The 54693-nt window shown below is 58.2% G+C and carries 55 protein-coding genes and 3 pseudogenes (1 of these 58 only partly in view); 28 read left to right on the top strand and 30 right to left on the bottom strand.

Annotation, left to right across the window (positions count from 1 at the left end):
* Positions 1-608: 608 nt before the first annotated feature.
* Both HU773_RS27875 and HU773_RS27870 read left to right on the top strand, forming a co-directional pair.
* Positions 609-1382, top strand: a pseudogene (locus HU773_RS27875) (PAS domain-containing protein); the annotation flags it as partial.
* Positions 1356-1928, top strand: a complete 573-nt coding sequence (locus tag HU773_RS27870) for a methyl-accepting chemotaxis protein (RefSeq protein ID WP_370693748.1) — start codon at positions 1356-1358, stop codon at positions 1926-1928. The pseudogene HU773_RS27875 and the gene HU773_RS27870, both read left to right, overlap by 27 nt.
* Positions 1929-2035: 107 nt before the next feature.
* On the opposite strand, the gene HU773_RS21125 is transcribed toward HU773_RS27870, so the two are convergent.
* The 5 genes from HU773_RS21125 to gntR form a co-directional block, all read right to left on the bottom strand.
* Complete coding sequence (locus tag HU773_RS21125; protein WP_057960479.1) at positions 2036-2536, bottom strand: hypothetical protein; 501 nt, start codon at positions 2534-2536, stop codon at positions 2036-2038.
* Between the two features lie 149 nt (positions 2537-2685).
* Complete coding sequence (locus tag HU773_RS21120) at positions 2686-3423, bottom strand: NAD-dependent epimerase/dehydratase family protein (protein WP_186626145.1); 738 nt, start codon at positions 3421-3423, stop codon at positions 2686-2688.
* 10 nt (positions 3424-3433) lie between these two features.
* Complete coding sequence (locus HU773_RS21115; protein ID WP_120733977.1) at positions 3434-4066, bottom strand: glutathione S-transferase family protein; 633 nt, start codon at positions 4064-4066, stop codon at positions 3434-3436.
* A 173-nt stretch (positions 4067-4239) separates the two neighbouring features.
* Positions 4240-4563, bottom strand: a complete 324-nt coding sequence (locus tag HU773_RS21110) for a DUF6124 family protein (RefSeq protein ID WP_057960477.1) — start codon at positions 4561-4563, stop codon at positions 4240-4242.
* Between the two features lie 337 nt (positions 4564-4900).
* Positions 4901-5932 carry an HTH-type transcriptional regulator GntR gene (gntR, locus tag HU773_RS21105; protein WP_162947806.1) on the bottom strand — a complete coding sequence of 344 codons (1032 nt, stop codon included), beginning with the start codon at positions 5930-5932 and terminating at the stop codon, positions 4901-4903.
* A 213-nt stretch (positions 5933-6145) separates the two neighbouring features.
* Here gntR and HU773_RS21100 point away from each other — a divergent pair, with 213 nt between their 5' ends.
* On the top strand, positions 6146-6679 hold the full coding sequence (locus HU773_RS21100; protein WP_057441958.1) for a gluconokinase: 534 nt from the start codon (positions 6146-6148) through the stop codon (positions 6677-6679).
* Between the two features lie 84 nt (positions 6680-6763).
* Entirely contained in the window at positions 6764-8116 is a 1353-nt protein-coding gene (locus tag HU773_RS21095; protein WP_057960476.1) for a GntP family permease, read from the top strand.
* 130 nt (positions 8117-8246) lie between these two features.
* On the opposite strand, the gene alaC is transcribed toward HU773_RS21095, so the two are convergent.
* Entirely contained in the window at positions 8247-9458 is a 1212-nt protein-coding gene (gene alaC, locus HU773_RS21090; RefSeq protein ID WP_029296464.1) for an alanine transaminase, read from the bottom strand.
* A gap of 195 nt (positions 9459-9653) precedes the next feature.
* On the opposite strand from alaC, the gene HU773_RS21085 reads away from it, so the two are divergent.
* A complete protein-coding gene (locus HU773_RS21085) occupies positions 9654-10136 on the top strand; it encodes a GyrI-like domain-containing protein (protein WP_120733974.1) in 483 nt (160 codons plus the stop codon).
* A gap of 151 nt (positions 10137-10287) precedes the next feature.
* On the opposite strand, the gene HU773_RS21080 is transcribed toward HU773_RS21085, so the two are convergent.
* The 4 genes from HU773_RS21080 to HU773_RS21065 all read right to left on the bottom strand — a co-directional run bounded on the left by HU773_RS21080 (position 10288) and on the right by HU773_RS21065 (position 12939).
* Positions 10288-10893: a pyridoxamine 5'-phosphate oxidase family protein gene (locus HU773_RS21080; protein WP_057960474.1), complete on the bottom strand. Its 606-nt coding sequence runs from the start codon at positions 10891-10893 to the stop codon at positions 10288-10290.
* Positions 10894-10924: 31 nt separating this feature from the next.
* Complete coding sequence (locus HU773_RS21075; RefSeq protein ID WP_057960473.1) at positions 10925-12133, bottom strand: type II toxin-antitoxin system HipA family toxin; 1209 nt, start codon at positions 12131-12133, stop codon at positions 10925-10927.
* Entirely contained in the window at positions 12126-12380 is a 255-nt protein-coding gene (locus HU773_RS21070) for a helix-turn-helix domain-containing protein (protein ID WP_057960472.1), read from the bottom strand. Before HU773_RS21070 ends, HU773_RS21075 begins: the two co-directional genes overlap by 8 nt.
* Before the next feature lie 70 nt (positions 12381-12450).
* Positions 12451-12939, bottom strand: coding sequence for a GNAT family N-acetyltransferase (locus HU773_RS21065; protein WP_057960471.1), 489 nt, complete (start codon positions 12937-12939; stop codon positions 12451-12453).
* 148 nt (positions 12940-13087) lie between these two features.
* Between HU773_RS21065 and HU773_RS21060 the strand changes: the two genes are divergently transcribed.
* From HU773_RS21060 to HU773_RS21045, 4 genes are read left to right on the top strand one after another with little or no spacing between them, the layout of a single operon-like run.
* Positions 13088-13507 (top strand): YybH family protein, encoded by a 420-nt coding sequence (locus tag HU773_RS21060; RefSeq protein WP_186626144.1) that lies wholly within the window; start codon positions 13088-13090, stop codon positions 13505-13507.
* Positions 13508-13550: 43 nt separating this feature from the next.
* Positions 13551-13895, top strand: a complete 345-nt coding sequence (locus HU773_RS21055) for a YciI family protein (RefSeq protein WP_057441944.1) — start codon at positions 13551-13553, stop codon at positions 13893-13895.
* Between the two features lie 32 nt (positions 13896-13927).
* Positions 13928-14404, top strand: coding sequence for an SRPBCC family protein (locus HU773_RS21050; RefSeq protein ID WP_186626143.1), 477 nt, complete (start codon positions 13928-13930; stop codon positions 14402-14404).
* Positions 14401-15630, top strand: a complete 1230-nt coding sequence (locus HU773_RS21045; RefSeq protein WP_057960469.1) for an RNA polymerase sigma factor — start codon at positions 14401-14403, stop codon at positions 15628-15630. Before HU773_RS21050 ends, HU773_RS21045 begins: the two co-directional genes overlap by 4 nt.
* A 13-nt stretch (positions 15631-15643) precedes the next feature.
* Here HU773_RS21045 and HU773_RS21040 read toward each other — a convergent pair whose 3' ends face one another.
* Positions 15644-16498, bottom strand: a complete 855-nt coding sequence (locus tag HU773_RS21040) for a LysR family transcriptional regulator (RefSeq protein WP_057960468.1) — start codon at positions 16496-16498, stop codon at positions 15644-15646.
* 90 nt (positions 16499-16588) lie between these two features.
* Between HU773_RS21040 and HU773_RS21035 the strand changes: the two genes are divergently transcribed.
* The gene (locus HU773_RS21035; RefSeq protein WP_057960467.1) at positions 16589-17032 is read left to right on the top strand and encodes a multidrug/biocide efflux PACE transporter; all 444 of its coding nucleotides are present in this window, start codon (positions 16589-16591) and stop codon (positions 17030-17032) included.
* A 93-nt stretch (positions 17033-17125) separates the two neighbouring features.
* On the opposite strand, the gene HU773_RS21030 is transcribed toward HU773_RS21035, so the two are convergent.
* Complete coding sequence (locus HU773_RS21030) at positions 17126-18742, bottom strand: inorganic phosphate transporter (protein WP_120733965.1); 1617 nt, start codon at positions 18740-18742, stop codon at positions 17126-17128.
* Positions 18743-18888: 146 nt separating this feature from the next.
* Positions 18889-19102: pseudogene (locus HU773_RS21025) on the bottom strand (CorA family divalent cation transporter); the annotation flags it as partial.
* A 75-nt stretch (positions 19103-19177) separates the two neighbouring features.
* On the opposite strand from HU773_RS21025, the pseudogene HU773_RS27865 reads away from it, so the two are divergent.
* Both HU773_RS27865 and HU773_RS27860 read left to right on the top strand, forming a co-directional pair.
* A pseudogene (locus HU773_RS27865) lies at positions 19178-20014 on the top strand (methyl-accepting chemotaxis protein); the annotation flags it as partial.
* A 117-nt stretch (positions 20015-20131) separates the two neighbouring features.
* The gene (locus HU773_RS27860) at positions 20132-20899 is read left to right on the top strand and encodes a methyl-accepting chemotaxis protein (protein ID WP_437181149.1); all 768 of its coding nucleotides are present in this window, start codon (positions 20132-20134) and stop codon (positions 20897-20899) included.
* 51 nt (positions 20900-20950) lie between these two features.
* Here the strand turns inward: HU773_RS27860 and HU773_RS21015 are convergent, their stop codons facing one another.
* Positions 20951-21256 carry a PepSY domain-containing protein gene (locus HU773_RS21015; protein ID WP_038442689.1) on the bottom strand — a complete coding sequence of 102 codons (306 nt, stop codon included), beginning with the start codon at positions 21254-21256 and terminating at the stop codon, positions 20951-20953.
* 151 nt (positions 21257-21407) lie between these two features.
* Here HU773_RS21015 and HU773_RS21010 point away from each other — a divergent pair, with 151 nt between their 5' ends.
* Positions 21408-22286 carry a sterol desaturase family protein gene (locus HU773_RS21010; RefSeq protein ID WP_057960464.1) on the top strand — a complete coding sequence of 293 codons (879 nt, stop codon included), beginning with the start codon at positions 21408-21410 and terminating at the stop codon, positions 22284-22286.
* Here the strand turns inward: HU773_RS21010 and HU773_RS21005 are convergent.
* Positions 22278-22952 (bottom strand): helix-turn-helix domain-containing protein, encoded by a 675-nt coding sequence (locus HU773_RS21005; RefSeq protein ID WP_120733963.1) that lies wholly within the window; start codon positions 22950-22952, stop codon positions 22278-22280. The two genes, HU773_RS21010 and HU773_RS21005, sit on opposite strands and share 9 nt — an antisense overlap.
* Positions 22953-24080, bottom strand: a complete 1128-nt coding sequence (locus HU773_RS21000; RefSeq protein ID WP_057960462.1) for a glycerophosphodiester phosphodiesterase — start codon at positions 24078-24080, stop codon at positions 22953-22955.
* Positions 24081-24326: 246 nt separating this feature from the next.
* Between HU773_RS21000 and HU773_RS20995 the strand changes: the two genes are divergently transcribed.
* Positions 24327-24650 carry a DUF2025 family protein gene (locus tag HU773_RS20995; protein WP_057960461.1) on the top strand — a complete coding sequence of 108 codons (324 nt, stop codon included), beginning with the start codon at positions 24327-24329 and terminating at the stop codon, positions 24648-24650.
* Positions 24651-24656: 6 nt separating this feature from the next.
* Here the strand turns inward: HU773_RS20995 and HU773_RS20990 are convergent, their stop codons facing one another.
* Both HU773_RS20990 and HU773_RS20985 read right to left on the bottom strand, forming a co-directional pair.
* The gene (locus HU773_RS20990; protein ID WP_186626141.1) at positions 24657-25013 is read right to left on the bottom strand and encodes an antibiotic biosynthesis monooxygenase family protein; all 357 of its coding nucleotides are present in this window, start codon (positions 25011-25013) and stop codon (positions 24657-24659) included.
* Complete coding sequence (locus HU773_RS20985; RefSeq protein WP_057441921.1) at positions 25010-25717, bottom strand: CTP synthase C-terminal region-related (seleno)protein; 708 nt, start codon at positions 25715-25717, stop codon at positions 25010-25012. Before HU773_RS20985 ends, HU773_RS20990 begins: the two co-directional genes overlap by 4 nt.
* 80 nt (positions 25718-25797) lie before the next feature.
* Between HU773_RS20985 and HU773_RS20980 the strand changes: the two genes are divergently transcribed.
* Positions 25798-26685 carry a LysR family transcriptional regulator gene (locus HU773_RS20980; protein WP_120733961.1) on the top strand — a complete coding sequence of 296 codons (888 nt, stop codon included), beginning with the start codon at positions 25798-25800 and terminating at the stop codon, positions 26683-26685.
* Positions 26686-26803: 118 nt separating this feature from the next.
* On the opposite strand, the gene HU773_RS20975 is transcribed toward HU773_RS20980, so the two are convergent.
* Positions 26804-27862 (bottom strand): diguanylate cyclase, encoded by a 1059-nt coding sequence (locus HU773_RS20975; protein WP_057441917.1) that lies wholly within the window; start codon positions 27860-27862, stop codon positions 26804-26806.
* Between the two features lie 196 nt (positions 27863-28058).
* The gene (locus HU773_RS20970; protein ID WP_057441915.1) at positions 28059-28682 is read right to left on the bottom strand and encodes a TetR/AcrR family transcriptional regulator; all 624 of its coding nucleotides are present in this window, start codon (positions 28680-28682) and stop codon (positions 28059-28061) included.
* Between the two features lie 132 nt (positions 28683-28814).
* On the opposite strand from HU773_RS20970, the gene HU773_RS20965 reads away from it, so the two are divergent.
* Together HU773_RS20965 and HU773_RS20960 are read left to right on the top strand one after the other, a co-directional pair.
* On the top strand, positions 28815-29870 hold the full coding sequence (locus tag HU773_RS20965; RefSeq protein WP_186626140.1) for an MBL fold metallo-hydrolase: 1056 nt from the start codon (positions 28815-28817) through the stop codon (positions 29868-29870).
* Between the two features lie 326 nt (positions 29871-30196).
* A complete protein-coding gene (locus HU773_RS20960) occupies positions 30197-30745 on the top strand; it encodes a hypothetical protein (RefSeq protein WP_169990009.1) in 549 nt (182 codons plus the stop codon).
* Positions 30746-30766: 21 nt separating this feature from the next.
* On the opposite strand, the gene HU773_RS20955 is transcribed toward HU773_RS20960, so the two are convergent.
* The 6 genes from HU773_RS20955 to HU773_RS20930 all read right to left on the bottom strand — a co-directional run bounded on the left by HU773_RS20955 (position 30767) and on the right by HU773_RS20930 (position 35766).
* The gene (locus HU773_RS20955; RefSeq protein WP_186626139.1) at positions 30767-31141 is read right to left on the bottom strand and encodes a helix-turn-helix domain-containing protein; all 375 of its coding nucleotides are present in this window, start codon (positions 31139-31141) and stop codon (positions 30767-30769) included.
* 123 nt (positions 31142-31264) lie between these two features.
* Complete coding sequence (locus HU773_RS20950; RefSeq protein WP_186626138.1) at positions 31265-32215, bottom strand: hypothetical protein; 951 nt, start codon at positions 32213-32215, stop codon at positions 31265-31267.
* A gap of 116 nt (positions 32216-32331) precedes the next feature.
* On the bottom strand, positions 32332-32988 hold the full coding sequence (locus tag HU773_RS20945; RefSeq protein ID WP_081044298.1) for an HAD family hydrolase: 657 nt from the start codon (positions 32986-32988) through the stop codon (positions 32332-32334).
* Positions 32989-33249: 261 nt separating this feature from the next.
* The gene (locus HU773_RS20940; RefSeq protein ID WP_186626137.1) at positions 33250-33774 is read right to left on the bottom strand and encodes a BRO-N domain-containing protein; all 525 of its coding nucleotides are present in this window, start codon (positions 33772-33774) and stop codon (positions 33250-33252) included.
* Positions 33775-34416: 642 nt separating this feature from the next.
* On the bottom strand, positions 34417-34536 hold the full coding sequence (locus HU773_RS27500; protein ID WP_264083136.1) for a PDDEXK family nuclease: 120 nt from the start codon (positions 34534-34536) through the stop codon (positions 34417-34419).
* 42 nt (positions 34537-34578) lie between these two features.
* Positions 34579-35766, bottom strand: coding sequence for a restriction endonuclease (locus tag HU773_RS20930; RefSeq protein ID WP_186626136.1), 1188 nt, complete (start codon positions 35764-35766; stop codon positions 34579-34581).
* 21 nt (positions 35767-35787) lie between these two features.
* Between HU773_RS20930 and HU773_RS20925 the strand changes: the two genes are divergently transcribed.
* Positions 35788-36831 carry a DNA cytosine methyltransferase gene (locus HU773_RS20925; RefSeq protein WP_225923890.1) on the top strand — a complete coding sequence of 348 codons (1044 nt, stop codon included), beginning with the start codon at positions 35788-35790 and terminating at the stop codon, positions 36829-36831.
* Between the two features lie 52 nt (positions 36832-36883).
* Here the strand turns inward: HU773_RS20925 and HU773_RS20920 are convergent, their stop codons facing one another.
* The 4 genes from HU773_RS20920 to HU773_RS20905 form a co-directional block, all read right to left on the bottom strand.
* The gene (locus HU773_RS20920) at positions 36884-38248 is read right to left on the bottom strand and encodes a hypothetical protein (RefSeq protein WP_186626135.1); all 1365 of its coding nucleotides are present in this window, start codon (positions 38246-38248) and stop codon (positions 36884-36886) included.
* A 3-nt stretch (positions 38249-38251) separates the two neighbouring features.
* Positions 38252-40384: an ATP-binding protein gene (locus tag HU773_RS20915; RefSeq protein WP_186626134.1), complete on the bottom strand. Its 2133-nt coding sequence runs from the start codon at positions 40382-40384 to the stop codon at positions 38252-38254.
* Between the two features lie 371 nt (positions 40385-40755).
* On the bottom strand, positions 40756-42006 hold the full coding sequence (locus HU773_RS20910) for a ribonucleotide-diphosphate reductase subunit beta (protein WP_090291778.1): 1251 nt from the start codon (positions 42004-42006) through the stop codon (positions 40756-40758).
* Between the two features lie 496 nt (positions 42007-42502).
* On the bottom strand, positions 42503-42772 hold the full coding sequence (locus HU773_RS20905; protein ID WP_057444078.1) for a DUF2790 domain-containing protein: 270 nt from the start codon (positions 42770-42772) through the stop codon (positions 42503-42505).
* Between the two features lie 393 nt (positions 42773-43165).
* Here HU773_RS20905 and acs point away from each other — a divergent pair, with 393 nt between their 5' ends.
* The 10 genes from acs to astA form a co-directional block, all read left to right on the top strand.
* Entirely contained in the window at positions 43166-45121 is a 1956-nt protein-coding gene (gene acs / locus HU773_RS20900; RefSeq protein WP_029294430.1) for an acetate--CoA ligase, read from the top strand.
* Positions 45122-45704: 583 nt separating this feature from the next.
* Positions 45705-46490 carry an ABC transporter substrate-binding protein gene (locus HU773_RS20895; RefSeq protein WP_057439716.1) on the top strand — a complete coding sequence of 262 codons (786 nt, stop codon included), beginning with the start codon at positions 45705-45707 and terminating at the stop codon, positions 46488-46490.
* Positions 46491-46581: 91 nt separating this feature from the next.
* Positions 46582-47271: an ABC transporter permease gene (locus HU773_RS20890; RefSeq protein WP_029294434.1), complete on the top strand. Its 690-nt coding sequence runs from the start codon at positions 46582-46584 to the stop codon at positions 47269-47271.
* Complete coding sequence (locus HU773_RS20885) at positions 47268-47966, top strand: ABC transporter permease (protein ID WP_057960451.1); 699 nt, start codon at positions 47268-47270, stop codon at positions 47964-47966. The genes HU773_RS20890 and HU773_RS20885 overlap by 4 nt, the downstream gene beginning before the upstream one ends.
* Before the next feature lies 1 nt (position 47967).
* The gene (locus HU773_RS20880; protein ID WP_057960450.1) at positions 47968-49080 is read left to right on the top strand and encodes a succinylglutamate desuccinylase/aspartoacylase family protein; all 1113 of its coding nucleotides are present in this window, start codon (positions 47968-47970) and stop codon (positions 49078-49080) included.
* Positions 49081-49107: 27 nt separating this feature from the next.
* On the top strand, positions 49108-49872 hold the full coding sequence (locus HU773_RS20875) for an ABC transporter ATP-binding protein (RefSeq protein ID WP_029294441.1): 765 nt from the start codon (positions 49108-49110) through the stop codon (positions 49870-49872).
* Positions 49873-50100: 228 nt separating this feature from the next.
* Positions 50101-51081: a GlxA family transcriptional regulator gene (locus HU773_RS20870; protein ID WP_057439714.1), complete on the top strand. Its 981-nt coding sequence runs from the start codon at positions 50101-50103 to the stop codon at positions 51079-51081.
* A gap of 241 nt (positions 51082-51322) precedes the next feature.
* Positions 51323-52543, top strand: a complete 1221-nt coding sequence (locus HU773_RS20865) for an aspartate aminotransferase family protein (RefSeq protein ID WP_057439713.1) — start codon at positions 51323-51325, stop codon at positions 52541-52543.
* A 194-nt stretch (positions 52544-52737) separates the two neighbouring features.
* A complete protein-coding gene (gene aruF / locus HU773_RS20860; RefSeq protein ID WP_032861580.1) occupies positions 52738-53757 on the top strand; it encodes an arginine/ornithine succinyltransferase subunit alpha in 1020 nt (339 codons plus the stop codon).
* A 51-nt stretch (positions 53758-53808) separates the two neighbouring features.
* Positions 53809-54693: the 5' portion of an arginine N-succinyltransferase gene (gene astA / locus HU773_RS20855; RefSeq protein WP_057960449.1), read on the top strand. Its footprint extends 141 nt past the window's final position; only the first 885 of its 1026 coding nucleotides appear in the window; the start codon lies at positions 53809-53811; the stop codon falls past the right edge of the window.

Genomic DNA, 54693 nt, shown 5'->3' with positions numbered 1-54693 from the left:
TGTTAGTGGAGCATGCATCATGGCCAAAGGTATGGATTCAAAGAAAGCCGCGAAGAAAAAACCGGCAAAGACCGCCGATGAAAAACGCGCGGACAAAAAAGCCAAGAAAACTGAGACAGGCCTGTTCGGTCACTAAGCCCTTCACTGTGGGAGCGAGCAAGCTCGCTTCTACACGGCAAGATACATCCTGATATCCCCCTCGCACGCCCCTCCAACATCTTTTTATCAATGATGGCTGATTAATGGCCTTGCAGAGTGCCAAGCCCTGTCTATGCTCATCCAGAACCACTTATGTCGCTTGCCATATGAAGCGTCTTGGGTGGTTTTTGGCATAGCGAGCGCGTACCTCAAAGCGCCGGGAAAAAGGAGCCTCAAGTTAAATGGATTTGCGTGTGTCGGTTGAAGCAGGCCCCAGAGAGGGTCATCAAGAAAAGGATGCCTTGAAGCGAGTGTTGCCCCATGGACTCTCCGATTAGCCATCATTTATCTATCGCCTGACACTTGTCCTGTCTCTGGACGATTGCGTTTGCCTGTTTTGTGGAAAGTTGTGCTGGGTCAAATCCAAGAACTAACCGTCATTCAAAGACAGCGCTGAAGGTGATCCGACCATGTTTAACCTGCACCACAAATCCGACCTGTTGCAAATCGAACGTTTTTCCTGCGCGTTGACCCAGGCCCAGGCCAAGCTGGCGGCGATCAGCCGCTCCATGGCGATGATCGAGTTTGATCGCGACGGCATAGTCCTGGATGCCAACGAAAACTTCTGTAAGACATTGGGTTACAGCGCCGAGGAAGTACGTGGCAAACACCACCGAATTTTCTGTGAAGAGTCCTACTACCGCAGCGACGTCTACGCCAAGCTATGGCGCGACCTGGCCCAGGGCGAGCCCCTCAGCGGCACGTTCATGCGCTTGACCAAGAGCGGCGAGGAAGTGTGGCTGGAGGCCAGCTACATGCCGGTGTTCGGCCCGGATGAACAGGTGCAGAGCGTGATCAAGGTGGCGTCGGACATTTCCGAACGGATCCACCGCGAACATGAAAACCAGAGCCTGATTGATGCCATCGGCCGCTCCATGGCGGTCATCGAGTTCACGCCCCAGGGGCAGATCCTCAATGCCAACCAGAACTTCCTGAAGACGGTGCAGTATTCCCTCGGTGAAATCGTTGGCCAGCACCACAGCATGTTCTGTGACCGCGCTGAGGTGGACTCACCGAGTTACAAGGCGTTCTGGGCGTCGCTCAACCGGGGTGAGTTTCACTCCCATCGTTTCGAACGGCGCAACAAGCATGGCCAGACGCTGTTTCTGGAAGCCTCCTACAACCCGATCTTCGATGCCAATGGTCGCCTGTACAAGGTGGTGAAGTTCGCCAGTGATATCACCCACCAGGTCACCACGTTGCGGACCGCTGCCGATTCGGCCCACGCCACCTCGGTGCAGAACGACGCCTGCGCCCGTAAGGGGTCGGAAGTGGTGCAGCAGACGGTGCAGATCATCGAAGAAATTTCCCGCGACCTGAATCAGGCGGCGCTGAGTATCGACGCGGTAAGCAAGCAGTCGGACATTATCGGCACCATCGTGCAGACCATTCGCGGTATTGCCGATCAAACCAACCTGTTGGCGCTTAACGCGGCCATTGAAGCTGCACGCGCGGGTGAGCACGGGCGTGGGTTTGCGGTGGTGGCGGACGAGGTGCGCAGCCTGGCGGCGCGTACCAGCCAGGCGACGATCGAGATTGTCGACGTGGTGCGCAAAAACCACGACTTGTCCCTGAGCGCGGTATCGAGCATGCAGTCGAGCCTGAGCCGTACCGGCGTGGGGGTGGAGTTGGCCAATGAAGCGGGGCAGGTGATCCTGGAGATCCAGGAGGGCTCACGGCATGTGGTGGATGCTATCGGCCAGTTCAACTCCACCCTGCAATTGCAGTAGCGGGACCGTGCCCACCCTGTGGTGAGGGAGCAAGCTCCCTCGCCACAGGTCAACGGGAGAGTGGGTTGCCAGGCTCAACCCGCGCAGAGCGGCAGTGGCGGGCCATATCAGATGGCAGCCAGGGCATCTTTCACGGCCTTGATCTGCGGGTCAGCGGTCTTCTCGGCGAACTGCTGCGCCGCCTGCATCTTCAGGCGCTCAGTCACTTCCAGGGCAATGGCATTCTGCTGTTCGATAGGCATCGCTTTCACATCTTCTTCGGTCAGGCCCTTTTCCTTGAGGATCTGATCGCGAATGCGCTCGGCCGGCGTCTTGGCCATGTAGTCGGTGAACTCTGTCCGGGCCTGGGTGCTGGTCGCGGTGGTTGGCGTGGCGCTGGTCGGCGGTGTTGCCTGCAACTGCAGGCGGGTCTTGGCAAACGCCGCATCCACGTTGCTGGCCGTGGTGTCGGTGGCCTTTTGCGTGGCCTGCACCTGGGTCGCGGCGGCAGCGTTCTGCACGTTTTGCATCACGCCGCTGTACAGCGCGCTGGCGGCGGCGTTGGCCGGGTCCAGGTCGGGGCGTTTGGACTGTTGGATCACGGACGAGACTTGGGTATTGACCAACATGATCGGGCACCTGTGGTTTTGAACGGTCCATAGGGTTTAGCAATTAGCGTGCCGGGAACTAAAACCCCGTATTCATTGGCTGTGAGGGCAATACCGAGGCAAGAGGCGGGTTGCCGACGGCCAATGTTTGCCGTCGGCGGCCATTGCCTTCAGTAGGTAATGGGAATCTCGAAGACCTGGAAAGCATCGTCCTGCGGCTGATACCCCAGAACCCGTGTGGTCTCGCTCAAGTCCAGGCGCTTGAAGCGGTTATTGGAAATGCCATGGGCGATCAGGTGCTTGACCCCCTCGGCCTCCACCGAGCGCTGCAACAACTGCACGGCATCCCGAGGGCTGAGCCAGGCGCTGAGGTCGCGGGCGTTGTTCAGGTCGTGGGTTTCGGTAAATTCAAACGCGCCAATGCGTAATGCGATGGTGGAGAGTGGGGTTTTGGCTGCGTAATACCCGCACAGCGCTTCGCCGTAGCATTTGCTCACGCCATACAGGTTGGCCGGCAGCACCGGCATGCCCGGGGTGATTTGCCGATCCACCGGGTAGCCTTCGATGGTCTGGGCGCTGCTGGCGAAGACCAGGCGCTTGACGTTGGCGGCCACGGCGGCCTCGAACAGATAGGTGGTGGCGAGGATATTGTTGGGGAGCAGTTCGTCGAAGGTGGCGCTGGCGTGGGGAATGCCCGACAGGTGCACAACCACGTCGATGCCGTCGAGCAGTGCGGTGAGGGCCGTTCTGTCACTCAAGTCGGCCTGCACGAAGCGATGGCCGTCGAGGGCGAAGCCCGGTGCGACGCGGTCGGTGAGGGTAAAGCGGTAGCGATCTTTCGACGCTTCGAAAAATGTCTTGCCGATCCTGCCGCAGGCGCCGGTGAGCAGTACGTTGAGTCCTTTCATCGTGTAATCCTTAGTTGTGACCGTCGAGGGCAAAGGCCTGGAAACCTGGGCGCTGGCTGAGCAGGGCGTAGTACGCATCGACAGCCGGGTAGCGAGGGCGCTCCATGGGCGTCATCCGCCAGCGGTGCACCGACAGGCCGACCAGGATATCGGCGAGGCTGAAGCTGTCACCGGCCACATAGGCGCCGGTCTTGATCAACTGCTGCTCCAGCAATCCCATCTTGTCGTTCCAACCGCGCACGCCGGCTGCAATGCGCTGCGGGTCCTGGAAGTCCGGGTTCTGGCGCACCAGGGCGTGGAAGGCATAGCCCCAGGAGGGATTGAGTTCGGTGGCTTGCCAGTCCATCCATTGCTCGACCCTGGCGCGAGGCGCGGGGGCGGCGGGCAGCAAGTCATGGCGCTGGTGCAGGCCCACCAGGTAGCGGCAGATGGTGTTGGATTCCCAGAGCACGCCGTTGTCGTCAATGATCACCGGCACCTGGGCATTGGGGTTCAGGGCGAGGAAGGCGGGTGATTGGGTGGGGGTGAAGCCGATGCCCAAGTCTTCGCGCTCGTAGGGGATGTTCAGTTCCTGGCAGGTCCACAGGACTTTTCGTACGTTGATGGACGAAGTGCGACCCAAGATTTTCAGCGCGTGTCCCATGGTGCTTCCCTGGCAGGTGTGAGTTGGGCAATTTAGCAGGGGCCAAGTGGGCACGGTAAAAAATGTGGGAGCTGGCTTGCCTGCGATGGCGGTGTGCCAGTCATTATCTTGGGTGGCTGACACACCGCCATCGCAGGCAAGCCAGCTCCCACCTTTCTGATCGCGTCTGGGCTTTAGTTGTGCAGTGTTTGCTGGTCCATCAACGTGCCCATCAGCAACACGCCCAACTCGCTCAACTGGTGAATCGCCAATGCCCTGTCGCGGTCTTTGCCGGTCAGGTCTTCGGACAGGTCCAGCAGTAATGTGGTGACGGAGGATAGGGTTTCATAGCTGTTGGCTATCAGGCTTTCGCTGCTGGCGCCGGAAGTGACGGTGAACAGAGTGGAAGGTTCGGGCGCGGGGGCGGTTGGGGGGTTGAGGTAGTGATCAATGGCGCGGTGGGCGGCCAGGTTGAGTTTTGCGTCGTGAAGCGGGGGGTTGGGCGTTATTTTGAACATAGGGGTGTTCCTGATTCGGGCCGCCACCTCATCGCTACTAAACGAATTAGGGTGGCGGCTGCACGCAGGTTAGTAGACCGGTGAACACCCAAAGCCGGCGCGCCCGAAGGCGCCCTGCGCACAGCCACCATCAAGCACAGACGAGAACGTCTGACAGGGGAGGCTCATGCACTTAGGTTGTTCAAGCTCAGGCTACTAAACCCGATCACCGAGACATTCAGCGACCGAGCCACCTTAGAGAGCCCCACCCAGGCGCACAAGCCGGCGGATTCTGACGCAACCGTAGGTAACGGAGCAAGGCGCGGCCGCACAGTCAGCTCATTCCTACAGCCAATGCTTAACTGCTCTCGCGTACCTTCAACTCAAACCCCATATCCACCACCGGCCGGGCGATTTTGTTGCCGGCCATCACCGTCAGCAAATGCTCTGCCGCGCGTCGGCCAATGGCTTCGCGTGGGGTGCTGATGCTGCTCAGGCGCGGCACCATGAAGCTGGAGGCGGGCAGGTCGTTGAAGCCCAGTACCGCCACTTGCTGCGGCACCTTGATCCCGTGGCGCAGGGCTTCGAGCAGCGCACCCTGGGCCAGGTCGTCGTTGCCGAAGAAGATCGCGTCCACATCCGGATGGCTGGCCAGCAGTTGCAGGAACAACTCGCCACCCAGGCCCACCGACGAGGGGCGCGGGGTCAGCAGTTCGAGGGTCGGGTCATACAAACCGGCCTGTTGCAGGCCACGGCGGAAGCCTTCACCGCGCAGCAGCGTGCGCTGGTCCAGTTGTGCGCCGACGTAGGCCAGGCGTTTGCGGCCCCGGGAGATCAGGTGCGCTGCTGCGGTTTCGCCGGCACTGATCTGCGAGAAGCCGACGCAGTTGACCCCGGCCGTCGGGTCCAGGTCCATCATGTACACGCAGGGCACATTGCTCGACTCCACCATGCGCCGGGCGCTTTCGGTGCGGTCAAAGCCGGTCAGCAGCAAGCCGCGTGGCTGATAGGCCATGTAGTTGCGCAACAGGTTTTCTTCTTCGTCCCGGGAATAGTGGGTGTTGCCGATCAGCACTTCGAAGCCCTTGGGCCGTAGCACCTGATGAATGGCTTCGAGGGTTTCGATAAACAGCAGGTTGGACAGCGAGGGCACCAGCACCACCACCGACTGGCTGCGGGCGGAGGCCAGGGCGCGGGCGGCCGGGTTGACCACGTAGTTCAGCTCGGCAGCGGCCTTCTGCACTTTTTCCACCAGTTCGGTGGCCACGGTGCTGATCCCGCGCAGGGCCCGGGAGGCGGTAATCGGGCTGACGCCGGCCAGGCGCGCGACTTCGTTAAGAGTAGGGCGACCCGTGGTGCGGGTATTTTTATCGTTCTTGGAGGTCATCAGGCGGCTTGCCAAACAAAAATCGAGGCACTAAGGTAGCGCTGTCTCCAAAAGCCTGCAAATACTTGCGCAAAGGGTTGCCTGATCCTGGTGCAAGCGGTGGCAGAGGATGCACGCGTCACTCCATAAAAATGACAATTAGGCGCGGGAAAAGCCTGTTTTTGCACTAGCCTTAGGGCGTGCAAAGGTAGCGCTATCTGCGTCCTGAGGTGTTTCATGAGTCAACCTGTTACTGCCCTGGTCATCATGGGTGTTTCCGGATGTGGCAAGTCCAGTGTCAGCGAGGCCCTGTGCCTGTTGAACGGCGCCACCGCCATTGAAGGCGACAGCTTTCACCCGGCTGCCAATATCGAAAAGATGAGCGCAGGCCATCCCCTGAACGACGACGACCGCGCCGGCTGGCTCGACATCCTCTGCGATGAGTTGCGTCGTGCGCTCAAGGCCGGCGAGCATCCGGTGCTCACCTGTTCGGCCTTGAAGAAAAAATACCGCGATCACTTGCGCGAAGCCGCGCCGGGCCTGGGGTTTGTCTTCCTCGAACTGACCCGCGAAGTGGCCGCCGACCGCGTGTCCCATCGCCCCGGCCATTTCATGCCGGCCAGCCTGATCGACAGCCAGTTCGCCACCCTCGAATCGCCCATTGGCGAGCCGCTGACCCTGGCCCTCAACGCCAGTAAAGACAGCATCGAGGCGTTGGCCGCGCAGACCCACGCGTGGTGGCTGACCCACGGTTTTGAACCTTCCCGATGATTTTTTGCCCGAAAGACAGCGCTATCCGACGGCACGAAATTCAACACCCGCTTTAATAACAACAACAAACAGGAGACGACCCCCATGTTTGGCATGTCCCACGAGTCTTACCTGCTGCTTGATGCAGTGGTCACTATCATCGGGCTGATCGTGTTGATCACCCGGTTCAAGGTCCACCCCTTTATTGCGCTGATCATCGCCGCAGGCTTTCTCGGCCTGACCTCGGGCATGCCCGTGGACAAGATCATCAAGGCCTTCCAGGACGGTTTTGGCGGGGTGCTCGGGTTTGTCGGGATTATCCTGGCGCTGGGTACGATGCTCGGCAAGATGATGGCCGAATCCGGCGGTGCCGATCAGATCGCCCAGACCCTGATCCGCGCCTTCGGCAAGGAAAAGGTGCAGTGGGCGATGATGTTCGCGGCCTTCCTGGTGGGCATCCCACTGTTCTTCGAGATCGGTTTTGTATTGCTGATCCCGCTGGTGTTTATCGTTGCGCGGCGCACCGGTGTGTCGCTGATCAAGATCGGCATCCCGTTGCTCGCCGGCCTGTCGGCGGTGCACGGCCTGGTGCCGCCGCATCCGGGGCCGTTGCTGGCCATCGGCGTGTTTGGCGCGGATATCGGCAAGACCATTCTTTACGGCCTGATCGTCGCCTTGCCGACCGCCATCATTGCCGGGCCGATCTTCGGGACGTTCATTGCCAAGTACATCCCCGGCAACCCGTCCCAGGAACTGGTGGACCAACTGGCCCGCGAGTCCGACGCAAAAAACCTGCCGAGCTTCAGCATCACCCTGATCACCGTGCTGCTGCCGGTGTTCCTGATGCTGCTGAAAACCTTCGCTGACATCGCCCTGCCAGACGGGCACATCGTGCGTAACTGGATGGACATGATCGGCCACCCGATCAGTGCCTTGCTCCTGGCGTTGCTGCTGTCGCTGTACACCTTTGGTCATCGCCAGGGCATCCATTCCAAGCAAATCCTCAAGCTGCTGGATGCGAGCCTTGCGCCGACCGCCGCGATCATCCTGATCATCGGTGCCGGTGGTGGCTTCAAGCAGATGCTGGTGACCAGCGGTGTGGGTGACGTGATCGGCCATATGGCGGTGACGGCGCAGATCAACCCGATCCTGCTGGCCTGGCTGGTAGCCGCAGTGATTCGGATTGCCACGGGTTCGGCGACCGTGGCCACCATTACGGGCGCAGGCATTGTGGTGCCGGTGGTGGGCATGGTGCCGGGGGTCAACCTGGAATTGCTGGTGCTGGCGACGGGGGCGGGGTCGTTGATTCTGTCGCACGTCAACGATGCAGGGTTCTGGCTGGTCAAGCAGTACTTCAACATGACCGTGGCCGAGACGTTCAAGACGTGGACGGCGATGGAGACCATCCTGTCCATCGTGGCGCTGGGCTTTATCATGTTGCTGTCGTTGGTGGTGTAACCCAACCTGGGGTGACTGATCGTTCCCACGCTCCGCGTGGGAATGCCCCTTGTGACGCTCTGCGTCACGCTTTGGGACGCAAAGCGTCCCGGACTACGTTCCCACGCAGAGCGTGGGAACGATCACTCGGTCAGGCTTTGGTGACCAGGCCATCGGCCCGGAACATTGCCCGTATCCCGCGTACCGCCTGGCGAATGCGGTCCTGGTTCTCGATCAGCGCAAAGCGCACATGGTCATCGCCATACTCGCCAAAGCCGATCCCCGGCGAGACACACACCTTGGCTTCGAGCAGCAGCTTCTTGGCAAATTCCAGCGAGCCCATGGCGGCATACGCCTCGGGAATTTTTGCCCAGACATACATCGACGCCTTCGGATTCTCTACCATCCAGCCCAGTTCATGCAGGCCCTTGACCAGCACATTGCGGCGCTGGCGGTACTGCTCGGCAATGTCTTTCACACATTGCTGGTCGCCTTCCAGCGCGGCAATCGCCGCCACTTGCAGCGGGGTGAAGGTGCCGTAGTCGTGGTAGCTCTTGATGCGCGCCAGGGCGTTGACCAGTTCCGCGTTACCCACCATAAAACCGATGCGCCAGCCGGCCATGTTGTAGCTCTTGGACAGGGTGAAAAACTCCACCGCAATGTCCTTGGCTCCCGGTACCTGCATGATCGACGGGGCTTTCCAGCCGTCGTAGACGATATCGGCGTAGGCCAGGTCGTGGATCACCAGCACGTCGTACTGCTTGGCCAGGGCGATCACCCGTTCGAAGAAGTCCAGCTCCACGCACTGCGCGGTCGGGTTGGACGGGAAGCCGAGGATCATCATCTTCGGCTTGGGGATCGAACCGCGGATCGCCCGCTCCAGCTCGGCAAAGAAGTCCACGCCGGGAATCAGCGGCACCGAGCGCACCTGGGCGCCGGCAATCACCGCACCGTAGATGTGAATCGGGTAGCTGGGGTTGGGTACCAGAACGGTATCGCCCTGGTCCAGGGTGGCCAGCATCAGGTGCGCCAGGCCTTCCTTGGAGCCGATGGTCACGATGGCCTCGGTTTCCGGGTCGATATCCACCTCATAGCGGTCCTTGTACCAGCGCGAAATGGCGCGGCGCAGGCGCGGGATGCCTTTGGAGGTGGAGTAGCCGTGGGTGTCTTCGCGCTGGGCGACGGTCACCAGTTTCTCCACGATATGCGGTGGAGTCGGGCCGTCGGGGTTACCCATGCTCAAGTCGATGATGTCTTCGCCGCGCCGACGCGCAGCCATCTTCAGCTCGGCAGTGATATTGAAAACATAAGGGGGGAGTCGATCTATGCGCGCAAAGCGGCGCGGCGAACCTTGGTCTGCCATTGTTGCCTCGGAATACGTAAGCGCCCGGAACCGTCCGAGCGACGTCGGCCACTGCGGTGGCCTGCGGGGCAGACAATACGGGCGATGAGGGTAGGTTGTCCAGATGGCGCCGGAAAATTTTCGGCCTGGAGTGTTGGATGACTATGCCCCTATACTCAGTATGGTTTTGGTCATTTATCAATGGAGATTGTGCAGATGAACCAACAGGTAACGTTACCCCTGGAACCCCGCATGGAAGAGGGCAGGGCGATGGTCATTGCCGGGGTCGGCGGTCATTACGGCAAGGCCACGCTGGGGGACATTCCGAAGCTATGGGAGTTGTTCGACAGCTGCATCAAGGACATCACAAAGCGCATGGGCGGCGTGACCTACGGCGTTTGCTACAACGCCACCCAGGAAGAGTTTGATTACATCGCCGGGGTCGAAGTGCCAGCCAAAAGTGATGTGCCGGGCAACTTTCAATCCATTGAAGTGCCGGCCAATCATTATGCGGTCTTCGCGCACTACGGGCCGGTGTATGCGCTGTCGCAGACCTATGAACGGATTATGTACGAGTGGTTGCCGACCTCGGGGTACAAGGTCGCCGGGCCGGATTTCGAGCGCTACAGCGCCGACTTCGACGTGGATAAGGGCACCGGTACCGTGGAAATCTGGCTGCCTGTCGAAAAGTCCGCATAACCTGTACATCGCCTGATCCACCGCCATCGCAGGCAAGCCAGCTCCCACATTTGTATCGGGGGTTTACTCAAAGCCAGGTACGGCGCAATTACCTGTGGGAGCGGGCTTGCCCGCGATGGCGATCTCAAGGGCGCCCGAGCCGCCCAGGGCCTCAATACAACGTGGCCTTGACCCGCTCCGGCATTTCCCGGTCGTAGGCCTCGGCATCAAACTGCCCATCATTCAAACGCTTGTGAAAAGCCCCTGCTGACGGCAGCGTCGAACGCTCCACATGCTTGTCCGGGTTCCAGCAATCGGAGCGCACAAAAGCTTTCGAACAGTGGAAATACGCCGCCTCTACCTGCACCACAATCACCGACCGCGCCGGCTTGCCGTTGACCGCAAAGCTCTGCAGCAACTCAGGTTCGATGGAAATCTGCGCCCGCCCGTTGACCCGCAACGTTTCCCCGATCCCCGGAATAATGAACAGCAAGGCAATCCGTGGATCCACCAACAGGTTACGCAAGGTATCGAGGCGGTTATTGCCCGGCCGATCGGGGATCGCCAGCGTGCGCTCATCAATGATCCGCACAAACCCCGGCACATCGCCCCGAGGCGAGCCGTCGAGGCCATCGGCGCCTGAAGAACTGACAATCACCAGCGGCGAGGCTTTGACCATCGCCTGGTAATCCTCATTGAGAAACGCGATTTCCTTGCGTAGGGCACGCTCCTGGGGCAGGCCGTAGAGGGTTTCGAGTTGGTCCAGGGTGGTTAGCATGGGGGTCTCCTTGCCCAGGGAGCGCTGGCGATTATCCGCCAAAGCTGCGTTGGTAGCCCTGCGCTGATTGCCGGATGGCCTGAGCAACGTGGGGTGCTTGCCGACAATAATCGTCTTCACGTGCGAGTACCACTTCAAGGGTCTGCAGCAGAGCCCGGATGCGCTCCTCGGCGTTTTCTATGCTGCAGGTCTTGGCAAACTCAAGGATTCCCAAGCGTGACGCAAAGAATGAGCGGTTGCCGTCCAGGTCCAGAGCCAGGGCGTCTTCGGGAATATAGGCGGTGGTATTGGCGATGTCATAAGCGGGTGCAAGACGGGCGTCACGTTTGAGTGGATCGCTGTAGAGCAAGCCAAAATTTTTCAGATGGGCATCACCATTGCCGACGATACAGCTCAGCGCAACGCTATCGAACAACTGCTCCAGGGAGCTGCGTTCATGTTCGATTGCACAAAAGAGGCGAACAGCCTTGGCAATCATGTTGTAGCTCTTGCTGTATTTCTGCTCGGCGGAAAGGCCCATCAATGTGGTCATGTCTTCAAAGCCCAGGGGGTTGAGTTTTTCGTCCCGATCAAAGCGGCGCATGATGAAAAGCTTGTGGTTCTGTGACAAGTAGAAGGGTGGCACGGGGATACCTGCCTCCCTTGCAATCGACATACACAGGTATTCGTTGATCGCCAGGCCTGGAAACTCGTCACGCCCGCTCTTGATGATCAGATCGTTGGTTTTCGATGTGAATTTCTGTTCCGGTACCAGCGGGATTTCGGGTACCAATACCTTAGGCTGTACCCCGGAAATGCCGGCGCGAAGGATGTAGCGATCGACCAGATGGGTAAACAAATCCTCGGCACCATCCCAGGCGAGGATTTCATCCAGACGCTCACCGTACGACACGGGGCTGTTGCGCTCAATCAGTTGGTTGACTTGCGCGGACGAGGTGAAGACGCGGCCGATAGGTGCGCTGCTGCCTGACAGGGCCAACAACAGCATTGGATCTACCTTGACGGTCTTCGCCAGACGGTTTTTCAGTTGCTCCAGTACATAACCTTCGGGCAGGTTCATTTGAAAGATCGGGTGCAGTTCATGCCGTCGATACTCCTCGGCCCGCACTGGCATCAGCAGGCTGATTGCACTCTGCTCCAGGGCATCATCAGCGTAGCGAAAGTGGTAGTGCTCAGTGCCGACGAACACGCTGCCACTTGCGCCTTCGGGCGTACGGACCTGCAGTTTGTAGCTACTCATTGAACAAATCCTCCACTTCCTCCAGCGTTGGCATGGAAACGGGGACCAGTTTGACCTCACTGCCCAAGGCTGCAAAAACCCGTGCGTAGGCATTCATCGCCACCGACAAGCTGCCGTGCTCAATCTCGATCAGTTTTTGCCGCGTCGTACCGGCCAGCTGTGCCAGCTGTGCTTGTGTATGGCCACGGCTGAGGCGCATCGAGCGAACCTGGTTGCCGATTCTCTGGCTCAGAAGTGCAGGATCCATGTCGCGTTACCGTTACTTTGGTATTTTAAAGTTATATATACGTTACATTTTGGGGTTGTCAACGCTGATATCAACCGAGTGTCAGTGCCAACCGCCGTTCATAACCCACCCGCCCCTTATACGCCTCGCCCCGGTCTACCCAGCCCTGCTGCAAATACAAGCCCATTGCCGCCACATTGTCGCTGTCCACCGACAACTCCAACGCCGTGATCTGTGGCCAGGCCAGGCGGGCGGCAGCGGGCAGGGCTTGCAGGCAGGCTTTGCCCAAGCCGCGGCCCTGTTGGTGGCGATCGACTTGCAGGGCATGCAGTGTGGCGCTGTGTTCGTCGGCCCAATGGGGTAGGCAGGGCGGGCGCTTGAGCAGCAGGAAGGCCACGGGGATTTCGTCGGCCAGCAAGGCAAAGCCCTTGATGCCGGGGTTGGGGTTGACCAGCAGGCTGTTCAGCGCGCAGTCGATATCGCCGCTATAGGCCAGTTGCTCGGGGTGGACTTCGAGGCTGGCGAGTTGCTGTTGCTGTGCAGCGGTCAGCGTCTCATAGGGCGCGAGGCGGGTTTCCATCGAGCAGATATCCGAAGTCCTACAGGGAAGTCGCAAATTCTAGCGGCTTTGCCCTTGGCGAAATTATTTTTTGTAGGCTTGTCGATTGGCAGGCGGCCCATTCGACCAAGGGTGTCTTCTGTGATTTTCCACCCCGAGGAGTATCGCCATGAGCAACGCAATCAACACCCTGATCGAGCAATGGAAGCAAGCGGTGGTCGCCAAGGATGTCGAGCAGATTGTCAGCTTTTACGCCGAAGATATCGTCGCGTTCGACGCCGTCAATGCCCTGCAGTTCAAAGGCAAGGCGGCCTACCGTGCCCATTGGCAGGCCTGCATGGAGTTTTGCCCGGGCCCCGGTGTTTTCGACTTTCATGAACTGCATATCGTCGCCGCCGATGACAGCGCCTTTGCCCACTGGCTCGCCCACTGCGGCGGCACCGGGCCCGATGGCGTGCTGAAAACCTGCTGGATGCGGGTCAGCGCCGGCTACCAGCGGATTAACGGCCAGTGGAAGGTGGTGCACGAGCATTGGTCCGCACCGTTCGATATGGAAACCGGCGTCGGTCTGTTCGACCTGGAACCGTGAGTGCCGCGAACTATAGTCATTAGTCCGAAAAACGGAGAACACCATGAAATACCTGTGCCTGGTCTACAGCGCCGAAGCTTTGCTGCACAGCCTGCCCGACAGCCCCAAGGACCCGGAATGCCACGCCTACGCCGAGGCGGTCCACGGCAGTGGCCGCATGCTTGCGGCCGAGGCCCTGCAGCCGGTGAGCACGGCCACCACCGTGCGTATGCGTAACGGCAAGTTGTCGATCACCGATGGACCGTTTGCCGAAACCAAGGAGCAGCTTGCCGGCTTCTACCTGATCGAAGCCAAGGACTTGAATGAGGCGCTGCAGGTGGCCGGCGGCATTCCGGCGGCGCGGGTCGGCAGCGTGGAAGTGCGCCCCGTGCGTGATTTGAATCTCTGACTCAACACTTATAAAACTCAGGAGGTTTAACCATGAACACTCAACCTGCTGCATTTGAACTGTCCATCAGCCGGGTGATCGACGCCCCGCCCAGCCGGGTGTTCCGTGCCTGGACCGAGCCTGCGCTTTTGCAACAATGGTGGGGCCCACACGGCATGACCACGCCCGAGTGCGACATGAACCTGTGGGTCGGTGGCCTGTTTCGCACCCTGATGCGCGCGCCGGACGGCAGTGAATATCCGACCCAGGGCGTGTTCCTGGAGATCGACGCGCCACGCCGCCTGGTGTTTACCGATGCGTTCCTGCCGGGTTGGATCCCCTCGGGCAAGCCGTTTATGAGCGCCGAAGTGACCTTCGAGGAGGTGGCTGGCAAGACCCGCTACACCGCCCGCGCCATGCATTGGAGCGAAGCCGACAAACAAGCCCACGAAGCCATGGGTTTTCATCAGGGCTGGGGCGAGAGCCTGGACCGGCTGGTGACCCTGGTGACCACGGGCATGCCCGATTGACCGTCAAGGCCCAAGTCGAGGCGGTCTACCGCAGTGAGTCGCGGCGCATCCTGGCGACGTTGATTCGCCTGCTGGGGGATTTCGACCTCGCCGAAGAAGCCCTGCACGAGGCGTTCTTCGTCGCGGTCGAACGCTGGCAGCAGGACGGTGTGCCCGACAATCCCCGAGCGTGGCTGGTGTCTGCCGGGCGCTTCAAGGCCATCGACCGCTTGCGTCGCCAGGCCCGTTTCACCCCGTTGTTGCAGGAGCAGGCCGATGCGCTGGAAGCGGCTGACTGGAGTGCCGAAGACGTGGAAGACGACCGCCTGCGCCTGATCTTTACCTGCTGCCATCCGGCGCTGGCGGCGGATGCGCAAGTGCCGCTTACCCTGCGTGAGATTTGTGACCTCACCACCGAGGAAATTGCCCGGGCCTTCCTGGTCACGCCGGCCACCATCGCCCAGCGCATCGTGCGGGCCAAGGGCAAGATCCGCGAGGCCAGGATTCCCTACCAGGTGCCGTCCCTGGCGGAGTTGCCCGAGCGCCTGGACAGCGTATTGCGGGTGATTTACCTGGTGTTCAACGAGGGCTACTCGGCGTCCATGGGCGCTGACCTGACCCGTGACGACTTGACCCGCGAGGCCATCCGCCTGGGCCGCCTGCTCCTGGAGTTGCTGCCGGAGCCGGAAGTCATGGGCCTGCTGGCGTTGATGCTGCTCCATGAATCCCGGCGCCCGGCCCGGCTTTCTGCCGCCGCTGAGCTGGTGCTGCTGGATGAGCAGGACCGCACGCTGTGGGATGCAGCGCTGATTGCCCAGGGCTGTGGGTTGGTAGAACAGGCCCTGGCCACCCGGCGTTTCGGGCCTTACTGCCTGCAAGCGGCGATTGCCGCGGTACACGCCGAGGCCCCGAGTGCGGCGCAGACCGACTGGCCACAGATTGTCGGCCTGTATGACGTGCTGCTGCGGATGCTGCCGTCGCCCGTGATCGAGCTCAACCGCGCCGTTGCCCTGGCCATGCGCGATGGGCCGTTGGCGGGGTTGCAGCAAGTCGAGGGGATCCTGGTGCGTGGCGAGTTACGGGATTACCACCTGGCGCATTCGGCACGGGGGGAGTTCTGTCGGCAACTGGGGCGGATGAAAGAGGCGCGCCAGGCGTATGAAACAGCCCTGGGCCTGACCCAGCAGGCCCCGGAAAAACGCTTTATCGAACGACGCCTGGCAACCTGCACCGATAGCCCTTTGTAGGCGCCGGCTGAGGTTACTCAAGCATCTTTTGCAGCAACCAACTGCCGGCCGGGCCCGGCGGCTGTTGTCGTGACCACAAGGCATCCACCGCCACCGAACGTGGCCAGCCGCGCGCCTTGAGCTCCACCAGCTGGCCATTGGCAAAACGCTCCACCAGCCAGCGCGGCAAGGGGGCCCAGCCAAAACCGAGGATGGCCATTTCCATCAGCATCAAAAAGCTGGGGGCGGACCATACACGGCCGCTCGGCCGGTTTTCATTGGGGTTGATGATGCTTGCCAGGCGCAGCTCCCGGTGTTGTTCCAGGGTTTGCTGGTTGATGCCCTCAAGGCCGGCCAGTGCATGCAGCGGTGATACAAACAGCGCAAGTTGCGCGCGCTCTTCGACGGTGGCATGGGTCAGGTCTGGCGGGTAGACCTCCTGCGCCTCGATAAACGCGAGCTGCGCCCGCCCGCTTTGGACCAGGGCGATAAGGTCTTCACATTCGGCAATCAGCCACTCCAGCTCCAGGTCCGGATAACGCTGCTCAAGGGCGCTGAGCAGCGTTTCAAAACGTCCCGACTGATAGGTGTCGGACATGGCAATACTGAGCTTGGGTTCCAGCCCCTGGGACAACTGGCTGGCGGCAAGCTCCAGGCGGCTGCTGGCTTCCAGCACCTGCTCGGCGCGCTGCAACAGGACATGCCCGGCCGGGGTCAGGGTGGGTTTGCGGCTGCTGCGGTCGAACAGCACCACGTCCAGATCAATCTCCAGGCTGGCCACTGCGGCGCTGACGGTCGATTGGCTCTTGCCCAGCTTGCGTGCCGCTGCCGAAAACGAGCCTTGGGTCGCCGCCTGCACAAACGCTTGCAACACTTCATGAGAGGCCATCATCTATCGCCTTGGTCGATGGTTATTGATTATGAAGTATCGAGTGAGGGAGTGATGATGGCAACCCTCGACATTCACAGAGCAAGGCTTATGAACACCACCAAGTCCATCACTGAACGCGCTTTGCAGGCCCTGGGTTTCGAAGGCCTGGCCTTGTTGATCTGTACGCCGCTGCTGGTGTGGATCACTGGCCGGCCGGCCCTGGAAATGGGTGCTGTGACCCTGGCTATCAGCTTGTTGGCGCTGACCTGGAACATGATTTTCAACAGCCTTTTCGACCGCCTCAAAGTGCGCCTGCAGTTGGCCAATAGCGTCAAGACCCGGATCATGCACGCGCTGCTGTTCGAGGGCGGGCTGATTCTGTTCGCCGTGCCGCTGATTGCCGCGTGGCTGAACATCAGCCTGATGCAGGCGTTTATTCTGGATATCGGCGTGCTGCTGTTCTTCCTGCCGTACACCTATGTGTACCACTGGGGCTATGACGTGCTGCGGGGAAAATTCTTCAACAGCGAGCTTGCTCGCGAAGGACGTTAACGATGACGCGGGCATCCTGAATGTACGCGGCACTCTCGGGTTATTCACGAGCTACCGGCGTGACCTTGTCGGTCACGCCCGGGTGCCGGTGTTTCAGAAGATTTGAGTAAACAACCAGTACAAACTGCCCGACAGTACAATCGCCGCCGGCAACGTCAGCACCCAGGCCAACAGCAGATTGCGGATGGTCTTCATCTGCAAGCCGCCACCATTGGCCACCATGGTCCCGGCCACGCCCGACGACAGCACGTGGGTGGTCGATACCGGCAACCCGAACATGTCGGCGGCGCCAATGGTCAGCATGGCCACGGTTTCCGCCGAGGCGCCCTGGGCGTAGGTCAGGTGGGTCTTGCCGATTTTCTCGCCGACGGTCACCACAATGCGCTTCCAGCCGACCATGGTGCCCAGGCCCAGGGCGATGGCCACGGCGATCTTCACCCATAGCGGGATAAAGCGCGTGGCATTGTCGATCTGTTGCTTGAACAGTTGCAGCTTGCCCTCGGTGTCGGCGTCGAAATTTCCGACTTTGCCCTTGTCCATCAGGCGAATGGTTTCGCTGGTCAGGTACATGTCGTTACGCACGTTGCCCATGGCCTCGGCGGGCACCTTGGCCAGGGAGCCGTAGCCTTTGACTTGCTCGCCGATATGCCCGGTCAGGGCGGCGAGGGCGGGGATCAGCTCGGGCGTGATGTCCTTGGTGCGCACATAGGTCGACAGCGTCGGTCGTGGGTCCACCGGCGCCGGTTGCGGGGCGATTTTGACCAGGGCTTGCTGGGTGACTTCAGCCACGGCGGAAAATTGCAGGGATTGATCGGCCGGCATGGTGCGGTTCAACGCGTAGGCCATGGGCAAAGTGCCCACCAGGATCAACATGATCAGGCCCATGCCTTTCTGGCCATCGTTGGAGCCGTGGGCAAAAGATACGCCGGTGCAGGTCACGATCAGCAGGCTGCGAATCCACCACGGCGGCGGGGTGTTGCCCTTGGGCGCCTTGTACAGCGCGCGGTTTTTCACAAAGGCCCGCAGCGCCAGCAACAGCAGGGCGGCAAAGCCGAAACCGATCAGTGGTGACAGCAGCAGCGCATAGCCGATCTTGATCGCCTGTGCCCAGTCCACGCCACTGGTGCCATCCCGGCCATGCATCAGGGCATTGGCCACGCCCACCCCGATGATCGACCCGATCAGCGTATGGGAGGACGACGCTGGCAAACCCAGCCACCAGGTGCCCAGGTTCCACAGGATCGCCGCGATCAGCAGGGCGAAGATCATCGCAAAACCGGCGGAAGAGCCAACCTGCAAAATCAACTCCACCGGCAGCAAGGCAATGATGGCAAAGGCCACCGCGCCACTGGACAGCAGCACGCCGAGGAAATTGAAGAACCCCGACCAGACCACCGCGAATTGCGGCGGCAGCGAGTTGGTGTAGATCACTGTCGCCACGGCGTTGGCGGTGTCATGGAAACCGTTGACGAACTCGAACCCCAGGGCAATCAGCAGCGCCACGCCCAGCAGCAGGAATGGGGTCCAGGTGGTGACCACCGTGCCCAGTTCGTGCATGTCGCGCATCAGGCTGTAGGCGGTGAACAACAGGCCCATGGCGAGCACGGAAAAGAACACGATCACCGTGAGCAGGCTGGGTTTGGTGTCCAGTTGCGGTTTTGCGTCAGGGGCGGCTGCCTGGTGGGAGGCGGTCAGGGAAGGGGTGGCCATGCCGGAGCATCCAGAGTGGGGAGGATGTTTCCCATGGTCATTGCAGAATGTTACAGAGGTGCTGCCTCAAGTCAGTGTTTGGTGTCGTCAGCCGGCCGCTGGTCTAAAAATCACCGCCGCTCCCATAGGTTGTTTGCATTTGAGCCTTAGTCATCCTGGCGCTTGCGAAACGCCCATCTGCCGGCAATCAAGGTGAACGTCGCCACCAATGCCACCCACGTTCATGCCAAAGAAGCCCGCGATGATATTGATCGGCAGCGCCAGTACCGCGACCACCGTCAGGGTAAACAGCGTGCGGTTGCTTTGTTCGTTGAGGTTGGCGGCGATTTCTTCCTGCAACAACTCGATCCGTTCGCCTATTTTTTGTCAGTCACAGGCCGCCGCTGCCCGGCCACTCATCCACTGGGCTCAAGAAGTGTCTAGTCCGGCCGATTCATGGTGCAAGCATGCCATTGGATTGGCCATGTGTTGGCTGACAGGGATGTTGCGGTGCAGGTCCCCATTTCCCTGTTTCGAGGCTTTTCCCCGATGAGTTTTTTGCGAAAGTCCTTGAGAGCACAGATCCTGTCGTTGCTCGGTGGCAGCCTGTTGGCAATGCTGTTGATTGCCCTGGCGTGTTTTCATTTTCTCTCCAACGGTGTGCAGAGTTACCGCAGTTTGCTGGAGGGGCCGTTGCAAACCTCACAGCTGATTGATGAAGCCAACCTGCAATTCAAGGTCCAGGTCCAGGAATGGAAAAACGTCCTGCTGCGTGGCAAGCAGCCCCAGGACATGAACAAGTACTGGGGGCAGTTCCAGGATCGGCAGCAAGACGTGCAGGGCATCCTGGCGCGCCTGGTGAGCAACACCCAGGGCGACCCAGCCTTGAGCCGTCGCCTGGAAACCTTGCGTCAAGAGCACCAGATGCTGGGTGTCGCCTACCAGAAGGGGCGAGATGCTTACTTGGCCGCCGGGGCTGATGCAGCGGCTGGGGATAACGCAGTCAAGGGCGTGGACCGCACGGTGAGCGAGCAGATGAGCGCGCTGGTCACCCTGCTGCGTGAGCAGGGCAAGCAGCAATCCCTGGCAATCAGCGCCTATGCCGAACGTACCGTGATGCTGGGTCTGGCGGTGATGGTGCTGTCTGGAGGGCTGATCGGTCTGTTCAGCCTGTGGTTGATCAACCGCAACCTGATTTTGCCGATCCGTGGCCTGATCGACTATGTGGCCCAATTGAGCCATGGCCGGTTTGCCGAGCGCGTTGCCAGCCAGCGCCAGGATGAACTGGGGCACTTGGCCCAAGCCGCCAATACGTTGCGCGACTTCCTCGCTGAAACCTTTGGCCGCCTACAGCGCAGTGCCAAGGACCTGGTGAGCGCCAGTGGCGAGTTGAACTCGATTGCCGGGCAGATGGCGACGGGCACCCAGGATCAGTTCAGCCGTACCGATCAAGTGGCGACCGCGATGACCGAAATGTCCGCCACCGCCCAGGAAATCGCGCGCCACGCCGCCAGCGCTTCGCGGGCAGCAGACGAGGCCGATCATTCGGCCCGTGAGGGCGGCGAGGTGATGCAAGTGACCATTGCCACCATCGGCCAGATGCGCAACGAGATCCTCAACACCGGTGGCATCATCCGCCGCCTGGAAGCAGACAGCGTGCGCATCGGCACGGTGCTGGAAGTAATTCGCGGCATCGCCGAACAGACCAACCTGCTGGCCCTCAATGCGGCGATCGAGGCCGCGCGAGCAGGCGAAGCCGGACGTGGGTTTGCGGTGGTGGCCGATGAGGTGCGCAGCCTGGCGCAACGCACAGCGGCGTCGATCATCGAGATCAACCAGATTATCCAGGCAGTGCAGACCGGCGCCGTGGATGCCGCCGAGGCGATTGTCAGCGGCCAGTCATGCAGTGATGAGAGCGTCGAAAAGGTCACCCAGGCCGGGGCGATGCTCAGTCATATCACCCAGGCTGTAGAGGCGATCCGCGATATGAACCGGCAGATTGCCACAGCGGCCGAAGAGCAAACCTCGGTGGCCGAGGATATCTCGCGCAACATCACGCAAATCACCACGGTGGCCACTGCCAACCTGGACAACGTGCAGCGCACCGAAGCGGCCAGTCATAACCTGCGTGGGCTGTCTGCTGAGCTGAATGAGGTGACGGCGCGCCTTAGCGCCTGACCAGACACAACTGCGCCGCCCGAAGGCGGCGCGTTGTGTTGCCGGGGCAACTTAAGTGTCTTGCTTGTTTTCCAGCACTTCGCCGGTCTTGGCGTCGAGCTTCACATCCCACTTCTTGCCAGTGGTGTCGGTCAGGTCAACTTCGTAGACCAGGCGCCCGGCTTCGTTATCCAGCTCAGTGTCGTTGATGGTGGCGCCGGCATGTTTGGCCAGGGCGGCGGCATTCAGCTGTTCAAATGGCTTCACGGCGCCCGATTGCAGCAGGCTTGGAATCTGGTCCGGGCGAACATCGGCCTGGGCCAGGCCGGCAGTCAGAGTCAGGGCAGCAGCAGCGAACAGAGCGGTCAGGTTTTTCATGATGTGGTCCTTTGGGGTGAGCTGTTTAAGTGGGATCAGATTACCCCGCGCAACTTAATTCACCCTTAATTGTGTAGGACGTTTGCGTTGTTTGTTCAATCGCCCCGCGCCGGGGGATTTCATGCTGGTGTCTCACCCACGGGAGACACTTATGAAACAGATATTGGCTTGGCTGTACGCGCCCTTGTTCTGGGCAGGCTTTATTGGCGCGGGGCTCTGGTTGGTCATGTTAGGGGCATCGCAGTGGCTGCTGGCGGTGTTTGCGCTGGCCATCGGCGTGTCGTTTATCGCCGAGCTGTACTTGCCCTACGAGCCCCAGTGGAACCGCCCTCTGGGCGACCGACGCCGGGATGTCCTCCACGCGCTGGTCAATGAAAGCCTGAATGCCCTGGGGTTGCTGGCATTGCCGCTGCTCACGGCATGGCTGGCGATCGAGGGCGCCTGGCCGCGCGCCTGGCCGCTGTGGGCGCAATTGCTGTTGGCGATCATCATTGCTGATGCGGGCATCACCCTGATGCATTACGCCAGCCACCGCATCGCCGCACTCTGGCGTTTGCATGCGGTGCATCACAGCGTGCAGCGGCTCTATGGGTTCAATGGCTTGATGAAGCATCCCTTGCACCAGATGCTGGAGGCCACGGCCGGCTTGCTGCCGTTGATCCTGCTGGGCATTCCGCTGGAGGTGGCGATGCTGCTGGCGTTGGCCATTGCCATCCAACTGTTGCTGCAGCACTCCAATGTCGATATGCGCCTGGGGCCGTTGCGCTGGGTATTTGCCTGGGCGCCCGTGCATCGCTTCCACCATATGAAGTACGGGCGCGCAGGGGATGTGAATTTCGGTTTGTTTTTCAACCTGTGGGACTGGCTGTTGGGGACTGCGTTTTACACCGAGGACTATCGAATGGGCGAGGGCGACCTGGGGATTGGCAGCCGGCCGGATTTTCCGGTGGATTACGTCGAGCAGTTGCGTGATCCCTTCAGTGCGGCGCAACTGAGCAAGGAACCTGCGGTGCCAAGCGCACTACTGTAGGAGATGTACTTGAAGATGGCGCAAGGAGGCCCCGGCGGTCACGCCAAACAGTTGCTTCATGGTCCGCGAGAAGTGCGCCGAGTCGGCAAACCCCGCGCCATGGGCCGCTTGGGTCAGGGTGTGACCGTTCAGGGCCAGATCCAGGGCCCGGCGCAGGCGGCGCCACATCACCAGGCGCCGCACCGGCACGCCGAGCTGGCTGACAAACAGGCGCTCCAACTGGCTCAACGACAGGTGCGCCGCCTGCGCCAATGACTGCGCCGAGACCTTGCCGCTCAACTGTTGATCGAGGGTGTGCAGGGCGCGTTGCACGCGCTCATCGTCCGCCTGGCGACGTGGTAGCTGGCGCAATGTCTGCTCCAGGCGCTCGTGGGAAAAATCGGCGGTCTCCAGGGCGTGTTGCAACGACTCGCGTTCAAACGCACCGGGTTCCACATAAGCCATCAACACCGTAGCAGGGGCGTGGACGATGGCATGGGGCTGGCGAGAGGGGATGAACAGGCGGTAAGCCGTTTGCAGGTGCCCATCAAGGCTGACCGTGATGGGGCTCTCCGCGGACAGGATAAATTGATGGGCGTAATGCGCGTGGGGCGCCGTACGCCCCGTCTCACCGAGGATCAGGCCGTAATCAGGCCCCAGCCACAGTTGGCCTGACCACTCGCTCACTCAGTAACCGCTGTCCTGCAGCAGATCCTGCACGCTGGAAGACGGCCAGCGCTTGTAGAACTTCAGCAGTTCGGCGGCGCGGTTGGTGAAGATGCCATCGACCCCGGCGCTCATGACCTTCTCGAAATCCACCGGCTCGTCGACGGTATAGACGTGCACCAGCAGGCCCTTGTCGTGGGTCAGTTGGTTCATCTCGGGCTTGACCAGGTCCGAATAGCTCTGGTCGCCCAGGTTCGTCAGTTGTGCCGATGGGCCAGTGCCAATCGCCCCGAGGCTCTTGGCTTCATCGACCCACTTCTCGAATTCGGCCGCGTCCTTGGGTTCCTGCTTGGCATAGTAGGCCGCCTTGGTCGGTTCGCCGGATTCGGCGAAAGTCACCTTGGACTTGGGCTCGATGCCGCCTTCACCTACCCACAGCAGCAGGATCTTCGGGGTGTTGGGCATCTCTTTCTGCAGTTCCTTGAGGCTGGCCGTCTCGAACGTCTGCAACACCACGCGGCCCTTGCCCTGGCCGACCCCGGTGTTGCTCTTGCCCAGCTTGGAACCCACGGAACTCAGCCAACCCTTGTCCAACAGCTTGTCCTTCAGATCGGCTTCGATCCCCGGGAACTGCTTGGGCTCTTTGGTTTCGATGTACAGGCCGGGTTTATGCTGGGGGTTGCCTTCGGCGATCTTGATGATTTCGTCCAGGCTGAGGATTTTCAACCCGACGAAGCCCGGGCGCGCACGCTCTGGGTAGGCGGTGTTGAACCAACTGCCGGCATCCAGGGTTTGCAGCTCTTTCCAGGTGAACTCGTTGGCCGGGCTGTCCTTGCGCTCGGGGAACTTGGTGGCCACGTCGGTGGTGCGTTGCAGGTTATCGTCGTGCAGGGCGAACAATACGCCGTCCTTGCTGCGTTGCAGGTCCAGTTCCAGGTAGTCGGCACCCAGGTCGCGGGCGACCTTGTAGGCGGCGGCGGTGGACTCCGGTGCATCGTAGGACGCACCCCGGTGGGCAATCACGGCAGGGTGCGGAATGCCGTCCTTGGTCGCCAGTTCTACCGGGCTGATGGGGCTTGCAGCCTGTGCGTGGCCAAGGCCCATCATCAGTGCGAGCAGCAGGGCACTCTTGGTAAACGTAGCAGGCATGTGCGAGGTCCTTTCGTGGGGGGAGCTTCAAGAAGGCTTCCTTTTTAACAATTGCATGCAAATCGCGCTATCACCAAACCGACATTAACGTGCGCATGCGCTATTTTTCTGCGCTTTTGTGCCGTGCTATGCAGTATTCTTGGCCCGAGTTTCCCCGCCAGAGGGAAACCTGCATTGCCTTCTTTCGCCGCCTCGCGTGTAAACCATCGTTCACTTCCCCTGTGGGATTTTTCAGTGAGGTTTAGCATGCGCATCACTTCAGAACTCATCTGCCAGGCCGCCGACCAACTCAACGGCTTTGTCGGCCTGAACCGCAAGACCGGCCATTACATCGTGCGTTTCAGCGAAGACTCGTTCGGCATGGACGTCGCCGACGACGGCATCATCCCCACCAGCGAGTTTGTCTGGCAGCCGGCGGCCGACCAGGCCATGACCCTGTCCCGCGAGCACATCCAACTGCTGCTGGACCAGAACATCGACGACCGCATCAACATCACCGAGCCGCTGCGGGTGTATATGCGCCGGGTGGAGATCCCGCAGATCAGCGCGGTGCGCAGCCTGGTGGGTTGATCGCCATCACGCCAATCCCGTAGGCGCGGGGGCGGTGCCGTTTGCGGTGAAGGCATAAGCCCGTTCTACCTTGCATACCCGTGTCTGAAACGCGCCGTACCAGATGGCCCTGCCCTGTTCGCGGGTGTTGCGGTGCTCGGCGTGTTGTTTCCAGGCCAGGATCGCGGCCTCGTTGCTCCAGTAGGACACGGTAATCCCCAGGCCATCATCGCCGCGGGCTGATTCGACACCGAGAAACCCCGGTTGCTGGCGGGCCAGTTCGAGCATGCGGTCGGCGGCCTGTGCGTAGCCTTGGTCGGTCTCGGTGCGCAGGGAAGTGAAGATCACTGCGTAGTAGGGCGGGGAGGGTGTCTGGGCGATCATGCCGAGCGCTCCAGGCAGGCCTGGAGCCATGCGCTGACCAGCGGCACGCTGGCACCGGTAAGTGCCGCGCGTTCTGGCTGGAACAGAGTGGCGACAAAAAACGGATGGTCCAGCAGTTCTATCGCCCGCACCTCGCCCGCCGAATCATGGGCGCTGCCAATCAGATTGTCCTCCAGCAGTGCCTGTTTGAAGTCGGCATTGAGGCCATAGCGGCAACGATAACCCTCCTGGATTTCAAGGGTGCCGTAAGCCTCGGCGATACGGGTGAAGGCCATCAAGTGGATGGGCGCGATGGTTTCGATCAGAGCACACGACAAGGGGGCGATCACCGCCCGTGGCGCATCAGGTGCCAGCTCGCCATGTTCGGCATCGGCCCACCTCAGCACATTGCGTGCATATTCCAACACGGCATGTTGAAAACCGCCGCAGGTGCCGAGGAAAGGACGCCGCTGTTCGCGGGCAAAGCGGATCGCCCGCAACGCCCCGTCGGCATCGCGATAGGGGCTTGCAGGTACGCACCAGAACCCGTCGAAAGGCTGCAAGGTGTGGTTGTCCTTAAGGGTGTCGGTGGCCAGCCACTCAATCTGAAGTGTCAGCCCCAGGTGTGTACTCGCCTGTTGCAGGGCAAGGGGAATGGCTTGGTGGGCGGTGACTTGAGGATCGTAATCGCCGATCAGGGCGAGGTGCAGAGCAGTGAGGGTCATGGCGTGCGTCCAATGGCTTGTCGAGTCCTGAAGGGCACTATAGATTGGCGTTCGCGCAATCAATATTGGCGTTACCCCACATGTTCAATGCAGCCACGCACTATCAAATCGACTATTCCGACCTGGCGCTGATCCTTGCCCTGGTGCGTGGCGGCACTTTGGCGCGGGCTGCGGCCTTGCTGCGGGTGGATGTGTCTACGGTGTTTCGGGCCGTGCGGCGTCTTGAGTCGTCTTTGGGGCAGGCACTGTTCGAAAAAAGCCGCGCCGGTTACCTGCCGACCAGCTTGGCCACCACCTTGGCCCAGCAGGCCGAGCGTGCCGAACAGGCGCTGCAGGCAGCCCGCGTGGGGGTCGAGCAGGGCGGTGAAGTGATCAGCGGCACGGTGCGCCTGACCTGCACCGACTCAGTGTTGCAGGGCCTGTTATTGCCGGCCTTGGCGCAGTTCATGCCCGCTTACCCGGCACTGACCCTGGAATTGAGTACGTCCAATGATTTCGCCAACCTCAGCCGCCGCGACGCGGATATTGCCTTGCGCCTGACCAGGACGCCGCCGGAGCACCTGGTGGGACGGCGTTTGGGGACGGTGTCCTATCGGGTCTGCGCCAGTGCCGGTTACATAGAGCAACACGCTACTCAAGATTTGGCGGCCCTGGCGTGGATCGCCCCGGATGATTTCTTGCCCGACCATCCCACCGTGGCTTGGCGTCGCCAGCATTTACCCGGCGTAAGGCCCAGTTATCGGTGCAACAGCATGTTGTCTGTAACCCAATTGGTACGTGCCGGTCTGGGCGTGGCGGCGCTGCCGGATTTTCTGTTGGCGGATGGCCAGGGATTGCAGCCGTTGGGGCCGGCGCTTACGGGTTACGACACGGCCTTGTGGTTACTGACGCGCCCGGACAGTCGGGCGCTGCGTTCAGTGGTGACGTTGTTCGATGAGCTGGGCCGGCACCTGCGTCGCCCTTTATAGACATCGGCCAGCCGGCGCCTACAAGCCCAGCCGAGCATTGGCAAACATGCTCACCGCCCGCACGGCGTCGCTGGCTTCTACAGGGTGGACGAACATGCGGTCTGAATAATTAGCCCCTTCAGGCGGAGCGTGCGACCAGTGAATCGGCGACGGTCACCCGATTGCGCCCGGTGCCCTTGGCGGCGTACAGGGCTTGGTCCGCCGCGTTGAGCCACATATGCGCCTGGGTGAATTGCACCTGGTAGGCCGCCAGGCCAATGCTCAGGCTGACCCGTAGTTCTGGAACCTGCGGGTCGCGGTAGCGGCTGAACATTTCCCGCAGGCGTTCCATCACATAACTGGCTTGCTCCAGCGACACGTCCGGCAGGATCACGCAGAACTCGTCGCCACCGTAGCGGCCCGTCAGGTCATTTTCCCGCACATTGCGCTGCAATTCCTTACTCAGTTGCCGCAAGACCCGGTCGCCGACGATATGGCCATAGGCATCGTTGATCTGCTTGAAGTGGTCGACATCAATCAGTGCGATGGTGGCCTGGGATTGTTGCTGCTGGCACTTGTGAAACTTCAGTTGCAGCAAGTCCTTCCACGACCCGTGATTGAGCAGGCCGGTCAGGCTGTCGGTGCGGCTCAAGGCACTCAGGGCGCGCTTGTGTTCCGAGAGCTTGATGGCCAGGCGATAGCTGGCCATGCCGATGGCGACGGGGTAGAGAATCAGCATCGGCAGGCAGGCATACACCTGGATCAGGCCGACATTGGGGTTGAACGAAGGACCGAACACCAGCCAGGCCACTGCCACGCCCACCAGTTGCGCGAGCATGCCCTGGATCATCAGCTTTTTGCCGCCCGCCGCGACGTTATGCATGGTCATCATCGCGAGGATGGTCACTGCAGTCAGGGGCGTGAATTGTGTGGCTGCGGCCCAGAACCCGCCGGACACTGAGTCATACAGCAGATTGCGTCGCTCGGCCTGGTACGGAAACGCTGAATGGCTTGATAGCTGGTATGCCAGGTGCGGCCAGATAAACCCATTGAACAGCCACAGTGCCCAGACCCATCCGGGCATGGCCAGCGGGTATAGGGCGGCCAGCACGCAAAGGCTGCCGATGCCCAGCCCGAGAATGCGCGGCCGATAAATGCGCCGGGCAAACGACAGCCCTTTGCCTCGAAGGTTTTCCATAGATTCCTGCGTCAGGTTGTTCTTTTTTTAAGTTGCGAAGGCGTGCCTTGTCAAAAGGCCATTTACGCCAGATGACAGGTGATTATTGTCAGTGATTTACGCAGGAATAATCAGTGTCCTTCCAGGCCATTTGCGCGGGGATCCGCAGGATTCAGGCAAAAACGACCCGCCAGTGTCGTATTGACGACAGAGGGATTTATTGGGGGCGGGTGGCAATCTCGTAGCCGGCCAGAAACAGGTCCATCGCTGACTCGATCACGTTGGCCTGGGTAGCCGCATCCAGGGTGGGTTGGCCCAGGGTGATTTGCGGCCAGAAGGCGAAGGCTTTGAGCAGGCTTTGCACCTGATGGGCGGCAAAGCACGGGTCCACGGGCTTGAGGCGACCGTCTTCCTGCGCTGCGCGCACCCATAATGTGAACCCTTCTTCACGTTCGCTCAGGCGATTGACGATGCCCTGGGCCCGCTCCGGGGAATGGATGGTCGCGGCAATTGCCACGCGGGCCAGGTCGAGGAAGTTGGCGTCCGACATCATCTTCATCTTCGCTTGCAGCAACACCCGCAATTGGTCACGCAGGGGCTGTGCGCTGCTGTAGCTGACATCCAGTTGTGCAACGCTGCTGGCCCATAACTTATTCAGGATCTCGGTGAACAACTCCTCCTTGCTGGGGAAGTGGTTGTACACCGTGCGCTTGGATACGCCAGCGCTGGCGGCGATCTTGTCCATGCTGGTGACCTCGAAACCGTTATCGCGAAACTCGGCAATGGCTGCTGCCACAATGGCTTCGCGTTTACGGTCGGTGAGGCGTTGAGGTGCAGTCATGGGGCTTTCGGCTCTGGGAAGAAAATTACACTCGGTAGTTTACTTGGTCCGGGTTTTGTTGCAATCTTGAAACTACACTGTGCAGTGTAGTTGTTGACCTGCATCAGCAGAACGTACCGGAGTCACTCTGTAATGGCCACGATCTCTACCCGTGTCGATACCTCTTCCCCAGCGCTCAAATCGTCCGAGCAGCAGCAAGGTCAGTTCAATAATCATGCGCCGGTCAGCCGTGCAGGCTTTGGCAAAACGCTACAGATTTTCTGGAAGATGCTCTTTCATAAGCCCCGCAGCACGCGGCCGGTAGGTGAAATCCCGGTACAGCGCCTGACGCGTGAGCAGTTATTGAGCGCCCCGAATCACAGTGTCTACCGCCTGGGGCATTCCACCGTCCTGCTGAAAATGCGTGGCAAGTTCTGGCTGACCGATCCGGTGTTCGCCGAGCGGGCTTCGCCTTTCAATTGGGCCGGCCCCAAGCGCTTTCATCAGCCGCCTATCAGCCTTGAAGAACTGCCGCCGATTGAGGCGGTGATCTTGTCGCATGACCATTACGACCACCTGGACCGCCAAGCCGTTGTGCAATTGGCCGCCAAGACGCGCTATTTTCTCGCGCCACTGGGCGTGGGTGACACCTTGATCAAATGGGGTGTGGCGCCAGGCAAGGTGCGGCAGTTGGATTGGTGGCAGGGCACTGAAGTGGACGGCATCCACTTTGTCGCCACCCCAGCCCAGCACTTTTCCGGCCGTGGCCTGTTTGATGGCAACCAGACGCTGTGGGCGTCCTGGGTGATGGTCGATGATGCCCGGCGTATTTTTTTCAGTGGCGACACCGGCTATTTCGAAGGTTTCAAGCGTATTGGCGAGCAATATGGGCCATTTGACCTGACGCTGATGGAAACCGGTGCTTACAACGTCGACTGGCCCGATATCCACATGCAGCCCGAACAAACTTTGCAGGCCCATATCGACCTGAAGGGGCGCTGGTTGCTGCCGATCCACAATGGCACCTTTGACCTGGCATTTCATGCCTGGCATGAGCCGTTTGACCGCATCATGGCCCTGGCCTGGGAGCGCAATGTGTCAATTGCCACACCCGCCATGGGCCAGGCTTTTATGCTGGCTGCCCCTGAACGTGGGCATGCCTGGTGGCTGGATGTCGAGGCCCAGGCGGCAGAACAGTTAGTGAGTTGAAAGGGGTTGCTAAAGCCACACGGTAAAAGGGCTTTCAAGGTATTTCTGCCCGGAGAATCGACTGGAAAAGGGTGCGATGATCTCGGAAAGCCATTTTCTGGGAGTGGGGCCTGATGGAGGACAAATGTAGGAAAACCTTGTCGCCCGGTGCACCCTGTTCCGTGGGGTTGCCTTTGGTGCTCAACGCCTTTAACGCAATGCCTTGTGGGCCTGCCGCTCCTTCCGGGTCGACAGACAATGTGTCAACGTCTCGCGGTGGCATTGAGTTTCAGCCTGCTGCTGCGCCTGTCGTCCAGGGCCCCAGGTTTGATATCCCTGGCCCGATGATGAAGACCGTACGTGATCCGTCGCTATCGCTTATTGCCTTGAGCGGCCTGGACCCTGTAGGCCAGGTCATGGTGGAAGTTCCGCCCATCATGGAAAACAACGCCGCCAAATCCGCTCCCGCCCTGGCCGATTGGCGTATCGGTTTTGCCGACGGATATTTGCGCAACGGTGTACGTGAAACGGTGGAGCATTCCAGCGGATTTCTCCAGGCTTTGGAGGTGTTAAAGGCTGCCGGCGCCCAAGTGGTGCCAGTGGAGGCACAGTTACCGGATGCCGCGTACTTCACCCTGGAGTCCAGCAACGAGATCGACAAGCGAACGAACGAGCATCGCCTCGACGCGTTGGTGTCAGACGGCCAAAGCCCAGCCTTCCACCTCTTCTGCAAAACCGGATACCCAGGCGTATGCCAGATATTCAGCGACGGTCTCCAAGGCACGAGGGTCGTACTCTGGTTCTACGGTGCCCGTTGGGCACGGGACTCGCTGTCGGTCTTGGTGCGGGTCTATCAACAGGCGATGCAGGCTCACGCCGACATGCCCGTGAGGTGACCCTTTGCGCGGTCATCGGGCCTAAGCGCCGTTGGGTTGAGGCGTGTTCGAGGATGGCGAGCCCAGCAGCCGGGCGATAAGGCTCCGACGAGCCGGTTCGGCATCCGCCTGTGGCGCAGGGGAGCGCCGCCCGCTCATGCCCCATCCCGGCGCAAACCCTGGGAAAAACACCAGGCCTTCGTGCTCCAGACGAAATGCCAGGGCGATGCGGATGGCGTCATCCACCTCCTGATGGCTTTCAAAACGCTGGATAGCGTCCACCCCAACTCCGGCTTGTCGGGCCAGGTCTTCCCGGCTCCAGCCCAGCATCGCGCGGGCCTGCACACTGTGCCGTGGGGTGAATTGATGAAGGACGATTTGCTGATCTACGGTGGTGCTCACTGCCAGAGAGGACATGGGGTTCTCCAGGAATCCAACGGGGGAGGGCAAACTATACTGTGTTTTTGTACAGTTGTTTTGACCGTTCATCAACTGGATTCTTTCTCGGCTGATCGGCCCGCGATTGGCGGGCGCTTCCGGTCACTTCTCCTCCAGCCCCGGCGCCTCGCGGATCAGCAGGTGGTCCAGGTTCTGGATATCGGCACTGAACACCCCGAACGTCTGCTCGGGGTTTTTCTTGCTTGGTACCTGTTTCAACTCCGGCGTCACACCATAAAAGAAGCAATACAGCGGGCGATCGCTGTTTACGGCGGCCCTGATCTGCTCCAGGAACGCCTTGCGCTTGCGGTAGTTCTCGATCAGCTTCTTGTTCAGGTAGACGTTGACGGAATACGGCTTTTTGTCGAGCCACACTTTCTTTTCAAAGTCGATGCGAACGCTGCTGGTGTAGTCCTTGATCGCTTTGATCCGGCCCCAGTAGATCAAGCCCTTGTTGTCTTGCAGGTATTCGATCTTCTTGAAAAACGCCCAATACGTCGCGGTGTGCTCACCGATCTTCAACGGCATGCCCTTGAGCTTGTCCTTGTCGTCGATATTGGACACGTAGCATTCCACCGGGTGGGCGAAGACGCTGGTCTTGTCCGGGGTGGTTTCGCTGGCGCTGTGGGAAGTATTGGAGGTTTTCGAAGGTGCTTTCGCCGGATCTTGTGGGATAGCGTCTGCGGAACCTGGAATGACTGTCTTGCGTTCGTACTGACGTCGAGTCAGCACAAACTCCGACGGGAAGTTCTCCTCGCGCTCGTCCGCAGCGTCTCCCGCAGCAGCCTTGTGGCTGGCATAGCGGCAGCCGTCGATATGCCGGGTGCTGGGCAGGTTCTTGAAGTGCGGGGTGCGCAGGTAGTTGACGTTCTTGCCATTGAACGTACCCAGCACATTGCCCGCTGCAAACGCTGCACGGCAATCATCGTTGGGGCAGAGGAAGCTGTCCTTGTCGGAGTCGAAGGCGGCGGTTTCGTCGAAATTCAGGTCGCGCACGTCATAGATCGACAGCTTTTCGTCCAGGCTCAGGCAATAGGCTGTGTCGAATTTCATCGGGGCGGGTCCGTGGCAAGATTCGCTATTAATAGCGGGGTTGCGCAGGTAGCACAAATGTCCGCTATCAGGGCGCAGCCCTTTCAATACGTCTGAAAGGGCTGGTTCCAAGCGGCTTACGGCTTCGGTTTGCCTCGGCGCTTGGCCGAATGAAAATGCCGCCAATGCGCATCTTGCGCCGCCGCCAGCAACTCGCGATCCCCGCGCGTGTCACCCCAGGCCCTGAGCCGATACTCACCCAGGTCGCCATACACCGCTTCAAGCCGCAACACCTTGTTCTCACAACGGCAGTTGTTGCCCGTAAGGCGCCCACTTAACACCCCATCGACCACCTCAAGCTCGGTCCCGATCAGTTTGATTCCCAGGCGATCGGCAAAAGGTTGCAACACGATTGCCGGCGAAGCCGAACACAACGTCACTTCGGCACCGGAGCCAATTTCATCGGCCACCGACTGCAAACCGGCAGGGCGCATCAGCTTGTTCCAATAAGCCTGGCAGTATTCTTCGGCTTTGCGCTGTACCCAGGCCTTCTCTACGCCGGTCATAAAGGTGCGAATCAACTGCGCCTTGAGCTCATCACGGCTCATCCGGCGCACCAGAAAGCGCAAGCCCGGCAGCGCCAGCTTGAGCATCCGGCGATTGAATTCCTGCTTGCCGAAAGCAAACTTGAGAAACGGCACAAAACTGTCGTGGCGGGTCAGGGTGCCGTCGAAGTCGAACACTGAAAGTACCTTGGCGCCCACGGGGCCGGCTTCTAGCATGTCTGGGTTCACGGGGGGTCCTTGATCAGGTGGAGCAGATTCTTATACGTTGTGACTGACACCCACTGGCTGGGTTCAGGCGAAAAACGACTACGCAATTAAGGTTGAACAGAGGTAACGCTACTGTTCTTTTATACACAATGATTGGCGGAGTTTACCCCGGTCAGGCACCGGAATGAACGTCGTAAGGCATCCGACAATGTTACAGGACGGATTTAGTCTTTGCGGTTGGTGATTCGTCCGAGTCAGCCCGGACGAACCGTTCCCAAAGCTTTAGCGTGCTGAATGACCCGAAGGTAGGAAATACTCCGCCACCTTCTGTAACCAAGTCTTGGTCGGCGGCCCCTGCCGTCGAGTTCTGTTGAGCAGCAGGTAGGGCATATCGCGCAGGCGAATCCAGCCGTCATCTTGCCAATGCAAAAGGCTCAACGACATTTCGGGCCAATCCAACAAACTCAACATCGGACGGTCTGTAGATTTCGATTGATGGCTATCACGTAAAGCAGGCACCACTTGATGGGTCAACCATTCCCGCAGTAGGCGATGTCCAGGCGTGTAGTGATATACGAGCAACGCATACACACCGGATTCGCTGATCATCAGCATGTTATCAGGCTGACCGTGATACCGTATTTCCAGTCTTTGCCGCTGATCTTCATCGAGCTTGCTCACCTTGCGCTCATCCAGATACAGCCCCATCAGGCGACCAAGGTCGCGAGCACAGAACCAGGGCTGATTCTCGATAAGCAGGGCATGCAGGTGCAGGTTATGACGGGTGAAGGCAGTAGGTTCATACATGGCACACCTCCAAGTCGGAGAGTGTTTGTGAAATGGTGCAGGTGCTGCGAATGACCTTCGCGGGGAGTGCAAAGTATCCAGGCATTTCCGTTACCTCTGGTTGCTTTCTTAGGGCACGCGTTAAGGGTGTCGGGAGCTAAGAAACCCACCAGAGACGGGCCGGACATATTCCCCTTTCGGGTCTTGTATTCGCCCACTCCCGACATAACGGGGATTTTTTCACAGACGTAGAGAAACCGCTGGCGAAAAAAGCCGCATGACTGTCGGGTGCGGAAGGCCGCTCTGGTTGAGGCGTTTCTTAGGCGCCGAGTTGAGAGGGTAGGTGGGCGAATGGGGGGTGGTCAAGTCCCCAAAACTGTTCATTCCATTTCAGGGGCGATGTGCTGGATAGTGATTTCAGGGTTGATCATTTTCGGATTTCAGTCCGCAAAGTTTCTATATTTTTTGTCTGGCATTCCGAGATAATCGATGCGCGCCAACCTTTTGCCTCAAAGGGTCGTTGAGCCTCTATATCTATTCCAACGTTTTCGTGAGCTTAGGTAACCAGAAATCCAATCTGCTTTAGGTGTGTACGCGTATTTACACCAAGGGTGCCTGTGCCAGAAGCACCCGCAAACGAATAAACAGAATCGATGCTTTGCACTAGTTCTGGTGCTCCCGGCAGGTCCCTCCTATGTGTAGGCGATCGCGAAGCTCCAGCTCATGAAACACGGAGCGAACAGTCATTTCGGGCTTTGTGTTTTTGCCCTTTATTCTGGACATGTTCTTAGCGCGTTGCTCCGGGGCGACTATGTTTGCACTCATCTATGTTTCGCCCAATGGGAAACTCGTCTTCAGCCATGTGAGGACCGCGGAGCTGTCCTGTAGACCTGTTTCTCGTAGTAATTCAACAAGGTCTTTTCCGGCAAGAATCATTACCGGATGACCGTCTTCCACAATTTCTTTATAAGCTTGATCGTGCAGCCATGATGTTGTGACGATCACACCAAATTGACGGTGCCTAAGGCGAGAGATCAGCCTTGAGACTTCCCTGACACCAACAGCGCTATTAGTACCGTAGCACTTGGCCTCAATTGCAAAGTCAACGAGGACGGAGGTCTCAGGCCTCCCAATCCTGAGTCTCCCGATGCCATCCCGCCCGCCGTCTCGATACCGTCTTGTCAGATCCAACTCGACAGTTTCGGGTAAACACACCCTGACCAAGTGAGCTGCGCACTCCTCGAATGCGTAGGGGTCTCGCGCGAAGTGTTTATGAAGAATTGATAGCGTTTTGATATCATCCTTTAAGGTCGGAAGCTGGTCTTTCTTTGATCGGATAGGCTGGGAGCGTTTAGCAATTAGAGGTGTGTATTGGCTAGTTTTCACCCACTTAAGCCACCCCGCGGGAGCATGTTCACTGTCGCTCGCTCGTATACCCGAAATGATATCGGTGAGCCATGCTCTGGGGATTTCTGGCAAGTCGAGAATGGTGAAGGTCGCTCTATAATTCTGAAATCTCTGACCTTTACTCGCGTGCCAGACGGCTACCAAATCATCATTGTGCGTGCTTCCAATTCTGCCGGGTACCGCCAGTCCCCTGAAAATCATATCGCGATAGATACCAGCTTTGGTGAAAACGAAAATCGGCGGGATATCTACCCGTAACCCAGAGTGCTGACGTTCGAAAATTAGCTCTAAAAGATTGTTGCCATACCGGTTGGTTTCGTCCAGTTTACGACCCGGCTTCTTGTTATCGCCGTAATAAGTGAACACGCCTGTGGAAAGGTCCAGTTCATCGGGCCAGTCAAGATCCTCCATGCTCGACACCAGAGCGATGAGGTGCGGGTCTTTGCGCTTTCCTCTGATCCGAAAGCCACCTTGGTTGCTGAGGCTAAGAAGCTTCGTCAGAGGGTCGTCACTCGAATTACCGTTTCGGCTCCCTGAGTAGCGCGCGTCGATCACTAGATTTGAGATTGATAGCTTATCAACTGTGTAAACCAGGTTGTCGTTCATGGTGGTGTCCTTGTGCCATTAATGTTGAATGGTGCCGGGAACCTGGTAACCTGGCTAGAAGATAAAATTAAAGGCTGTGAAATGGATCAGATTCGTACGTTTGACATGTTCTGTGGGGCAGGAGGTAGCAGCCTAGGGGCTCGTGAAGGCGGCGCAAAAATTATGGGGGGGGTTGATTTGTGGGGGCCAGCGGTAGAATCCTTCAAGCTAAATTTCCCTGATGCACATGTCTTTCAAGAGGATCTTCGTATTCTTACGCCCGAAGACGTTTTAGCTAAAACCGGGCCAATAGACTTACTTATCTCTTCTCCAGAGTGCACGCATCACACGTGCGCGCGTGGAGCGAAACCTCGCTCTGAAGAAAGTAAGGACACAGCTTTTCAGGTAATCAGATATGCAGAGGTGATGAAACCTCGATGGATTACGCTTGAAAATGTGGTGCATATGAAGCCTTGGGGGAGGTACAACGAGTTAATGGAGGAGCTTGTTCGTTTAAAATATAATGTACGTGAGCAAGTTATAGATGCTTCGGGGTTTGGCGTGGCTCAACGTCGACGTAGGCTTTTCATGATTGCTGATTTAATAGATATGCCTATTCCAGTATTACCTTTAAATACCGTTTATAAGAATGTTTGGGATATTTTAGATAAGACTGAAAGGTACAAAATGACTCCTCTACGCCGGCCGAACCGCGCGAAAGAAACCCTTGCCCGCGCTGATCGTGCTATTTCTGAGTTAGGGGAAAATACTTCTTTTCTGATTGTATATTATGGTACCGATGGTGGCGGTGGGTGGCAGCGTATGGATTCTCCCTTGAGAACTATCACAACGGTCGATCGATTTGCTTATGTTAGGCCCAGTTCTGCAGGCCATATGATGCGTATGCTTCAGCCGGAAGAGCTACGGAAGGCTATGGGATTTCCAGAAAGCTATAGCTTTCCGAATGTGACTAGGCGTGACAAAGTAAAGTTAATGGGGAATGCAGTTTGTTCACCTGTTATGGAAGCTATTGTTTCGTCACTAAGTACAACCTTGGACGTGAAAAAAGATAAAGATGCCGCTTGAGTTATAGCCTTGCTGTAAAGTTACGGCAAGGCTTGGTTTTCTCTAGTTGCTACTAGTAAAAACGCATAACTCCAGGTCTTCTTGCATGTGTTGTGTAGTGATGAATTATTTCCTCTAGTGTGTTTCTTCTCAAGCGCGCTATGGGTATGACAGGAAATGAAAATCTAACAGAATGCTCACTGGTAAACCTACGGCAGGATACCAGGATGCATTTCGTCTCACCCCCAATTTTGATTTTTCCGATATTTTGCAACGCGGCTCTTGTAGGTTGTCCTCCTCCTCGGAGAAAAGATTTTAAATCTGTTTCTTCGAAAATCACGCCAAGGAGATACCTGTGGCTCGGAATTTTTCCTTGAACCTCATCGCACTCTGCAGATAGCGATATTAAGCACGGTGCCGCTCTGCTGACTAGTTTGTCATCTATATCTATTGTTTCACCGTTGATTATAAATTCTTTATATAATATTTCTCTCCAGTCAGCTCCAAATTGATCTGATATAAAGTTTCTCGGGTCGTCGTTAAGCTTTGAAATTACACCTCTAAAATTATAAGGCTGTCCCCCCCCCGCTTCGAAGTCTTCAACTAGGTAGAAAGAGTTGAGTGATGCCCTGTCTATAGATGCAGAAAGTTTTAGTTTTGCATCTCCCATGGAGGACAAGTTATCGCATATTGGGTTGTCAGTCTCGTACGGATTAGAAGGTTGTACTCTAAGTTGATCTTCTAACACCGGAAGAAGGGCGTTGTCTAGAGCTCCAGACGCATTTGAGATTGCCGCAGTCTTTCCAACCGCCTCTTGGCTTAAAAAAGCAAGTAGCTTTAGCCATTCTTCGGATATAGAGTTGCCTTCAAATTCTGGAGTGTTTTTAATTATTTGAAATAGGCTGTTGCTTGCTTGCGTTGCAGCTAAAAGAATACGTTCTTCCCAATTCATGACAATTGAAAGTGATTGCGATTTGCTGACCTCTTCATAAATTAATTTACCAAGTAGCTCGTAATCAACTTCTGCTTCTGGATCGCCTATTCCTACCTTATTTTTATCCATGAAGCCAAAAAAAACTGGTAAGTTAAATCCTATGTCTGGAGCTCTTGATATAAGCTCGCTCACGATTTTACGTTCGTCGGCCTCATGTTTTGACCAGAAAATAACACCATATGGACCAGTTGGTACGATTTGCTTTAAAAAATTTCCTATAGTTGCGGCATGGTCGACTCCATTTATGCTACTTGTCGGGGTTAAATGGATGTCCGAGAAAATTAGCCTCAATCCGGCGCATGGTTGAGTGATTGGCGGTACAAACTCACCTACATCAAAAAGATATGGTATGGAACTATATCCGGCTCTGCCTAGCGCTCTGACGATTGCATCTAGGTCTTCTTGGTTATTATCTAATGCGACGACTCTGGAAAAAGGTTTCATTTTCTAATCCTTGAAAGTGAATACTACAGCTGCCCCATCATATGAGGAGGAGAAGTTAAAATCATCCCGTAACTCTTCGGCACGGCAAACCATGAATCGTCCCCCCATCGATTCAAGTACTAGTCTGGCAAAATAGAGTCCAAGGCCTGAGCCGCCAGCTTTCATTGTCATAAAGGGTTTAGCAATTGAGTCTGGATTGAGTTGAAAACCCATACCATTGTCGATTATGGCTAACGTGCCTTCTTTAAGTTCTTGATCCCACGAAGAAAGAATTAATATCGCGGCCGGCTCAGAGCTGTTTTCAAGCTCTTTTCTATAACGTGACCAGTAGATGGCGTTGTCTATTACGTTACTAATAGCGCCGATAACAAGATTTAGTGGGCCCTTTACTTTAAAGTTTATTGCTTTGTCGGTGTCATTGGTCCAGTCGGAAAGTGTAACTTCATGGCGCGGAAATCTGTGTTGGTGCATTTTGATTACGCGCGTCGTTAGCTCGTTAATCGGGAGTGATCGATTTTTCTCTCGCTGTAAAAGCGGTTTAAATGTGTCAAGTAAGCTTCTGAGGTGGCGAACGGTACTTAAAATAATTTCTTTGTTTGAGTTGCGCTCAAGTTGGCCAACGATGTTGTCTACGCCGTGAACCATTTCGTGAAAAGCTAGGCCAATATTCATGTTTGCCATGCCCGATCCCACCATTACTTCTTTGAAGCTGTCGAGTTCGTTTTTTATAGCGGCGACTGCGGGAAGTATTTCTTGTTCAAGTTTGTGCTTCTTTGCAACTTTTATGATCTCGTCGAATGCATTTTCAATGGGGGGTAGTTTTTCTGTGTTCTTAATCGCTTTGTCTATAGCATCTCGATCTGGTGCTAATTCGCGCTCGAATTTATCAAATATGCTTAATGCAATTGCTCGTAAGCTATCAAAAGGCTTGTTTTCATCAAAGCCTTCACGGTTCGTTTTCTCTCGGAGGCCCGTACTTTTATCTAGGTCCAGATCTATGTATGAAACGATACTATTGGAGCCTAGTTTTTTACCGGGCGTATTAATTCTTCTCGCATTTAAGCGCAGCCAGTCGTCACCAGGTTCGCCGTAATTAAAAACCCGGACTCTGTCTCGATAAACTCGAACACCTGACTGGCCTGCTAGCCATGCTTTCATTTGTTGGCTATCACCAAAAAGCCTTAAAATTTCGGGACTTTGATGGAATGCATAAATTCGGCCCTTTATGGGGCCTATATCTTTTAATATGTCGGCTGTGACAAATATTTTTTGCTCTTTTTTCTGTTTTCCTGTTTTTGTATCCTCACCTTTTTCGGGAAGGATATCCAAGCGCCCTGTGTGGCGTTTGTACCTACGTTGCAAACCTTTATATTTAGGCGGCTGAAAAAAGTACGCCCAGCGAAAAACACCTTTTTCATCAAGGCGATATGTTAATTTCCACATCGCTCTATCCAGCATGTCCTCAACGTCCGGCAGGCCGCTAATTTCATCTTGTCGACCTGGAATATCTAAACTTACGTTGAATGAGTCCACACGGTTAAACGGATTGCTGAGTGATTTTACTAGTCGGTATAATTCTCTTATGTCCCCGCGCTTCCACTCTGCTAGATATAAGTCAGAGATTTTTATGAATGTGCCACTTCCAGTTTTGAAGTGGGAGGGGGTAGGTCTTTCTATGACTTCAACGGATAAGTTATCATTGAGATACTTTGAGCTGCCAATTAGCACGTCCCAGTCTATGTTGAATTCATATTCTGCTGAATTGCTTTCTTTGGTGATTACTTGTAATTTTTTTCCTAGCTTCTGAACTGCAAGCCTGCCCACCCCTTTTTCTCCCAAGGGCAGTCTATTGAATATCTTTGATCTTTTTCTATTTTGAGCTGAGCGTTTCGAGTCCGTTCCGACTTCTAACCAGGCGCCGGTGATTACTGATAGGTTCATCCCTGAACCATTGTCTTCGACTTTTACGCATGGATCGACCTCGTTGAGGTCAATTGTGATGGAAACTGTACTGGCATCTGCATCGTAGGAGTTTTTTACAAGCTCAAATACGGCTAGGCGATCATGTCCAATTAGCTGGTCGCCAAGGAGACGTAAGATGTGGGACTGAACGCGGAGTGGATGTTTGTTTGGCATGCTATTCCCTTAAACTTCACTTTTATTTGTCGAGGAATTGCTTTGATCGCTGATGCAATGAGTGATCGTTGTAATTTCAGTGTCTTTTATATTTGCATTGAATCGAATTGCTGTTCGCATACACATTGCCTCCTTGCATGAAGTAAGACAGCCGAATTATATTATGATGGCTTTTTGAGTCTCGGCAAGCGTTCTATGATGAGATAACGAATTTTTAAGTTTTTTGTAAGGGGAATTCGTTTAGCTCCTTAGCGCTATTTTTCCACGGGGTAAGTTTTTAATGATCAGTGATCATTATGTAAGTATGAAGGGGGTGGTCAGCATAAAAAAGGCTGCCTGTGGGCAGCCTTTTTTATCAGACATTATCAATGTCAATCCCAGCTCAACGCCCCACCGGTCTGATACTCGATCACGCGGGTCTCAAAGAAGTTCTTCTCTTTCTTCAAGTCCATGATCTCGCTCATCCACGGGAACGGGTTAGTGGTCCCTGGGTATTCTTCCTTCAAGCCGATCTGCGACAGGCGACGGTTGGCGATGAACTTGAGGTAGTCCTCCATCATCGCCGCGTTCATGCCCAATACGCCGCGTGGCATGGTGTCGCGTGCGTATTCGATCTCCAGCTGGGTCCCTTGCAGGATCATCTGGGTCGCTTCTTCCTTCATGTCGGCATCCCACAGGTGTGGGTTTTCGATTTTGATCTGGTTGATCACGTCGATGCCGAAGTTCAGGTGCATCGACTCATCGCGCAGGATGTACTGGAACTGCTCGGCCACGCCGGTCATTTTGTTGCGGCGGCCCATGGACAGGATCTGGGTGAAACCGCAGTAGAAGAAGATGCCTTCCAGCACGCAGTAGTAGGCGACCAGGTTGCGCAGCAGTTCTTTGTCGGTGTCGACGGTGCCGGTTTCGAACTTCGGATCGGAGATCGAACGGGTGTATTTCAGGCCCCAGGCTGCCTTTTTGGCGACCGATGGAATCTCGTGGTACATGTTGAAGATCTCGCCTTCATCCATGGCCAGCGATTCGATGCAGTACTGGTAGGCGTGGGTGTGGATCGCCTCTTCGAAGGCCTGGCGCAGGATGTACTGGCGGCACTCCGGGTTGGTGATCAGGCGGTACACGGCCAGCACCAGGTTGTTCGCGACCAACGAGTCCGCAGTGGAGAAGAAACCCAGGTTGCGCATGACGATGCGACGTTCGTCGTCGGTCAGGCCTTCGGGGTTTTTCCACAGGGCGATGTCGGCGGTCATGTTGACCTCTTGCGGCATCCAGTGGTTGGCGCAGCCGTCGAGGTATTTTTGCCAGGCCCAGTCGTACTTGAAGGGTACGAGTTGGTTGAGGTCGGCGCGGCAGTTGATCATGCGCTTTTCGTCAACGGCGACACGGGCGGAAGCGCCTTCGAGTTCGGCGAGGCCTTCGGCGACGTCGAGTTTGTCCAGGGCAGCCTTGGCGCGCACGATGGCGGCGGAGTCGTTGGCGGTGACGGCGCGGGCTTCGATGGCGGCGGCAGCGCCGGCACCGTCGAGGCGGTCCATGTTGGCTTCGGTGGCGTGGCCGGCGTTGGCGCCTTTAGCGGCTACTTCGCCTTCTTCTTCTTTGTCGAATTCGTCCCAGCTCAGCATGACGTGTCGTCTCCTGCGTGTGGGCCAATGGTGCCCGTGTGAAACCGGATGGTTGGGTGTTCACACGGCCCAAGGGCCGCGGTGGATCTTTAAGGAATCGTTTGTTGCAACAGCTCGCGCAGGCACTAAACGGAATAGGGCTACGGGTGTTCTGCTTGAGGCCTGAGGGGCGGAGCGACAGTGTCGTACTCCTGCGGGGCCTCAGGTCTGGCTCGTTACCCCATGTAAAGGGATATTGCAGGCCCGATTTACCCGCGCATTATAGGGAAAAATTTGCCTTTGTGTTGCGGCGGATAGCCTCAGTCGAGGGGCAAAATGAGGGTATTTCCGGCCGGGGCACGGGTTTACAAGGGTTTGCCGGGGTAGGATTTTTTTGACGGGCGGTGAGGGATTTTTGAAGCAGGGGGCAAGGCGAGGATTTTGCGGGTGATTCTTTGCCGCAAGGACAATTCCTTGCGGCGAACATTGTCAGGTTAAGTTCTAACTAACTAAGTTATTAACCGTTAGAGCAACCATTGCCCATGACTTTGTAATTAAGAATATGACGCTGGCCCTGGTGGTCTTCATATTCCATGCGCGCTGGAACAACTTCGCAGACATTTGGGATGGCGCTCATGGACACCACTTTGGCGATATCCAGATCGGTGGAGTAGGTGTATTCCTCAACAATGGCGGTGTGCTGGCTGGCTACGTCAGTCGGGATCTCGTCGGCCAGGGCGGCGGTGGCGCACAAGCTGGCAAGGGCCATAACTAATAAAGCTTTCATTTCCAATTTACCTTTTTACAGTCGAAGGGGGTCACGGGGCCTTTGTGAGGCCACGTGTGTAACTTGAGTAGTGAGTTCGGATTAACGTGCCTTCGTGGGGGCTGCAACTTGGTTAATCACGGTGCCTTGTTGGCGAGGCTGATTTTAGGCGCCTGGGTTGCATTCATATACCCGTACTTTTGATAAACACTTTTGGCGGTTTTCGTAACAATCCACCACAGAGGTTTTTTTAGAGGCTGAGAAAAGCGCCACAAGCCCCGAACCAGAGCATTGCAAGGAGATATCAGGGTAATTTGTAGGGGCTTGTTACTACCATCGTCGAATGGTTCTATAGGCCTACCCCGGCTAAAACAGGGGCATACAACAACAACTATTGTCACCGAGGTAAGAAAGATGAGTGCGGCTTCCCTGTACCCCGTTCGCCCCGAAGTAGCAGCCAACACGCTGACCGACGAGGCGACCTACAAGGCCATGTACCAGCAGTCGGTGGTCAACCCCGACGGCTTCTGGCGCGAGCAAGCCAAGCGTCTTGACTGGATCAAGCCTTTCACCACGGTCAAGCAGACCTCGTTCGACGACCACCATGTCGATATCAAATGGTTCGCAGACGGCACCCTCAACGTTTCCTATAACTGCCTGGACCGTCACCTCGCCGAGCGTGGCGACCAGGCGGCAATCATCTGGGAGGGCGACGACCCTTCCGAGAGCCGTACCATCACCTATCGCGAATTGCATGAACAAGTCTGCAAGTTCGCCAACGCCCTGCGTGGCCAGGATGTGCACCGCGGCGACGTGGTGACCATCTATATGCCGATGATTCCCGAAGCCGTGGTCGCCATGCTGGCCTGTACCCGCATCGGTGCGATCCACTCGGTGGTGTTTGGCGGTTTCTCGCCTGAGGCCCTGGCCGGTCGCATCATCGACTGCAAATCCAAAGTGGTGATCACCGCTGACGAAGGCATCCGTGCCGGCAAGAAGGTGCCGCTCAAGGCCAACGTCGACGACGCGCTGACCAACCCGGAAACCAGCAGCATCCAGAAAGTCATCGTGTGCAAGCGCACCAATGGCCAGATCAAGTGGAACCAGCATCGCGACATCTGGTATGAAGACCTGATGAAAGTGGCGGGCACTGTCTGTGCGCCAAAAGAGATGGGTGCCGAAGAAGCGCTGTTCATCCTTTACACCTCCGGCTCCACTGGCAAGCCCAAGGGCGTGCAGCACACCACCGGCGGCTACCTGTTGTACGCGGCCCTGACCCACGAGCGTGTGTTCGACTACCGCCCGGGCGAAGTCTACTGGTGCACCGCCGACGTCGGTTGGGTCACTGGCCACACTTATATTGTCTACGGCCCGCTGGCCAATGGCGCGACCACGCTGCTGTTCGAAGGCGTGCCGAACTACCCGGATATCACCCGGGTCGGGAAAATCGTCGACAAGCACAAGGTCAATATCCTCTACACCGCGCCGACGGCGATCCGCGCAATGATGGCTTCCGGCACCGCCGCCTGCGAAGGCACTGACGGCAGCAGCCTGCGCCTGTTGGGTTCGGTGGGTGAGCCGATCAACCCGGAAGCGTGGGACTGGTACTACAAGAACGTCGGCCAATCCCGTTGCCCGATTGTCGATACCTGGTGGCAGACCGAAACCGGCGCGACCCTGATGAGCCCATTGCCGGGCGCTCACGCGCTCAAGCCGGGTTCGGCGGCACGCCCATTCTTTGGTGTGGTACCGGCGTTGGTGGACAACCTGGGTAACATCATCGAGGGCGCCGCCGAAGGCAACCTGGTGATCCTCGATTCGTGGCCAGGCCAGGCGCGTACCCTGTACGGCGACCATGACCGTTTCGTCGACACTTACTTCAAGACCTTCCGTGGCATGTACTTCACCGGCGACGGCGCGCGTCGCGATGAAGACGGCTACTGGTGGATCACCGGCCGTGTGGATGACGTGCTCAACGTTTCCGGGCACCGCATGGGTACCGCCGAGATCGAAAGCGCCATGGTTGCCCACCCGAAAGTCACGGAAGCAGCAGTGGTCGGTGTACCTCACGACATCAAGGGGCAGGGCATCTATGTGTATGTCACCCTGAAAAACGGCGAGGAGCCGACTGAAGCATTGCGCCTGGAGCTGAAGAACTGGGTACGCAAGGAAATTGGCCCGATTGCTTCGCCGGACGTGATCCAGTGGGCACCGGGTCTGCCGAAGACCCGTTCGGGGAAAATCATGCGTCGTATCCTGCGCAAGATTGCCACGGCCGAGTATGACGGGCTGGGCGATATCTCCACCCTGGCCGATCCAAGCGTGGTGCAGCATTTGATTGATACTCACAAGACCATGAACGTCGCGTAAGCGGGTTTATGGGACCAAGCCCCATTCGGTGTAGGCCGGGTGGGGCTTTTTTGTGGGAATTCACTTTGAAGCGCCATCAATGTGGGTGCTGGCGGCTGACAGACCGCTCTCAGTAGCAAGTCAATAAATATCGGTTTATCTCGTAGGGCGTTTCTGAATGTTACCCAGCGGTGCAAATGTGTAACCCTGCGCCCAAACATGAGGCAAAGTGCTACATCAGTGCCCCGAAAATGCCCGTTTTAGACACCCGGCAAAATAAGATCAAACGCTACACTTGCCGGGATAGAAGGGTTTGCGAATAATAGGCCCGCAATTTGCAGCGTTAATAGGTTTAATATCTTTTGCCTCTGCATAGATTTCAGGGGTTGTCAATGTATTGGAGTCGCTTTCTCGGTGCTTCTGTAAATTGTTGTCGCATTGAGGAAATATCGGCTTCCGGCCTGTCGTTAGAATGCCGATCACTCGCTCGTCGTCGCCGTGTTGAACTGGTGTAGGACGCAGCACCGCTATTCGGTTTCACTCAGTCGCATCGTGGGCCATGGCTCATACTGCTGTTTTTGTCCTATACCGATGGAGTCCCAAGATGAAGAAACTCGTGCTGTTGGGCGCCCTGGCGCTGTCCGTGCTGTCCATGCAAGCCTTCGCTGAAGAGAAGCCGCTGAAAATTGGTATCGAAGCAGCCTACCCTCCGTTTGCCTCGAAGGCGCCGGACGGCAACATCGTCGGTTTCGACTACGACATCGGCAACGCCCTGTGCGAAGAGATGAAGGTCAAGTGCACTTGGGTCGAGCAGGAATTCGACGGCCTGATTCCGGCGCTCAAAGTCCGCAAGATCGACGCGATTCTGTCGTCCATGTCCATCACTGACGACCGCAAGAAGTCCGTGGACTTCACCAACCGCTACTACCTGACCCCGGCGCGCCTGGTGATGAAGGACGGCGTTGCCGTCAGCGACAGCCTGGTTGAGCTCAAGGACAAGAAGATCGGCGTACAGCGCGGTTCGATCCACGACCGTTTCGCCAAGGAAGTCCTGGCGCCTAAAGGTGCGACCATCGTTCCTTACAGCACCCAGAACGAAATCTACCTGGACGTGGCTGCCGGTCGCCTTGATGGCACCGTGGCTGACGCGACCCTGCTCGAAGACGGTTTCCTGAAGACCGACGCGGGCAAAGGCTACGCGTTCGTAGGTCCTGCGTTCACCGACGCCAAGTACTTCGGCGACGGCATCGGTATCGCAGTGCGTAAAGGCGACAAGGCCAACCTGGAGCGCATCAATGCAGCCATCGCTGCGATCCGCGCCAATGGCAAGTACAAAGAAATCGAGAAAAAGTATTTCAACTTCGATATTTACGGCGCTGACGCCAAGTAAACCTTCGCAGTTGTCTGTCCAGAATGGCGCAAGCACCAGGGTCTCTGAAGTTTGCGCCATTTTTTCATCCGCCTTTTCGAGGACCTGAATCATGTTGAAAGGCTACGGGGCCGTTATCCTCGATGGCGCATGGTTGACGCTTCAGCTCGCCTTGTCGTCCATGGCCTTGGCCATTGTTCTGGGTCTGATCGGGGTTGCATTGCGCCTGTCGCCGGTCCGCTGGCTGGCGTGGCTGGGCGACCTGTATTCCACGGTGATCCGCGGGATCCCCGACCTGGTGCTGATCCTGCTGATTTTCTACGGTGGTCAGGACCTGCTCAACCGCGTCGCGCCGCTACTGGGCTACGACGACTATATTGACTTGAACCCCTTGGCCGCCGGTATCGGCACCCTGGGTTTCATCTTTGGCGCCTACCTCTCGGAAACCTTCCGTGGCGCCTTCATGGCTATCCCCAAGGGGCAGGCCGAGGCGGGCATGGCCTATGGCATGAGCCCGTTCCAGGTGTTTTTCCGGGTGATGGTGCCGCAGATGATCCGGCTGGCAATCCCTGGTTTTACCAACAACTGGCTGGTATTGACCAAGGCCACTGCGCTGATTTCGGTGGTGGGCCTGCAAGACATGATGTTCAAGGCCAAGCAGGCGGCGGATGCCACCCGCGAACCTTTTACCTTCTTCCTCGCGGTGGCGGCGATGTACCTGGTGATCACCAGCGTCTCGTTGCTGGCCCTGCGTTACCTTGAGAAGCGCTACTCGGTAGGCGTAAAGGCGGCTGATCTATGATCTTCGACTACAACGTCATCTGGGAGGCCATGCCGCTGTACCTTGGCGGCTTGCTGACCACCCTCAAACTGCTGCTGATCTCGCTGTTCTTCGGCCTGCTCGCCGCCGTGCCCCTGGGCCTGATGCGGGTGTCCAAGCAGCCGCTGGTCAATGGCGCGGCCTGGCTCTACACCTATGTGATCCGCGGCACGCCGATGCTGGTGCAGCTGTTCCTGATCTACTACGGCCTGGCCCAGTTCGAAGCGGTACGCGAGAGCTTCCTCTGGCCGTGGCTGTCCAGCGCAACCTTCTGCGCCTGCCTGGCCTTTGCCATCAATACCAGTGCCTACACCGCAGAAATCATCGCCGGCAGCCTCAAGGCCACGCCCCATGGCGAGATCGAAGCCGCCAAGGCCATGGGCATGTCGCGCTACAAGCTGTACCGCCGCATCCTGCTGCCCTCGGCCCTGCGCCGGGCACTGCCGCAGTACAGCAATGAAGTGATCATGATGTTGCAGACCACCAGCCTGGCCTCCATCGTTACCCTGATCGACATCACCGGTGCCGCGCGCACGGTGAACGCCCAGTACTACCTGCCGTTCGAAGCCTATATCACCGCGGGCCTGTTCTACCTGAGCCTGACGTTCATCCTGGTGCGCCTGTTCAAGCTGGCCGAGCGTCGCTGGTTGAGCTACCTGGCTCCGCGGAAGCACTGATATGGAACGCATCGACCACGTATTGCCCTGGGGGCACCTGGGCTGCGAGCGCCAACTGACGGTGTTCCGCTTCGGCCACGGCGAGCGCAAGGCGTACCTGCAGGCCAGCCTGCACGCCGATGAGTTGCCGGGGATGCGCGCGGCCTGGGAGCTGAAAAAGCGCCTGCTTGAGCTGGAGCAGCAGGGTGCGCTCAATGGGGTGATCGAACTGGTGCCGGTGGCCAACCCGATGGGCCTCGGGCAGTTGCTGCAAGGCAGCCACCAGGGGCGTTTCGAGATTGGCAGCGGCAAGAACTTCAACCGTGATTTCGTCGAGTTGAGCGCGCCGGTGGCGGCCCTGCTGGAAGGCCGGCTGGGCGACGATCCCCACGCCAACGTGCGCATGATCCGCCAGGCGATGAGCGATGCGCTCAATGCATTGCCCGAGCCGAGCAGCCAGTTGCAAGGCATGCAGCGGGTCTTGCTGAGCCATGCCTGCACCGCCGATGTGGTCCTCGACCTGCACTGCGACGCTGAAGCTGCGCTGCACATGTACGCGCTGCCCCAGCACTGGCCGCAGTGGCGTTCGTTGTCGGCGCATTTGAATGTGAAGGTCGGCCTGTTGGCGGAAGACTCCGGCGGCAGCTCGTTTGATGAAGCCTGCTCGTTGCCGTGGCTGCGTTTGTCGCGGATGTTTCCCGAGGCGCAGATCCCTCTGGCCTGCCTGGCAACCACCCTGGAGCTGGGCGGTCAGGCCGACACCGGTCGTGATGAGGCGATTTTTCACGCCGAAGGCATTCTCGCGTTCCTCGCCGAGCAGGGCCTGATCAAGGGTGAGTGGCCGGCGCCGCAACATGAGCCGTGTGAAGGGGTGCCCTTTGAAGGCACCGAATTGCTGTTCGCACCCCACGCCGGGGTGATCAGTTACCTGCGTAAAGCCGGTGACTGGGTGGAAACCGGCGAACCGATTTTTGAAGTGATTGATCCTTTGGCCGACCGCGTCAGCATTGTCTGTGCCGGTACGTCGGGGGTGTTGTTTGCCGTTGAACGGCTACGTTATGCCCAAGCGGGTTTCTGGCTGGCCAAGGTGGCGGGGCGCGAAGCGCTGCGTCACGGGCGCTTGCTCAACGACTGACCAACTGTTTTTGTGAGAACCGACCGCATGTACAAACTTGAAGTCCAAGACCTGCATAAACGCTATGGCAGTCATGAAGTGCTCAAAGGCGTGTCCCTGGCCGCCGCGGCCGGTGATGTGATCAGCATCATCGGGTCCAGTGGCTCGGGCAAAAGTACCTTTTTGCGCTGCATCAACCTGCTGGAGCAGCCTCACGCCGGCAAGATCCTGCTCAATAACGAAGAGCTGAAGCTGGTGGCCAACAAGGACGGCGCGATGAAGGCCGCCGACCCCAAGCAGTTGCAGCGCATGCGTTCGCGCCTGTCCATGGTGTTCCAGCATTTCAACCTGTGGTCGCACATGACCGCCCTGGAAAACGTCATGGAAGCCCCGGTACACGTGCTGGGCATGTCGAAAAAAGACGCCCGCGAAAAGGCCGAGCACTACCTGGCCAAAGTGGGTGTGGCCCACCGCAAGGACGCCTTCCCCGGCCATATGTCCGGTGGCGAGCAGCAGCGCGTGGCAATTGCCCGGGCGCTGGCGATGGAGCCTGAGGTGATGCTGTTTGACGAGCCGACGTCGGCCCTCGACCCGGAGCTGGTCGGCGAAGTCTTGAAAGTCATGCAGGACCTGGCCCTGGAAGGCCGGACCATGGTGGTGGTGACTCACGAAATGGGCTTTGCCCGTGAAGTGTCGAACCAGTTGGTGTTCCTGCACAAAGGCATTGTCGAAGAGCGCGGCAACCCGCGTGAAGTGCTGGTCAACCCGCAGTCCGAGCGGTTGCAGCAGTTCTTGTCCGGTAGCTTGAAGTAAACAGGGCTGCGTTTATGCACTGAAATAGTGCATGCTTCGCAGCCTTGAGGTTGGCCTCGATTCCCTGTGGGGGCGGGCTTGCCTGCGATGGCGAGGTGACTGGCCCGCCGCTGTCGCAGGCAAGCCAGCCCCTACATCAGATCTCTGTTTGTGTTGAGTTTTGTGTTTACTTACGGGCTAGCATTGGCCCATGCCTCTACTCCCGTTTTTCGTTTCGGATAGCATTCCATGACAGCCCATCGCATCGGTTTCCTGATTTGGCCCAGCACTAAAGCCCTGACGCTTGCGCTGGCTGAGGAGGCCTTGCGCGTTGCCCAGCGGGTGCATCCGGATGTGGTCTACGAGGTGTCATTCCTGCAGGCCGAGCCGCCGGTCGAGGGTGAGTGGAAATTGCCCGGCGAACCCTGGGCCGGCAAGCTGGAAGGTTTCCAGAAGCTGTTCCTGCTGGCCGATGAGCCGCCGACGGTGATCGCCTCGCAACTGGGCTCTGCGCTCAAGCAGCTGGTACGCGCCGGCTGCGTGATCGGTGGCTTGTCGGCAGGGGTGTATCCCCTGGCGCAACTGGGGTTGCTCGATGGCTATCGTGCTGCCGTGCACTGGCGCTGGCAGGACGACTTTGCCGAGCGTTTTCCCAAGGTCATTGCCACCAGCCATTTGTTCGATTGGGACCGCGATCGCCTGAGCGCTTGTGGCGGCATGTCGGTCCTCGACCTGATGCTGGCAGTGCTGGCCCGTGACCACGGCGCCGAACTGGCGGGCGCGGTCTCCGAAGAACTGGTGGTGGAGCGCATCCGTGAAGGTGGCGAGCGCCAGCGCATCCCTCTGCAAAACCGCCTGGGCTCCAGCCATCCGAAGCTGACCCAGGCGGTGTTGCTGATGGAGGCCAATATCGAAGAGCCGCTGACCACCGACGAAATCGCCCAGCATGTGTGCGTGTCGCGACGACAACTGGAACGGATCTTCAAGCAATACCTCAACCGCGTTCCCAGCCAGTACTACCTGGAACTGCGCCTGAACAAGGCGCGCCAGATGTTGATGCAAACCAGCAAGTCGATCATCCAGATCGGCCTGTCCTGCGGCTTCTCCTCGGGGCCGCACTTCTCCAGCGCCTACCGCAACTTCTTCGGCGCCACCCCGCGTGAAGACCGCAACCAGCGTCGCAGCAGCAGCCCGTTCGAGTTGTCGTCGGTGCCGTCCGAGCGCGGCTGAGCAGCGTCTTGTCCGGCGCATGCAACTGAGCAAAATTCCCACGGCACTGCCGCAACCGCCTGTCTTCTGTTTAAACTGCGCCATTGCGAAGCTATTTGTCGCATTGGCGTAAACCCGCGTAAAACGGGGGTTGGCGCTATAAGAAGTTGTCGCTTGGCGGCAAGGCCGCGCTGAAAACTGTCCTTACAATCCCTGCATCGCCCGCCAGTTTCAGGCAGGCGTTCCTCTTCAGGAGACTCCGATGTCCGTTGAGCAAGCCCCGGTGCAACGTGCCGATTTCGACCAGGTCATGGTGCCCAACTATGCCCCTGCCGCCTTTATCCCTGTGCGTGGCGAAGGTTCCCGTGTGTGGGACCAGTCGGGTCGCGAGCTGATCGACTTTGCCGGCGGCATCGCAGTGAACGTGCTGGGCCATGCCCACCCGGCGCTGGTCGGTGCACTGACTGAACAGGCCAACAAGCTGTGGCACGTCTCCAACGTGTTCACCAATGAGCCGGCCCTGCGCCTGGCCCATAAACTGATCGACGCCACCTTTGCCGAGCGCGTGTTCTTCTGCAACTCCGGCGCCGAAGCCAACGAGGCCGCCTTCAAGCTGGCCCGTCGCGTGGCGTTCGACCGTTTCGGCAGCGAGAAATACGAGATCATCGCCGCACTGAACAGCTTCCACGGCCGCACCCTGTTTACCGTCAACGTCGGTGGCCAGTCGAAGTACTCCGATGGTTTCGGTCCTAAAATCACCGGCATCACCCACGTTCCTTATAACGACCTGGACGCGCTGAAAGCTGCGGTGTCGGACAAGACCTGCGCCGTGGTGCTGGAGCCGATCCAGGGCGAAGGCGGCGTGCTGCCGGCCGAACTTGCGTACCTGCAAGGTGCCCGCGACCTGTGTGACGCCAACAATGCACTGCTGGTGTTCGACGAAGTGCAGACCGGTATGGGCCGCAGCGGCCATCTGTTTGCCTACCAGCACTACGGCGTGGTGCCTGACATCCTTACCAGCGCCAAGAGCCTGGGCGGTGGTTTCCCGATTGCCGCGATGCTGACCCGTGAAGACCTGGCCAAGCACCTGGTGGTCGGCACCCACGGCACCACCTACGGCGGCAACCCGCTGGCATGCGCGGTGGCGGAAGCGGTGATCGACGTGATCAACACCCCTGAGGTGCTGGCCGGCGTGAATGCCAAGCACGACCTGTTCAAGGCCCGCCTGGAGCAGATCGGCCAGAAATACGGGATCTTCACCCAGGTGCGTGGCATGGGCCTGCTGCTCGGTTGCGTATTGAGCGACGCCTTCAAAGGCAAGGCCAAGGACGTGTTCAACGCGGCCGAGAAAGAGAACCTGATGATCCTGCAAGCCGGCCCGGACGTGGTGCGCTTTGCGCCGAGCCTGGTGGTGGAAGATGCGGATATCACTGAAGGGCTGGATCGTTTTGAGCGTGCTGTAAAAACACTGACGCAAGCCTGATAGATACACATTTATCTAACGAACCGGATCAAATGTGGGAGCGGGCTTGCCCGCGATAGCGATCTGTCAGTCGACGTTGTTGTGACTGGCCCACCGCAATCGCGGGCAAGCCCGCTGCCACATTGGAACCTGGGTGATTCCAGGTTTGGTGTCCGGCATTTTTTTATGAAGTTTTCGAGTTAAGGAGTGACACCATGCTGGTGATGCGCCCCGCGCAAATGGCTGATCTGGGCGAGGTACAGCGTCTGGCTGCGGACAGCCCGATTGGTGTCACCTCCCTGCCGGATGACGTTGAACGCCTGAGCGACAAAATCGCCGCCAGCGAAGCGTCCTTCGCCGCCGAAGTGAGTTTCAACGGCGAAGAAAGCTATTTCTTTGTTCTCGAAGACACCGTTGCCGGCAAGCTGGTGGGCTGTTCGGCCATCGTCGCCTCGGCCGGTTATTCCGAGCCGTTCTACAGCTTTCGCAACGAGACCTTCGTCCACGCCTCCCGTGAACTGAAGATCCACAACAAGATTCACGTCCTGTCCCAGTGCCACGACCTGACCGGCAACAGCTTGCTGACCAGCTTCTATGTGGTGCCGGAGCTGGTGGGGTCGGCCTGGTCGGAACTCAACTCCCGTGGCCGCCTGTTGTTTGTCGCCAGCCACCCGGAGCGGTTTGCCGATTCGGTGGTGACCGAGATTGTCGGCTACAGCGATGAGAACGGTGACTCGCCGTTCTGGGACGCCATCGGCCGCAACTTCTTCGACCTCAACTATGCTGCCGCCGAGCGCCTGTGCGGGTTGAAGAGCCGCACCTTCCTTGCCGAACTGATGCCGCACTACCCAATCTACGTGCCGCTGTTGCCCGACGAAGCCCAGGAAGCCATGGGCCAGGTACACCCGCGTGCGCAGATCACCTTCGACATCCTGATGCGCGAAGGCTTTGAAACCGACCATTACATCGACATCTTCGACGGTGGCCCGACCCTGCATGCACGGGTCTCGGGCATTCGTTCGATCGCCCAGAGCCGCGTGGTGCCGGTGAAGATCGGCGAGATGGTCAAGGGCGTCGGCCGCCAGTACCTGGTGAGCAACGCGCAGTTGCAGGATTACCGCGCGGTCATGCTCGAACTGGACTACGCGCCGGGCAAGCCCGTGACCTTGGACTTGGAAGCGGCCGAAGCCCTGGGCGTCGGCGAAGGCGCCAGCGTGCGTCTGGTCGCGGTTTAAAAGCAGAGTTTCGCGGGTGGCTGCAGCCAGCGGCCCGTTTGAGGAGATAGCATGATCGTTCGTCCCGTACGCAGCAGCGATTTACCGGCCCTGATTGAATTGGCGCGCAGCACTGGCACCGGTCTCACCACCTTGCCGGCCAACGAAGAGCGCCTGACCCACCGGGTGGGCTGGGCTGAAAAAACCTTTCGCGGCGAAGCCGGGCGCGGGGATGCCGACTACCTGTTTGTGCTGGAGAACGACGAAGGCCGCGTGGTGGGGATTTCCGCGATTGCCGGCGCCGTCGGCCTGCGCGAGCCGTGGTACAACTTCCGGGTCGGCCTGACGGTCAGCGCCTCCCAGGAGCTGAACATCTACCGCGAGATTCCTACGCTGTTCCTGGCCAACGACCTGACGGGCAACTCCGAGCTGTGCTCGCTGTTCCTGCATGCCGATTACCGCAACGGCCTCAACGGTCGCATGCTGGCCAAGGCGCGGATGCTGTTTATCGCCGAGTTCCCGCAGCTGTTTGGCAACAAGATCATCGCCGAGATGCGCGGGGTGTCCAATGACGCCGGGCGTTCGCCGTTCTGGGAAAGCCTGGGCCGGCACTTCTTCAAGATGGAGTTCAGCCAGGCCGACTACCTCACCGGCGTGGGCAACAAGGCGTTTATCGCCGAACTGATGCCCAAGTTCCCGCTGTACACCTGCTTTTTGTCCGAGGACGCCCGCAACGTGATCGGCAAGGTTCATCCCGACACCGAGCCGGCCTTGAGCATGCTCAAGAGCGAAGGCTTCAGCTACCAGGGTTACGTCGATATCTTCGACGCAGGTCCGGCGGTGGAGTGTGAGACCAGCAAGATTCGAGCGGTGCGCGACAGCCAGGCGCTGGTACTGGCCATTGGCACGCCGGGGGACGACGCCACGCCGTTCCTGATGCATAACCGTAAACGTGAA

It is taken from the genome of Pseudomonas shahriarae, from assembly GCF_014268455.2.
Lineage (GTDB): Bacteria > Pseudomonadota > Gammaproteobacteria > Pseudomonadales > Pseudomonadaceae > Aquipseudomonas > Aquipseudomonas shahriarae.
This window is presented reverse-complemented; position numbering and strand designations above follow the sequence as displayed.

Excerpts from the sequence above, each read along its gene's own strand:
- HU773_RS21125 (WP_057960479.1), bottom strand. The coding sequence starts at position 2,536 with ATGTTGGTCAATACCCAAGTCTCGTCCGTGATCCAACAGTCCAAACGC.
- HU773_RS21120 (WP_186626145.1), bottom strand. The coding sequence starts at position 3,423 with ATGAAAGGACTCAACGTACTGCTCACCGGCGCCTGCGGCAGGATCGGC.
- HU773_RS21115 (WP_120733977.1), bottom strand. The coding sequence starts at position 4,066 with ATGGGACACGCGCTGAAAATCTTGGGTCGCACTTCGTCCATCAACGTA.
- HU773_RS21110 (WP_057960477.1), bottom strand. The coding sequence starts at position 4,563 with ATGTTCAAAATAACGCCCAACCCCCCGCTTCACGACGCAAAACTCAAC.
- HU773_RS21100 (WP_057441958.1), top strand. The coding sequence starts at position 6,146 with ATGAGTCAACCTGTTACTGCCCTGGTCATCATGGGTGTTTCCGGATGT.
- HU773_RS21095 (WP_057960476.1), top strand. The coding sequence starts at position 6,764 with ATGTTTGGCATGTCCCACGAGTCTTACCTGCTGCTTGATGCAGTGGTC.
- alaC (WP_029296464.1), bottom strand. The coding sequence starts at position 9,458 with ATGGCAGACCAAGGTTCGCCGCGCCGCTTTGCGCGCATAGATCGACTC.
- HU773_RS21085 (WP_120733974.1), top strand. The coding sequence starts at position 9,654 with ATGAACCAACAGGTAACGTTACCCCTGGAACCCCGCATGGAAGAGGGC.
- HU773_RS21080 (WP_057960474.1), bottom strand. The coding sequence starts at position 10,893 with ATGCTAACCACCCTGGACCAACTCGAAACCCTCTACGGCCTGCCCCAG.
- HU773_RS21075 (WP_057960473.1), bottom strand. The coding sequence starts at position 12,133 with ATGAGTAGCTACAAACTGCAGGTCCGTACGCCCGAAGGCGCAAGTGGC.
- HU773_RS21070 (WP_057960472.1), bottom strand. The coding sequence starts at position 12,380 with ATGGATCCTGCACTTCTGAGCCAGAGAATCGGCAACCAGGTTCGCTCG.
- HU773_RS21065 (WP_057960471.1), bottom strand. The coding sequence starts at position 12,939 with ATGGAAACCCGCCTCGCGCCCTATGAGACGCTGACCGCTGCACAGCAA.
- HU773_RS21060 (WP_186626144.1), top strand. The coding sequence starts at position 13,088 with ATGAGCAACGCAATCAACACCCTGATCGAGCAATGGAAGCAAGCGGTG.
- HU773_RS21055 (WP_057441944.1), top strand. The coding sequence starts at position 13,551 with ATGAAATACCTGTGCCTGGTCTACAGCGCCGAAGCTTTGCTGCACAGC.
- HU773_RS21050 (WP_186626143.1), top strand. The coding sequence starts at position 13,928 with ATGAACACTCAACCTGCTGCATTTGAACTGTCCATCAGCCGGGTGATC.
- HU773_RS21040 (WP_057960468.1), bottom strand. The coding sequence starts at position 16,498 with ATGGCCTCTCATGAAGTGTTGCAAGCGTTTGTGCAGGCGGCGACCCAA.
- HU773_RS21035 (WP_057960467.1), top strand. The coding sequence starts at position 16,589 with ATGAACACCACCAAGTCCATCACTGAACGCGCTTTGCAGGCCCTGGGT.
- HU773_RS21030 (WP_120733965.1), bottom strand. The coding sequence starts at position 18,742 with ATGGCCACCCCTTCCCTGACCGCCTCCCACCAGGCAGCCGCCCCTGAC.
- HU773_RS27860 (WP_437181149.1), top strand. The coding sequence starts at position 20,132 with ATGGCGACGGGCACCCAGGATCAGTTCAGCCGTACCGATCAAGTGGCG.
- HU773_RS21015 (WP_038442689.1), bottom strand. The coding sequence starts at position 21,256 with ATGAAAAACCTGACCGCTCTGTTCGCTGCTGCTGCCCTGACTCTGACT.
- HU773_RS21010 (WP_057960464.1), top strand. The coding sequence starts at position 21,408 with ATGAAACAGATATTGGCTTGGCTGTACGCGCCCTTGTTCTGGGCAGGC.
- HU773_RS21000 (WP_057960462.1), bottom strand. The coding sequence starts at position 24,080 with ATGCCTGCTACGTTTACCAAGAGTGCCCTGCTGCTCGCACTGATGATG.
- HU773_RS20995 (WP_057960461.1), top strand. The coding sequence starts at position 24,327 with ATGCGCATCACTTCAGAACTCATCTGCCAGGCCGCCGACCAACTCAAC.
- HU773_RS20990 (WP_186626141.1), bottom strand. The coding sequence starts at position 25,013 with ATGATCGCCCAGACACCCTCCCCGCCCTACTACGCAGTGATCTTCACT.
- HU773_RS20985 (WP_057441921.1), bottom strand. The coding sequence starts at position 25,717 with ATGACCCTCACTGCTCTGCACCTCGCCCTGATCGGCGATTACGATCCT.
- HU773_RS20980 (WP_120733961.1), top strand. The coding sequence starts at position 25,798 with ATGTTCAATGCAGCCACGCACTATCAAATCGACTATTCCGACCTGGCG.
- HU773_RS20975 (WP_057441917.1), bottom strand. The coding sequence starts at position 27,862 with ATGGAAAACCTTCGAGGCAAAGGGCTGTCGTTTGCCCGGCGCATTTAT.
- HU773_RS20970 (WP_057441915.1), bottom strand. The coding sequence starts at position 28,682 with ATGACTGCACCTCAACGCCTCACCGACCGTAAACGCGAAGCCATTGTG.
- HU773_RS20965 (WP_186626140.1), top strand. The coding sequence starts at position 28,815 with ATGGCCACGATCTCTACCCGTGTCGATACCTCTTCCCCAGCGCTCAAA.
- HU773_RS20960 (WP_169990009.1), top strand. The coding sequence starts at position 30,197 with ATGAAGACCGTACGTGATCCGTCGCTATCGCTTATTGCCTTGAGCGGC.
- HU773_RS20955 (WP_186626139.1), bottom strand. The coding sequence starts at position 31,141 with ATGTCCTCTCTGGCAGTGAGCACCACCGTAGATCAGCAAATCGTCCTT.
- HU773_RS20950 (WP_186626138.1), bottom strand. The coding sequence starts at position 32,215 with ATGAAATTCGACACAGCCTATTGCCTGAGCCTGGACGAAAAGCTGTCG.
- HU773_RS20940 (WP_186626137.1), bottom strand. The coding sequence starts at position 33,774 with ATGTATGAACCTACTGCCTTCACCCGTCATAACCTGCACCTGCATGCC.
- HU773_RS27500 (WP_264083136.1), bottom strand. The coding sequence starts at position 34,536 with ATGTCCAGAATAAAGGGCAAAAACACAAAGCCCGAAATGACTGTTCGC.
- HU773_RS20930 (WP_186626136.1), bottom strand. The coding sequence starts at position 35,766 with ATGAACGACAACCTGGTTTACACAGTTGATAAGCTATCAATCTCAAAT.
- HU773_RS20925 (WP_225923890.1), top strand. The coding sequence starts at position 35,788 with ATGTTGAATGGTGCCGGGAACCTGGTAACCTGGCTAGAAGATAAAATT.
- HU773_RS20920 (WP_186626135.1), bottom strand. The coding sequence starts at position 38,248 with ATGAAACCTTTTTCCAGAGTCGTCGCATTAGATAATAACCAAGAAGAC.
- HU773_RS20915 (WP_186626134.1), bottom strand. The coding sequence starts at position 40,384 with ATGCCAAACAAACATCCACTCCGCGTTCAGTCCCACATCTTACGTCTC.
- HU773_RS20910 (WP_090291778.1), bottom strand. The coding sequence starts at position 42,006 with ATGCTGAGCTGGGACGAATTCGACAAAGAAGAAGAAGGCGAAGTAGCC.
- HU773_RS20905 (WP_057444078.1), bottom strand. The coding sequence starts at position 42,772 with ATGAAAGCTTTATTAGTTATGGCCCTTGCCAGCTTGTGCGCCACCGCC.
- acs (WP_029294430.1), top strand. The coding sequence starts at position 43,166 with ATGAGTGCGGCTTCCCTGTACCCCGTTCGCCCCGAAGTAGCAGCCAAC.
- HU773_RS20895 (WP_057439716.1), top strand. The coding sequence starts at position 45,705 with ATGAAGAAACTCGTGCTGTTGGGCGCCCTGGCGCTGTCCGTGCTGTCC.
- HU773_RS20890 (WP_029294434.1), top strand. The coding sequence starts at position 46,582 with ATGTTGAAAGGCTACGGGGCCGTTATCCTCGATGGCGCATGGTTGACG.
- HU773_RS20885 (WP_057960451.1), top strand. The coding sequence starts at position 47,268 with ATGATCTTCGACTACAACGTCATCTGGGAGGCCATGCCGCTGTACCTT.
- HU773_RS20880 (WP_057960450.1), top strand. The coding sequence starts at position 47,968 with ATGGAACGCATCGACCACGTATTGCCCTGGGGGCACCTGGGCTGCGAG.
- HU773_RS20875 (WP_029294441.1), top strand. The coding sequence starts at position 49,108 with ATGTACAAACTTGAAGTCCAAGACCTGCATAAACGCTATGGCAGTCAT.
- HU773_RS20870 (WP_057439714.1), top strand. The coding sequence starts at position 50,101 with ATGACAGCCCATCGCATCGGTTTCCTGATTTGGCCCAGCACTAAAGCC.
- HU773_RS20865 (WP_057439713.1), top strand. The coding sequence starts at position 51,323 with ATGTCCGTTGAGCAAGCCCCGGTGCAACGTGCCGATTTCGACCAGGTC.
- aruF (WP_032861580.1), top strand. The coding sequence starts at position 52,738 with ATGCTGGTGATGCGCCCCGCGCAAATGGCTGATCTGGGCGAGGTACAG.